At 44.9% G+C, this 57,671-nt stretch carries 57 protein-coding genes (1 of these 57 running past the window's edge); 20 read left to right on the forward strand and 37 right to left on the reverse strand.

Annotated features, from left to right (window positions below):
* The 4 genes from A3IE_RS23370 to A3IE_RS0104065 all read right to left on the reverse strand — a co-directional run.
* Positions 1-143, reverse strand: a 143-nt coding sequence (locus tag A3IE_RS23370) for an IS1/IS1595 family N-terminal zinc-binding domain-containing protein (protein ID WP_020394310.1), incomplete at its 3' end; no start/stop codon positions are given.
* Positions 144-279: 136 nt separating this feature from the next.
* Positions 280-738: a peptidoglycan-binding protein LysM gene (lysM, locus tag A3IE_RS0104055; protein WP_020394311.1), complete on the reverse strand. Its 459-nt coding sequence runs from the start codon at positions 736-738 to the stop codon at positions 280-282.
* A gap of 135 nt (positions 739-873) precedes the next feature.
* On the reverse strand, positions 874-1,701 hold the full coding sequence (locus A3IE_RS21865) for a C40 family peptidase (protein WP_020394312.1): 828 nt from the start codon (positions 1,699-1,701) through the stop codon (positions 874-876).
* Between the two features lie 217 nt (positions 1,702-1,918).
* Positions 1,919-2,287, reverse strand: a complete 369-nt coding sequence (locus A3IE_RS0104065; RefSeq protein WP_020394313.1) for a TusE/DsrC/DsvC family sulfur relay protein — start codon at positions 2,285-2,287, stop codon at positions 1,919-1,921.
* 263 nt (positions 2,288-2,550) lie between these two features.
* On the opposite strand from A3IE_RS0104065, the gene A3IE_RS0104070 reads away from it, so the two are divergent.
* Positions 2,551-4,869, forward strand: a complete 2,319-nt coding sequence (locus A3IE_RS0104070; protein ID WP_020394314.1) for a coiled-coil domain-containing protein — start codon at positions 2,551-2,553, stop codon at positions 4,867-4,869.
* An 11-nt stretch (positions 4,870-4,880) separates the two neighbouring features.
* Here the strand turns inward: A3IE_RS0104070 and A3IE_RS19845 are convergent, their stop codons facing one another.
* On the reverse strand, positions 4,881-5,492 hold the full coding sequence (locus A3IE_RS19845) for an SCO family protein (protein WP_020394315.1): 612 nt from the start codon (positions 5,490-5,492) through the stop codon (positions 4,881-4,883).
* A 3-nt stretch (positions 5,493-5,495) separates the two neighbouring features.
* Positions 5,496-6,179: an SURF1 family protein gene (locus A3IE_RS0104080; RefSeq protein WP_020394316.1), complete on the reverse strand. Its 684-nt coding sequence runs from the start codon at positions 6,177-6,179 to the stop codon at positions 5,496-5,498.
* A 15-nt stretch (positions 6,180-6,194) separates the two neighbouring features.
* Here A3IE_RS0104080 and A3IE_RS19850 point away from each other — a divergent pair, with 15 nt between their 5' ends.
* Positions 6,195-6,446 (forward strand): DUF2909 domain-containing protein, encoded by a 252-nt coding sequence (locus A3IE_RS19850; RefSeq protein ID WP_020394317.1) that lies wholly within the window; start codon positions 6,195-6,197, stop codon positions 6,444-6,446.
* Here the strand turns inward: A3IE_RS19850 and A3IE_RS0104090 are convergent.
* The 8 genes from A3IE_RS0104090 to A3IE_RS0104130 all read right to left on the reverse strand — a co-directional run bounded on the left by A3IE_RS0104090 (position 6,443) and on the right by A3IE_RS0104130 (position 12,688).
* Positions 6,443-7,318 carry a cytochrome c oxidase subunit 3 gene (locus A3IE_RS0104090; protein ID WP_020394318.1) on the reverse strand — a complete coding sequence of 292 codons (876 nt, stop codon included), beginning with the start codon at positions 7,316-7,318 and terminating at the stop codon, positions 6,443-6,445. The two genes, A3IE_RS19850 and A3IE_RS0104090, sit on opposite strands and share 4 nt — an antisense overlap.
* Before the next feature lie 36 nt (positions 7,319-7,354).
* The gene (locus A3IE_RS0104095; RefSeq protein ID WP_020394319.1) at positions 7,355-7,876 is read right to left on the reverse strand and encodes a cytochrome c oxidase assembly protein; all 522 of its coding nucleotides are present in this window, start codon (positions 7,874-7,876) and stop codon (positions 7,355-7,357) included.
* A gap of 130 nt (positions 7,877-8,006) precedes the next feature.
* Positions 8,007-9,590, reverse strand: coding sequence for a cytochrome c oxidase subunit I (gene ctaD / locus A3IE_RS0104105; RefSeq protein WP_020394321.1), 1,584 nt, complete (start codon positions 9,588-9,590; stop codon positions 8,007-8,009).
* Between the two features lie 39 nt (positions 9,591-9,629).
* Entirely contained in the window at positions 9,630-10,760 is a 1,131-nt protein-coding gene (gene coxB / locus A3IE_RS0104110) for a cytochrome c oxidase subunit II (protein WP_020394322.1), read from the reverse strand.
* A gap of 76 nt (positions 10,761-10,836) precedes the next feature.
* Positions 10,837-11,049, reverse strand: a complete 213-nt coding sequence (locus A3IE_RS0104115; protein WP_020394323.1) for a hypothetical protein — start codon at positions 11,047-11,049, stop codon at positions 10,837-10,839.
* A 2-nt stretch (positions 11,050-11,051) separates the two neighbouring features.
* Positions 11,052-11,291 (reverse strand): DUF2970 domain-containing protein, encoded by a 240-nt coding sequence (locus tag A3IE_RS0104120; protein ID WP_020394324.1) that lies wholly within the window; start codon positions 11,289-11,291, stop codon positions 11,052-11,054.
* Positions 11,292-11,303: 12 nt separating this feature from the next.
* The gene (locus tag A3IE_RS0104125) at positions 11,304-12,212 is read right to left on the reverse strand and encodes a heme o synthase (protein ID WP_020394325.1); all 909 of its coding nucleotides are present in this window, start codon (positions 12,210-12,212) and stop codon (positions 11,304-11,306) included.
* Positions 12,209-12,688, reverse strand: a complete 480-nt coding sequence (locus A3IE_RS0104130) for a DUF2244 domain-containing protein (protein WP_020394326.1) — start codon at positions 12,686-12,688, stop codon at positions 12,209-12,211. The genes A3IE_RS0104125 and A3IE_RS0104130 overlap by 4 nt, the downstream gene beginning before the upstream one ends.
* Positions 12,689-12,913: 225 nt before the next feature.
* Between A3IE_RS0104130 and A3IE_RS0104135 the strand changes: the two genes are divergently transcribed.
* The 10 genes from A3IE_RS0104135 to A3IE_RS0104180 all read left to right on the forward strand — a co-directional run bounded on the left by A3IE_RS0104135 (position 12,914) and on the right by A3IE_RS0104180 (position 22,316).
* Positions 12,914-13,414 carry a TlpA family protein disulfide reductase gene (locus tag A3IE_RS0104135; protein WP_020394327.1) on the forward strand — a complete coding sequence of 167 codons (501 nt, stop codon included), beginning with the start codon at positions 12,914-12,916 and terminating at the stop codon, positions 13,412-13,414.
* Positions 13,415-13,439: 25 nt separating this feature from the next.
* Entirely contained in the window at positions 13,440-14,453 is a 1,014-nt protein-coding gene (locus A3IE_RS0104140; RefSeq protein ID WP_020394328.1) for a COX15/CtaA family protein, read from the forward strand.
* Positions 14,454-14,500: 47 nt separating this feature from the next.
* A complete protein-coding gene (gene hemB, locus A3IE_RS0104145) occupies positions 14,501-15,511 on the forward strand; it encodes a porphobilinogen synthase (protein ID WP_020394329.1) in 1,011 nt (336 codons plus the stop codon).
* Positions 15,512-15,636: 125 nt separating this feature from the next.
* On the forward strand, positions 15,637-16,389 hold the full coding sequence (locus tag A3IE_RS19855; RefSeq protein ID WP_020394330.1) for a MotA/TolQ/ExbB proton channel family protein: 753 nt from the start codon (positions 15,637-15,639) through the stop codon (positions 16,387-16,389).
* 3 nt (positions 16,390-16,392) lie between these two features.
* Positions 16,393-16,833 (forward strand): ExbD/TolR family protein, encoded by a 441-nt coding sequence (locus A3IE_RS0104155; protein WP_020394331.1) that lies wholly within the window; start codon positions 16,393-16,395, stop codon positions 16,831-16,833.
* A gap of 1 nt (position 16,834) precedes the next feature.
* Positions 16,835-18,592, forward strand: coding sequence for a lipid A export permease/ATP-binding protein MsbA (gene msbA, locus A3IE_RS0104160; protein ID WP_020394332.1), 1,758 nt, complete (start codon positions 16,835-16,837; stop codon positions 18,590-18,592).
* Entirely contained in the window at positions 18,589-19,641 is a 1,053-nt protein-coding gene (lpxK, locus tag A3IE_RS19860) for a tetraacyldisaccharide 4'-kinase (protein ID WP_020394333.1), read from the forward strand. The genes msbA and lpxK overlap by 4 nt, the downstream gene beginning before the upstream one ends.
* Positions 19,642-19,725: 84 nt before the next feature.
* Positions 19,726-21,261 carry a fumarate hydratase gene (locus A3IE_RS0104170; protein ID WP_020394334.1) on the forward strand — a complete coding sequence of 512 codons (1,536 nt, stop codon included), beginning with the start codon at positions 19,726-19,728 and terminating at the stop codon, positions 21,259-21,261.
* 91 nt (positions 21,262-21,352) lie between these two features.
* A complete protein-coding gene (locus A3IE_RS0104175) occupies positions 21,353-21,694 on the forward strand; it encodes a DUF1820 family protein (RefSeq protein ID WP_026154771.1) in 342 nt (113 codons plus the stop codon).
* A 58-nt stretch (positions 21,695-21,752) separates the two neighbouring features.
* Complete coding sequence (locus A3IE_RS0104180) at positions 21,753-22,316, forward strand: hypothetical protein (RefSeq protein WP_020394336.1); 564 nt, start codon at positions 21,753-21,755, stop codon at positions 22,314-22,316.
* Here A3IE_RS0104180 and A3IE_RS0104185 read toward each other — a convergent pair.
* Positions 22,313-23,278: a D-2-hydroxyacid dehydrogenase gene (locus tag A3IE_RS0104185; protein WP_020394337.1), complete on the reverse strand. Its 966-nt coding sequence runs from the start codon at positions 23,276-23,278 to the stop codon at positions 22,313-22,315. The two genes, A3IE_RS0104180 and A3IE_RS0104185, sit on opposite strands and share 4 nt — an antisense overlap.
* 99 nt (positions 23,279-23,377) lie before the next feature.
* On the opposite strand from A3IE_RS0104185, the gene A3IE_RS0104190 reads away from it, so the two are divergent.
* Positions 23,378-24,631, forward strand: coding sequence for a lytic murein transglycosylase (locus tag A3IE_RS0104190; protein WP_020394338.1), 1,254 nt, complete (start codon positions 23,378-23,380; stop codon positions 24,629-24,631).
* Here the strand turns inward: A3IE_RS0104190 and A3IE_RS0104195 are convergent.
* A complete protein-coding gene (locus A3IE_RS0104195) occupies positions 24,628-25,815 on the reverse strand; it encodes a pyridoxal-phosphate-dependent aminotransferase family protein (protein ID WP_020394339.1) in 1,188 nt (395 codons plus the stop codon). The genes A3IE_RS0104190 and A3IE_RS0104195 overlap by 4 nt on opposite strands.
* 176 nt (positions 25,816-25,991) lie before the next feature.
* Here A3IE_RS0104195 and A3IE_RS0104200 point away from each other — a divergent pair, with 176 nt between their 5' ends.
* The gene (locus tag A3IE_RS0104200) at positions 25,992-26,507 is read left to right on the forward strand and encodes a glycine cleavage system transcriptional repressor (protein ID WP_020394340.1); all 516 of its coding nucleotides are present in this window, start codon (positions 25,992-25,994) and stop codon (positions 26,505-26,507) included.
* A 5-nt stretch (positions 26,508-26,512) separates the two neighbouring features.
* Here the strand turns inward: A3IE_RS0104200 and A3IE_RS0104205 are convergent, their stop codons facing one another.
* The 5 genes from A3IE_RS0104205 to A3IE_RS0104225 all read right to left on the reverse strand — a co-directional run bounded on the left by A3IE_RS0104205 (position 26,513) and on the right by A3IE_RS0104225 (position 32,303).
* Positions 26,513-27,265 carry an SDR family oxidoreductase gene (locus tag A3IE_RS0104205; RefSeq protein WP_020394341.1) on the reverse strand — a complete coding sequence of 251 codons (753 nt, stop codon included), beginning with the start codon at positions 27,263-27,265 and terminating at the stop codon, positions 26,513-26,515.
* Positions 27,262-28,335, reverse strand: coding sequence for a 5-methylcytosine restriction system specificity protein McrC (locus A3IE_RS0104210; protein ID WP_020394342.1), 1,074 nt, complete (start codon positions 28,333-28,335; stop codon positions 27,262-27,264). Before A3IE_RS0104210 ends, A3IE_RS0104205 begins: the two co-directional genes overlap by 4 nt.
* Positions 28,336-30,102, reverse strand: a complete 1,767-nt coding sequence (locus A3IE_RS0104215; protein WP_020394343.1) for an AAA family ATPase — start codon at positions 30,100-30,102, stop codon at positions 28,336-28,338.
* Positions 30,103-30,216: 114 nt separating this feature from the next.
* Positions 30,217-31,497, reverse strand: a complete 1,281-nt coding sequence (locus tag A3IE_RS0104220; protein ID WP_020394344.1) for a DUF2330 domain-containing protein — start codon at positions 31,495-31,497, stop codon at positions 30,217-30,219.
* Positions 31,494-32,303: an RnfABCDGE type electron transport complex subunit D gene (locus tag A3IE_RS0104225; protein WP_020394345.1), complete on the reverse strand. Its 810-nt coding sequence runs from the start codon at positions 32,301-32,303 to the stop codon at positions 31,494-31,496. Before A3IE_RS0104225 ends, A3IE_RS0104220 begins: the two co-directional genes overlap by 4 nt.
* 122 nt (positions 32,304-32,425) lie before the next feature.
* Here A3IE_RS0104225 and modF point away from each other — a divergent pair, with 122 nt between their 5' ends.
* The gene (gene modF / locus A3IE_RS0104230; RefSeq protein WP_020394346.1) at positions 32,426-33,844 is read left to right on the forward strand and encodes a molybdate ABC transporter ATP-binding protein ModF; all 1,419 of its coding nucleotides are present in this window, start codon (positions 32,426-32,428) and stop codon (positions 33,842-33,844) included.
* Here modF and rtcR read toward each other — a convergent pair.
* The 9 genes from rtcR to A3IE_RS0104275 form a co-directional block, all read right to left on the reverse strand.
* Positions 33,807-35,432, reverse strand: coding sequence for an RNA repair transcriptional activator RtcR (gene rtcR, locus A3IE_RS0104235; protein WP_020394347.1), 1,626 nt, complete (start codon positions 35,430-35,432; stop codon positions 33,807-33,809). The two genes, modF and rtcR, sit on opposite strands and share 38 nt — an antisense overlap.
* Positions 35,433-35,526: 94 nt before the next feature.
* On the reverse strand, positions 35,527-38,244 hold the full coding sequence (locus A3IE_RS0104240; protein ID WP_020394348.1) for a hypothetical protein: 2,718 nt from the start codon (positions 38,242-38,244) through the stop codon (positions 35,527-35,529).
* 63 nt (positions 38,245-38,307) lie between these two features.
* A complete protein-coding gene (locus A3IE_RS0104245; RefSeq protein ID WP_020394349.1) occupies positions 38,308-39,339 on the reverse strand; it encodes an asparaginase domain-containing protein in 1,032 nt (343 codons plus the stop codon).
* A gap of 33 nt (positions 39,340-39,372) precedes the next feature.
* A complete protein-coding gene (locus A3IE_RS0104250) occupies positions 39,373-40,368 on the reverse strand; it encodes an SLAC1 anion channel family protein (protein ID WP_020394350.1) in 996 nt (331 codons plus the stop codon).
* 68 nt (positions 40,369-40,436) lie between these two features.
* Positions 40,437-41,870 carry a YcjF family protein gene (locus tag A3IE_RS0104255; protein WP_245539175.1) on the reverse strand — a complete coding sequence of 478 codons (1,434 nt, stop codon included), beginning with the start codon at positions 41,868-41,870 and terminating at the stop codon, positions 40,437-40,439.
* On the reverse strand, positions 41,776-43,302 hold the full coding sequence (locus A3IE_RS0104260) for a GTPase (RefSeq protein WP_020394352.1): 1,527 nt from the start codon (positions 43,300-43,302) through the stop codon (positions 41,776-41,778). Before A3IE_RS0104260 ends, A3IE_RS0104255 begins: the two co-directional genes overlap by 95 nt.
* A gap of 79 nt (positions 43,303-43,381) precedes the next feature.
* Entirely contained in the window at positions 43,382-43,768 is a 387-nt protein-coding gene (locus A3IE_RS0104265; RefSeq protein ID WP_020394353.1) for a hypothetical protein, read from the reverse strand.
* Between the two features lie 9 nt (positions 43,769-43,777).
* Positions 43,778-45,508, reverse strand: a complete 1,731-nt coding sequence (locus tag A3IE_RS0104270) for a vWA domain-containing protein (RefSeq protein ID WP_020394354.1) — start codon at positions 45,506-45,508, stop codon at positions 43,778-43,780.
* A complete protein-coding gene (locus A3IE_RS0104275; RefSeq protein ID WP_020394355.1) occupies positions 45,505-46,179 on the reverse strand; it encodes a hypothetical protein in 675 nt (224 codons plus the stop codon). The genes A3IE_RS0104270 and A3IE_RS0104275 overlap by 4 nt, the downstream gene beginning before the upstream one ends.
* 309 nt (positions 46,180-46,488) lie before the next feature.
* Between A3IE_RS0104275 and A3IE_RS0104280 the strand changes: the two genes are divergently transcribed.
* Positions 46,489-47,736 carry a YbiU family protein gene (locus A3IE_RS0104280; RefSeq protein ID WP_020394356.1) on the forward strand — a complete coding sequence of 416 codons (1,248 nt, stop codon included), beginning with the start codon at positions 46,489-46,491 and terminating at the stop codon, positions 47,734-47,736.
* Between the two features lie 43 nt (positions 47,737-47,779).
* Here A3IE_RS0104280 and A3IE_RS0104285 read toward each other — a convergent pair whose 3' ends face one another.
* From A3IE_RS0104285 to A3IE_RS0104300, 4 genes are all read right to left on the reverse strand, one after another.
* Entirely contained in the window at positions 47,780-48,610 is an 831-nt protein-coding gene (locus tag A3IE_RS0104285) for a transglutaminase-like domain-containing protein (RefSeq protein ID WP_211206793.1), read from the reverse strand.
* Positions 48,611-48,784: 174 nt separating this feature from the next.
* Positions 48,785-49,363, reverse strand: a complete 579-nt coding sequence (locus A3IE_RS0104290) for a hypothetical protein (RefSeq protein WP_020394358.1) — start codon at positions 49,361-49,363, stop codon at positions 48,785-48,787.
* A 199-nt stretch (positions 49,364-49,562) separates the two neighbouring features.
* Positions 49,563-50,495, reverse strand: a complete 933-nt coding sequence (locus A3IE_RS0104295) for an AEC family transporter (RefSeq protein WP_020394359.1) — start codon at positions 50,493-50,495, stop codon at positions 49,563-49,565.
* Positions 50,496-50,504: 9 nt separating this feature from the next.
* A complete protein-coding gene (locus tag A3IE_RS0104300; protein WP_245539176.1) occupies positions 50,505-50,966 on the reverse strand; it encodes an Lrp/AsnC ligand binding domain-containing protein in 462 nt (153 codons plus the stop codon).
* 138 nt (positions 50,967-51,104) lie between these two features.
* On the opposite strand from A3IE_RS0104300, the gene putA reads away from it, so the two are divergent.
* Positions 51,105-54,824, forward strand: coding sequence for a bifunctional proline dehydrogenase/L-glutamate gamma-semialdehyde dehydrogenase PutA (putA, locus tag A3IE_RS0104305; protein ID WP_020394361.1), 3,720 nt, complete (start codon positions 51,105-51,107; stop codon positions 54,822-54,824).
* A gap of 18 nt (positions 54,825-54,842) precedes the next feature.
* On the opposite strand, the gene A3IE_RS0104310 is transcribed toward putA, so the two are convergent.
* On the reverse strand, positions 54,843-55,238 hold the full coding sequence (locus tag A3IE_RS0104310; protein WP_020394362.1) for a hypothetical protein: 396 nt from the start codon (positions 55,236-55,238) through the stop codon (positions 54,843-54,845).
* Between the two features lie 168 nt (positions 55,239-55,406).
* On the opposite strand from A3IE_RS0104310, the gene nudK reads away from it, so the two are divergent.
* Positions 55,407-55,988, forward strand: a complete 582-nt coding sequence (nudK, locus tag A3IE_RS0104315; protein WP_020394363.1) for a GDP-mannose pyrophosphatase NudK — start codon at positions 55,407-55,409, stop codon at positions 55,986-55,988.
* Here the strand turns inward: nudK and A3IE_RS0104320 are convergent.
* Entirely contained in the window at positions 55,985-56,224 is a 240-nt protein-coding gene (locus A3IE_RS0104320; protein ID WP_020394364.1) for a hypothetical protein, read from the reverse strand. The genes nudK and A3IE_RS0104320 overlap by 4 nt on opposite strands.
* A gap of 109 nt (positions 56,225-56,333) precedes the next feature.
* Positions 56,334-56,636: a TusE/DsrC/DsvC family sulfur relay protein gene (locus A3IE_RS0104325; protein ID WP_245539177.1), complete on the reverse strand. Its 303-nt coding sequence runs from the start codon at positions 56,634-56,636 to the stop codon at positions 56,334-56,336.
* 128 nt (positions 56,637-56,764) lie between these two features.
* Here A3IE_RS0104325 and A3IE_RS0104330 point away from each other — a divergent pair, with 128 nt between their 5' ends.
* Together A3IE_RS0104330 and mtoX are read left to right on the forward strand one after the other, a co-directional pair.
* Positions 56,765-57,094 (forward strand): low molecular weight protein tyrosine phosphatase family protein, encoded by a 330-nt coding sequence (locus tag A3IE_RS0104330; protein ID WP_020394366.1) that lies wholly within the window; start codon positions 56,765-56,767, stop codon positions 57,092-57,094.
* Between the two features lie 87 nt (positions 57,095-57,181).
* Positions 57,182-57,671: the start of a methanethiol oxidase gene (mtoX, locus tag A3IE_RS19865; RefSeq protein WP_020394367.1), read on the forward strand. The gene runs 884 nt beyond the window's last position; 490 of the gene's 1,374 nt are visible here — the first part of the coding sequence; its start codon is at positions 57,182-57,184; its stop codon lies off the right edge, out of view.

Raw genomic sequence — 57,671 nt, forward strand, 5'->3', positions numbered from 1 at the left:
CGGTTGCCCACATTATGATAGTAAAGTTGAAAACTACGTTGGCAATCACGGCAGCGGTAACGCGGTTCACCACTACGCGCATAGCCGTGTTTGTAAATCGATGCACTTTGACAGTAGCGGCAGTCGACTGGTACGGTGGCCATACACACCTCTTCCTCAGATCAAATGCCTTTAACGATAAAGCTCCATCAAAGCGTTTTCAACTCCCTTAAATCACGACCAAAAAACGGATGGTGTAAAAACTAAAGCCACCGGAAGGTGGCTTTAGGAGTGAGACTCTTATAAGTCTTTCGGAATACGAATTTTCTGACCAGGGAAGATCTTATTTGGATCTTCAATGACTTCGCGATTCGCTTCAAACAAGATCGTGTGTTTTGCGCCATTGCCATAAGCATGTTCAGCAATTTTCCACAAGCTATCGCCTTTTTGGATGATGTAGTAGTTATCATCAGCATCATCAATCACAGCCGCTTGACCCGCAACCGTAACTTCTTCCGCTTTAACCTCTTTCACACCCATAGCATTGCCCGCCATTAAAACGGCTTTCTCCACAGCTGCTGGCGTAGCAGCATCGCCTTTAATCGTAGCCACGCCATCTTTCACTTCTACTTTTAAGTTAGAGACGCCAGGGTTATTGGTATTAATATGTTCTTGTAGTTTCTCAGATTGTTGTTCTGGTGGATCATCTTTGCCAAATAATTTTTTACCGATGTTTGCTGCAAAGCTAAACAGTCCCATTGCAATCTCCTCTTAAGCTAAAAAATATTTGCCTCAAAAACTGCGGCAACTTAGTAGTTGATTATAGTCGATCCATCAGATTTTGGTGACTACTACTCGCTACTAAGTCTGCCACACTTGGGCGAATGTTCAAGCTTAAGTCAAAAAAGTCCCATATTTAACCAAGCGATCCTGCCAATAAGACTTACGCAGATCGTCAAGACGGACTTTACGGCTTCCCGTGGCTGCATGAATCATTTTGCCATCACCGACATATATCCCTACATGGTTTACGGTCTTGCCGCTAGTCCGGAAGAAAATCATATCACCGGGCTTTAAGTCTTGACGGCGGATGGTGCGGCTAGCTTGGCTTTGTTCCCGTGCCGTACGTGGAATTTGCATATGAGCATTTCTGTGCGTGTATTTGGTTAGACCGCTACAATCGAAACCTTCGCGAGGTGAGTTGCCACCCCAGACGTAAGTTGTCCCTAATGCTTGATAAGCGGCTTGTACTAAAGCCATGCGTTCAGTGGATATACGGGCGCGTTGTTGCGGCTGGGCTTGGCGCGGTGGCATGACCTGTTGGGTGTAGCGCATAGCAGGCACCATGGCGACAGGGCGACGTTGTTGTCCCTGATTCGGTATCCCCCAATGTGGCTCATTTTGATAACGTTGCATCTGTTGATGCGCTTGTGGAGGTTGATAAGGTTGGATGTCAGGTGGGAGATTGACATCTTGCCGGTATGCATATTGTATTGGTTGCTGATAATTATTGCGCCTTGGTGCAGCTTGATAGTTTGCATGTTGAACGCGTACTCGCTGTTGTTGGTAAGGGTTCGCGGCTGGATAGCGAGGCGTGTGCGGTGCCGCTTGCTGATAATCGTCTGGGTAATAATCATTGGGTTCGGCACTGACTGTAGTGGCACTGACACTGCCAAGTGCTAATACAGCACCTTTAAGCCAGTTAGTAGTTATATAGCCCATTGTCTAGTCCTATTCGCTTATTTTTAGATTAGGGAATCAGTTATTTTTATTATTGTGCCCTATATAAAACGCAATTTAGCTTAATGCAAGAATAAGCTGATTAAATGAAAAACTTGGGCATAAAAAAACCAGCAATAAGCTGGTTTAATAGAAAACCGTTGTATTTTTACATCAGTGTCACAGTAGTATTAGTACCGATCACTTAACATTAATGTTATTAAAAGCGAGTGCCAGAACTACAATCTTCTTGGTAAAGCAGTGGTGGCAAATTCGCAATTTCATGAATAGTGCAAAGCGGGCCTTCTGGGAACAGTTTGTATAAGTGTTTGCGCCCGCCTTGTTCAGCAAATTCTTGGCACATCAAGGTTGCCAACGCACGTGCATTTTCACAGTCATCGCAGTGTTCATAAAAATCTAGAATAAATTCAATGACATTCCAATGATCTTGCGTGAGTTGAATACCGCGATGGTTAGCACGTTGCTTAATCAAAGCATAGTTCACGGGGGTTTTTAAATTAGGTAAAGGCGGGCGCATCATCGGTTCTGCGCGTGGGAACATTTCATCAATCGTGGCTGCATGTAACATAGCAAATACCTCATCAAACTTTATTTAGTGTTGCTCATATCTCCAAGGGGATATGTATTGATGCGATTATATCTAAAAGGTAATAGTAAGACTAGCTATCTCTGGCTTTTTCAAAGAGATATACGCGGTGTATCAAGTGCATGGCGAAAAAGAAGTAGGTATGACAAAATCTGTGCCACACTTCTTGACGAGCTGTCTGAGAGTTTGGGCTAGCTTAGCTTCAGTACCGCGATTTTTATTCGCTAACGAGAATGGATGGCAACATGGATGACAAGACAACTGAGATATACAAAAAATTAGATACTAATGTATATCTAACTGCTACGGATAAGCAGAATCTGAAAACGTTGTTGACGAGCTATCAGGAGCGTTTAACCGAGCGCGAGAGTTATTTGCAAGGTATTACCAGTGCACTCATTGAGAAAGATGGGCATGTACGGGTACGGGATGCGCGCATTGATGAGCGTGACGTGCGTCTTGAAAAATTAGGGCGTTTGCTATTAGAGAAAGATGAATTATTAGCGCGTCAGGAACGCGATTTAGCCGGTAAGGAAGAGTTATTACAGCAGCGCGATAAACTGTTAAGTGAAAAAGAGGGGCTGATAGCGCAACGTGATCAGACTTTGCAAGGGCGGGAAGAGCGCTTGCGGGTGCTAGAAAATAAAATCTTAAGCTATGAAAAGTTAATTCAGGAAAAGCAAACGCTCATTGAGCAACGCGATCGCGCGATGGAGGATAAAGACCGATCCTTATTGCGCTTTGACCAAGCCTTGCAATCGAAAGATAAGTTATTGCAAAGTCGCGATGAGACCCTTGCCAAGAAAGATCAGCAACTACTCGAGCATAATCAATTACTCCAAGAGCGTAACCGCCAGACCTTGGAGCACGAAAATCTTCTCAAAGAACGCGATCATCAATTAGCCAAACGTGATCAACATTTGATGGAGCGTGATCGGCATGTCGCCGAGCGTGATTTGCGGGTTGAGGAAATCCAAAAGCAAATTGCTGAGCGTAATCAAGCGTTAGCGTCGCATGAGATGCAAGTACAAGCGCGTGAAGGTTTATTAGCCGACAAAGAAAAGCTGATTTCAGAGCGTGATCAGCGGGTAGTGACCCAGCAAAAGCATATTGAGGCACGTGATTTAACAGTTTACGACCGTGATAAGCAAATTAAGGAGCGCGATGCGCAAATCCAAGAGCGTGATCGAACTATCGCAGAGCGTGATCAAGCCATTCAAACACGCGATGAGAAAACCTATCAGCATTTAGCGTCGATTGAGTCCTTAGAAAATCACATCAAAGAGCGTGATGCGCATCTTGCCGAACGCGACAATCAACTGAATTTACGCAATCAACGCATTCAGAAAACGGATGAGGAAGTAGCAGCACGTGATCAGTCGATTCGTCAGCGCGATAAAAGTGTGCAAGAACGCGATACGATTATTCAAGCACGCGACCAATCACTCAAAGAGCGCGATGCCAGTATTCAAGCCCGTGATAAACGTGTTAGTGAGCAAGCGTCTCAATTAAGCGAGCGTGATCAGCAATTACAGCAACGTGACCAACAATTGCAAACGCGTGATACTGTTATCAGTGAGCGCGATAAGCATATTCAAGAGCGTGATCAATCTTTAGAGCGTCTTAGCACACAATTACAAATGCGCGAAGTCACTTTGACTGAACGTGATAAGCGTTTAGGTGAGCGCGATCAAAGTTTAGTAGAGCGCGATAATGCTATCCAGACCCGTGATGCGAGCCTGCAAGCGCGTGATGCCACGATTCAGCAAAAAGATCAGGCACTGACAGAACGGGATCAGCAGCTTGAACAATTAAATGCCCATTTGCGTGATCGGGAAAAAACCTTAGGTGAACGCGATACAGAGCTGCAAGCACGGGATAGCCATGTACGCTTATTGCAAGAAGAAATACGTAAGCGTGATCAAAGTTTGGCAGAGCGCGAAGTCCAATTACAATTGCGCGATCAAGCGATTCAAGATCGGGATGAGATGTTACAGGTGCGTGATCAAGCCTTGGCGGAGCGCGATACCACCATTACCCAGCGCGATAGTGAGTTGGCGCAACGGAATCAAGATTTGCAACGCCAAGAGCAGATTGTCAAAGAGCGTGACGCAACTGTTGCGGAACGTGATCAATTAATGACACAGCGTGATGAGCAATTAGCCGAGCGAGATCGTCAAATCGCTGCGCGTGAAGTGGAAATTCGTGAGCGTGATCAAGCGATTAAATTACGCGATGCAGCACTCCAAGATCGCGATGAAACCATTATTGCGAAAGAAGCCCATATCCGACGTCGTGACGATAAGATTCAGGAACTAAGCTTATATATTCAGCACTTGGATGCGGAAATTAAGACCTTACGTGAGCATATGACCGTTCGTGATGAGCAAGTACGTCAGCGTGATTTGATTATTACCCATCGTGATCGCCAGCTCGACAAGCTTGACACCAGTGTAAGCAAATATGCGAATGGTGCACAGGGCTTATTCATGAAGGGCACCATTACCGGCTTAGTGAGTAGCTTCTTGTTTTTCTTGGGCTTAAAGTTACTGGATCTGGTCTAATTCAGGCTGCTTTACCCAATATGTGACAATCTGAGTAATTTAGTCAGATCTTTCATCATGAGTTTCGGCGCTAAAGCTGGGTTGAAGCTCATGATTAAATTCCCCAAGGGATCTACTAAATAAACGGTGTTGGCGGGTGCTGTGCTAGTGTGACGGATTTGTGCAGCTAAATCTTGTGAGCCATGACTGATTAAAATCGTCATATCCGGATGAGATTCCCACATTTTACTGTCTGCTTTGGCGATTTCAGGCGTTTTTACCACCGCCACACGTTGTACTCGATCCATATCTTTGCCTAAAGCAATGCGTATTTGGCGCGTATTATATAAGCTCTTACTACAGGCCTCGTCACAGGGCGCATCGAGTAAATGCACCAAAGTCCATTTAGTTTCTAAATTGCCCAAAGTCCATATTTGGTCGGTCAAGGTGGCTTGTTCGAATGCTGCTAAACGTCGGGCGGGCGTTATGAGGTCACCGTTGTTCGTACCAGCGTCGGGTAAAAAGGTGGGTGGAGCGGCTTTATACCAAACTGTTGCAATGAAGAGTGGCAGAAAGAACAAGGCAATAATGAGGATAAGCTTTTTCTGGCTAGCGTTGAGTGTTGAAGCTTGTTTTTCTGCCATTGCTTAAGCATCCAAGAAATGTTGACGGGCTTTAAAGCCTAACACAAACAAGGCTAAAGCCAAGCCAAACCATTGTAACGCATAGGCATAATGACGTTCTGGGGTCATCACGATGGGCTGCCAGATCCGAATTAGGCTATTAGGATGATTTTGATCCAGAACCAGCATTAAAGGTGAAAGTGGTGTTTGTAATTCCGCACTGAGCGCAGGCATATCGAGATACAATACGGTTTTAGGCCAAGTGTTTTGAGGCGTAAGTGTCTCACCTAAATGGAAGCCTTTTTTCGGCGCATATAAGATTCCGTGAGGCTCAAGGCTAGTGGGTAAGTTGGCTAAGGGCTTATGATCTTGCTGTGCCATCCAACCGCGATTAATCACTACTGTTTGACCACTAATGAGGCGAAAAGGGACTAAGACTTCATAACCAATTTGATTCTGATGGCTACGGTTTGCCAATAGGAATGAATGCTCATTCAACCAGTGCCCTTTTAGTTGTGCGGTTTGGTAAAGGAGTGGGCTAAAATCGTTAGGAATCTCACTAAGAGACTGATACGCTGAGCGTTGTTTGGCTTGTGTTTGAATGGTGGCTTTGGTGAAGCCGCGTTGCAACTGCCATACACTCAACGTTAGTAACAGCACCAACAGCACGCTAAATACGCTTAAGGCTATCAGCTTTTTTACACGCACGCGCGGAGTTCGCCCATGTTGTTATTCAAGTTAATTATTGTCTTACTACTCATTTTTGTAGTCGTTACCTTATTCACGGCGTTATATCAGCTTAATACTAGCACTAATGATTCACATAAAGTGGTAAAAACCTTGAGTGTGCGCATTGGAATGTCTTTGCTTATTTTCGTTTTATTATGGATTGGGTCGTATTTTGGCTTGCTGAAGCCGCATGGGTTATATGAAGGAAAGGGGGCTACGACACAAACTAGCCCCCAACACAATTAAAGCCAGTAAACAAACACAAACAAAATTAACCACACTACATCGACAAAGTGCCAATACCACGCGGCGGCCTCAAAGCCAAAATGATTGCTGGCGGTGAAGTGACCTTTCATCGAGCGCACCAGAATGACGGTCAACATAATTGCACCCAAGGTGACATGCATCCCATGGAAGCCAGTCAGTAGGTAGAAGGTCGAACCGTAGATGCCACTTTTTAGCGTCAGATTCATTTCATGATAAGCGTGGGAATATTCAATCATTTGTAAGCCAACGAACAAAAAGCCCAAGGCTACAGTCATGGCTAAGCCATAAATCAAGTTCTGACGATTGCCGATTTTTAAGGAATGGTGCGCCCACGTTACCGTGACACCTGAGGTTAATAAGATAATCGTATTGAGGGTGGGTAGACCCCACGCAGGCATGGCTTCAAATGAACCGCCCACATTCGCAGGGCCATTGGTAGGCCAAACTGCGCTAAAACTATTCCACAGCCATTCGTGAGTATTCGCCTCTTCACCGGCTCCACCGAGCCAAGGCACAGAGAGATGGCGTGCATAAAATAAAGCCCCAAAAAAGGCAGCAAAAAACATCACTTCCGAAAAGATAAACCAACTCATACCAATACGAAACGAGCGGTCTTCCCAACGGGTATAAGTGCGGCTTTCACTTTCACGGATAACCTCACCAAACCAGCCATAGAGCATATAAATAAGCGTAGCAATCCCCATAAACAAAAGGATGGTACCGCCTTGTTGATTAAGCATACGGATAATGCCTAGCACTAATAAGGCTAAGCCTACTGAGCCTATAAACGGCCAAATCGTCGAGCTGGGCACATAATAGTGCTGCGTGGTTGCGTGCTGTGTATTAGCCATAGGCTGCGCCTCCTTGGGTAAATCCTGTTGTTTTCTTTAAGGCTTTGTAAATAAGGTGTAAGACAAAGTAATCGTATCCACATCGTTGGGAACCGCATTATCAACCACAAAGGTCACCGGCATTTCGCGCGTTTCAAGGGCTTTAAATGCTTGTTCGGTAAAGCAAAAACATTCGGTTTTCTTAAAATGTGATGCTGCAGTGATAGGGGCAACACTCGGGATAGACTGGCTTACCAAGTCCTTATTCAGCTTATTGGTCGCGAAAAAGGTAGTGGTATACGTCTCGCCCGGATGAATCATCATCGAGGGTTGCGCAGGGTGAAAATCCCATGGGCCTTCATTATTGACACTGGAAGTAAACTCGACTTTGATGCTACGTGTTTTATCAATATTTAGTTGATTGGCTTCAGCGCTAGAAATCGCACCTGTTTTGCCATTTAAGCCAGTGACTTCACAAAACACGTTATACAAAGGAACCATCGCATAACCAAAACCAAACATAGCAATGGGAATTAAGAAAAGTTTAGTCACTAAAGGTGCTAAGCGTTGCTTACTCAAGGTTAGGCTCCTCCTTTTTGCAACACGCTATAAACAAAGAGGATGAGAATAACGATGACCAGCAGCACTAAAGCTATGACCGTGCGGCGAATGCTTTTATCTCGTTGTTCACTGGTCATCGTTGGCTCTGCTACTTAATGACAGGTTGTACAGAGAATGAGTGATAAGGTGGTGGCGAACTGAGTGTCCATTCCAAACCTTTTGCACCTTCCCAAACAATATCAGTGGCTTGTTTGCCTTTGCGAATAGTAGAAATCACAATATAGGCGAAAAGTAGCTGGCTGAAGCCAAAGCCGAAAGCACCAATACTAGAAATCATATTGAAGTCCGCAAATTGTACAGAATAGTCGGGAATGCGGCGGGGCATACCGGCTAAACCTAGGAAATGTTGTGGGAAAAATAGGATATTGACGAAAACAGCAGAAATCCAAAAATGAATGCGCCCTAATTTGTCGTTATACATATGGCCTGTCCATTTGGGTAGCCAGTAATAAACGGCTGCCATAATCGCAAAGACTGCACCCGGAACTAAGACATAATGGAAGTGTGCCACCACGAAATAAGTATCATGGTATTGAAAATCAACGGGTGTCATTGCCAACATGACACCGGAGAAGCCACCAATGGTGAACATCACCACAAATCCAATCGCAAACAACATCGGTGTTTCGAAAGTCATCGAGCCTTTCCACATAGTGGCCACCCAGTTAAAGACTTTTACGCCGGTAGGAACGGCAATCAACATAGTCGCGAACATAAAGAACAGCTCAGCTTCCACCGCTAAACCAACGGTAAACATATGGTGTGCCCAGACAATGAAGGATAAGAAGGCAATAGAGGCGGTAGCGTAAACCATGGAACTATAACCGAATAATGGCTTGCGCGCGAAGGTTGGAATGATCTGAGACACTATACCAAAGGCAGGCAAAATTAAGATATAAACTTCCGGATGACCAAAGAACCAGAAAATATGCTGGAACATCACGGGATCACCGCCACCCGCAGCACTGAAGAAGCTGGTACCGAAGTATTTGTCTGTCAGCAACATGGTTACCGCACCGGCTAAAACGGGCATGGTCGCGATTAAAAGGTAGGCGGTAATAAACCAAGTCCATACGAATAGCGGCATTTTCATATAGGTCATGCCAGGGGCACGCATATTCATAATGGTTGCGATAATATTAATCGAACCCATAATGGAAGAAATGCCAAGGAGGTGCACCGCAAAGATGAGCATCGGGAAGGAGGCGCCGGTTTGTAGTACCAAGGGCGGATACATCGTCCAGCCACCTGCGGGCGCGCCGCCATTCACGAATAAAGTAGAAATGAGAATGACCGAGGCGAAAGGCAAAATCCAGAAACTCCAGTTATTCATACGCGGTAAGGCCATATCGGGTGCTCCAATCATAATCGGAATCATCCAATTCGCTAAGCCTACAAAGGCTGGCATTACCGCAAGGAAGATCATTACCAAGGCGTGCATGGTTGTCATCTGATTGAAGAAATCAGGGTTAACCAATTGTAGGCCGGGTTTAAATAATTCAGCACGAATAATGAGTGCCATGAGACCACCGACGAAAAACATCAGCAGCGAAAAAAGTAGATAAAGTGTTCCTATATCTTTGTGATTGGTGGTCGTGATCCAACGCATCCCACTGTTTGGCGGGCCATGGTCATGGTCGTCATGATCAACGTGTACTGCTTGCGCATTCATACAATGTCCTCCAGAAATAAGTTCATCTGACGCGTACCATTAACGGGCCGCTTTAACATCGGCGGGTTGCAACATATCGCCAACACTATTGCCTAAACCGTTACGCTCAAAAGTAATAACAGCGGCAATGTCAGCATCACTTAATTGATTGCCAAATGCCTGCATCGCGGTATTCGCTTTGCCGTGCAAGACAATATCGAGGTGAGCTTTAATATCGCCAGTTGCAATTTTGCTACCTGTCATCGCAGGGAATACACCCGGAATACCTTGACCGCCGGCTTGGTGGCAGGCTGAACAAGTAGTGGCATAGACTTTGGAGCCTTTTTCAATGAGTTCTTCTTTAGTCCATTCTTTATTGCTGTCATTTTGCGCTGCGGCCATTGCGGTTTTTTGTTCAGTGACCCAGGTTTGGAAAGCGGCATCATCTAGGGCGACTACAGTAATGGGCATGTAGCCATGATCTTTGCCACATAACTCGACGCATTGACCACGGTATTCGCCGGGGGTTTTAATATTGAACCAAGTGTCATTGACGAAGCCCGGAATAGCATCTTTTTTGACCCCTAAGGCAGGCACTCCCCACGAGTGAATGACATCGTTCGAAGTGATTAACACACGAATTTTTTTACCCGCTGGAACCACTAAAGGGCTATCCACTTGGCGTAAATAGTGCTCAACACTGGCTGGGTCAATACCTGAATTTTTAACACCAGCCTTGCGACTCTTCGTATCTAAGCTACTGAAAAATTTGATACCTTCATTCGGATACTCATACTGCCATTTCCATTGGTAGGCAGTAATTTTGACCGTCAGTTCGGAGTTGCTAGAGTCCTCCATCTTGATCAAGGCTTGAGCTGCTGGGACAGCTAGGGAGAGCAGAATAATGACAGGCACCGCAGTCCAGATAATTTCGACTTTAGTACTTTCGTGGAAAGTAGCAGCTTGATGGCCTTTGTCTTTGCGGTGATGCAGAATTGAATAGAACATTGCGCCAAAGACGACAATACCAATAATGATGCACACCCATAGCGCCATCATATGAATGCCATAAATATCTTCACTTACCTCGGTGACCCCTGGGGTAAGATTCATTTGCCAATCGGCTTGTGCCTTGGCCGCTAGTAGCAGCGTGGCTAGTGTAGCTGTCCTTAGAAATCTCACCATAACCATGCTTCGGTTTCCTCCCAATCAAGGTAATACTTTCTTCTAGCGCGGCTCAGCTTTTTGCATGAGCGCTTATTAATAGCTAACTGCGTTTATCTTTTGCTGGAGCTTGTTTCGTATCGAAAGCGGCCATCTGCTCTAGGGTAGAACCGTAAGCACGGCCTAAACGCTTCAATTCGTCTAGTTCGTGCATAGAGGCCGGTTCACCCGAGGCTGCAATAGCCTTTTGCACTTTTTGCATTTTCTTAATCAGGTCTTGTAAATGCTTATTTAACTGTTGGTAAGTGTCAGTCATGACTAAACCCCTGAGGCTGCACTACTTAGTACCCATTGCACTAAGAGCCAAACGACGACCATAAACAAGACAGTGACAACAGCTCCAGCAATGAAAAAATGCCAAAATTTTCCGCTTTGAAAATCGCGTTCTAAATTACTGCGTTTTTGTACACCCGCTAAACCGGCTAAGGCGCTTTTAAACACTGTCCAACTGGTGACAGTTTCATTGGCTGGTGTAGTGGATTTCGGTGCTTTATCCATGGCTTTTAATCGCTATGCCCATTTGAGAAATAGGCTGAGATAATGATCCGCTAGCAAGAAGGCGAAGAGTGCTGTCAAGTAGAAAATCGAGTAGCCAAAGGTTTTCATCGCGTGCTGATCGCCTTTGCTACGATACAAAACCAAGGCGTGATACAGAAAGCCAGCGCCTAAGGCCGAGGCAGCTACCAAATACAATAACCCGCTCATAAACGTCAAATAAGGCAGTATGCTAATGATCACCAACAAAATGGTATAAAGCACGATCTGCAATTTAGTGAAGTCTACCCCATGGGTCACAGGCAACATCGGCAAGCCCGCCCGCGCATAGTCTTGTTTGCGCTTTATCGCCAATGGCCAGAAATGCGGCGGTGTCCAGACGAAGATAATCAAAAACAGTAGGAGCGCTTGTAGGTGTAATTCGCCGGTAATCGCTGTCCAGCCTAAAATCGGGGGAGCGGCTCCCGCAGCCCCACCAATCACGATATTTTGCGGGGTATTGCGCTTGAGGAATACAGTGTAAATAACTGCATAACCAATCATGGAGCTTAAGGTCAAAATGGCAGTGAGGGGGTTAACCAACAACACCAAGATGAGAGCAGATAAAGTGGCAAGGCTTAAGGCAAAGATGGTTACATGGCTAGCCTTTAATTCACCACTGGCCACAGGGCGTGCACGGGTGCGATCCATGTGCTGGTCTAGTTCGCGATCAATCACATGATTTAAGGCAGCGCCGGCGGCCGCCGCTAGGCCAATACCCACGAGGCCGAAGATAAGTTTATCAAAGGGAAGGAATCCCTCTGTGGACAGCAACATACCCACAAAGGCGGTGAAGAGAATCAGATAAACAACTTTGGGCTTGCAGCATTCGTAATAAGCGTGCAAGGAGTGATGCGCAACACGATCAACGATTTGAGTGCTCATGAATCTCCTCCTAATTGTGGTTGTTTTGCGTCAGTTATCGCTGCTCGTAACGCCTTAGCGAGATCACTACGCTCTTCTTGCGTTAAAAAGCTGGCTAACTCAATCCACGTACCTTGCATTCCCACCAACAAGCGCGAGCCGTGTAAGGGAGCATTTGTATTGGGTTTTAAATCTACCCTCACCCAATGCAAGGGAAAATTCCAGTGACGCGGAGCGTGAGCCTCTTCGTGATGAATGGTTAAACGATCTTGATCAATAACCACTCGCTCTCGAATTTGGTTGCGTTTGGCCACATAAGCAAACGCATACACGGCCAACAATAAATCTGCTCCTAAAAATGGCATGACTGGCCAAAAACCTTGTGCAGCTAGACCTAGCGCTATGAAACCCATCAAACCCGCCAACACCCACAAGAAGTTACGTCGACCAGTATGGCTGAGTGAACAATTAGGCTGAATCACAAATTCGCGAGGCATATGAGTTTTTCACTCCTGTTGGCTACGCGTTTGAGCTAGATCAATGAATTTATTCTAGGCATATGCTTTGCGTTTGGGCAATAGAATTATTTTTTTATTTTTAAAACTAAAGAAATTTTTTATTCTGTGCAAAGAAATCATCCCGCACTATTTGTCATCAAGGCCAATTTTGTCTATAAGCAAAGCTAAACACTTAGCGCGTTACTAGCAAAGAGGAGAGTGACCATGCAGTTTGGTAGTGTCTTGGAGTCGCGTTATCTGCGTTATGGTCTGTGGGTTTTGGTATTTGTGGCAGGCCTTGGCGTCGCATGGGGGACACGTCCAGTACAAGTTCGCCATTTGCAACTCATGACGTTAAATGGTGAGTCGCTGAGCATACCGAACCAGCAATTAACTTGGGTGAATTTTTGGTCTGTTTCTTGCGCCAGTTGTATGACCGAATTACCACTGCTTGAAAAAATGGCACAAGAATACCAAGGACGGGTTGCGGTGGTAGGTGTGGCTGCGGCGTATGATCCTCCTAATGCGATTGTCGAAACTAAAGAGCGCTTGGCGCTGACAATGCCCTTAGCCCTAGATTTAAATCGGGTCGCGGCGCGTTCTTTTCCCAACAATGATGTAGTTCCCACGCATTATCTCGTGAACGAAAAAGGGCATATTTTGCTGAGTTTGCGCGGTGAAGTGAGTGAAAAAACTATGCGCGATGCCCTTAAGCAGCATTTGTAATTTCCAACCGGAAGGCTAAAGTAAGATGCCCATACTGTATCGTCGTTTAATTTTTATTACCTTATTACTGACGGTCGTGGTGATTGTCCTAGGTGCTTATACGCGTCTTTCAGATGCAGGTTTGGGTTGCCCAGATTGGCCGGGCTGTTATGGGCATTTAACCGTGCCGGAGCAGGTGACTGATCCGCAATATGATCGGCCTTTAGAAGCTCGTAAGGCATGGATTGAAATGATTCATCGCTATGTCGCTAGCAGCTTAGGGCTATTAATCTTAGCGATTTTCTTTTTAACACTACGTCATAAACAACAACTTCATCAAAGCCTTGTTCTGCCTAGTTTGTTAGTGGTAGTGGTTATTTTTCAAGGTTTGTTGGGCATGTGGACGGTGACTAAATTACTCAGTCCGGTAGTCGTAACCGCGCATTTATTGGGTGGGTTGACAACCTTATCCTTGCTTTGGCTGTTATGGTTAAGCCAAGAACGCAAGGCTAAAGCGAATTATCAGCCGTTACAGACCCAAGCTTTTTCTGGCTTACGTGCCATGGCCTTAGTCGTATTATTATTGGTGATTGGGCAGATTTTTTTAGGCGGTTGGACTAGCACCCATTATGCCGCTGTCGCTTGCGGTGTCAGTTTCCCCGAATGTCATGGTGAGCTTTGGCCACCTGCCGATTTTGCTGAAGGCTTCTCAATTCATATGCAAGATAATGTCGACTATCAATATGGGATTCTTGGCAACCCTGCGCGCACCGCTATTCACCTTTCGCACCGTGCTGGCGCCTTAGTGGTTTTTCTAGTAGTGGGTGGTTTTTCCTTGTGGCTTTGGCTTAAACGACGGGTGTTAGTGGGTTTTTTACCCATTTGGATGATAGCGATGTTGTTGCTACAACTGAGTTTGGGGATTATGAATGTCGTATTGGCTTTGCCTTTAGGGGTGGCGGTAGCGCATACCGCAGGGGCGGCAATACTGTTATTGATGATGATAAAACTCAATGAGCAACTGGCTTATCCACCCATCGAGCTAGCAGCTCAGCGCTGAAATAAGGCACAATATTGACCTTCTCACTCTCCTGTAAAGGTTGATTCATGAACGATTTTCCAGCTAGTTATCCTTTTACCCGTATGCGCCGGATGCGGCGCGATGAATTTTCACGTCGTCTTATGCGTGAAAATCGTCTGAGTACTGAAGATTTGATTTATCCGGTATTTGTGATTGAAGGGCAAAATCGCCGTGAGACGGTCGCTTCTATGCCAGGGGTGGAGCGTAAGACCATTGATCTTTTGGTGCGTGAGGCAGAAGAGGTGGCAAGCCTAGGGGTGCCCATGATGGCCATATTTCCTGTAACGCCTTTGGATGTGAAATCAGAAAAAGCGGAAGCGGCATGGGATTCGAATGGCTTGGCGCAACGCGCTGTACGTGCCTTGAAGGCGGCCGTCCCCGATTTGGGCATCATGACTGATGTGGCCTTAGATCCTTTCACTTCCCATGGTCAAGATGGCTTGATGAATGCGCAAGGCTATATTGTCAACGATGAAACCGTGGATGTATTAGTGAAGCAAGCTGTATCCCATGCGGAAGCTGGTGCTGATGTGGTAGCACCTTCGGATATGATGGATGGTCGTATTGGGGCGATCCGAGCGGCTTTGGAGCAAAGTGGTCACCTAAATACCCGCATTATGGCTTATGCCGCTAAATATGCTTCTAGTTTTTATGGGCCGTTCCGTGATGCAGTGGGTTCAGCAGGAAATTTGGGATCGGGGAATAAATATAGTTACCAAATGGATCCAGCCAACTCGGATGAGGCCTTGTGGGAAGTCTCCTTAGACCTACAAGAAGGCGCGGATATGGTCATGGTTAAGCCGGGTATGCCATATTTAGATGTCGTGCGTCGTGTAAAAGATACCTTCAAAGCTCCAACCTATGTTTATCAAGTTAGCGGTGAATACGCTATGCTCAAAGCAGCTGGCCAGAACGGCTGGATCAATGAACAGGCTTGCGTCATGGAGGCTTTGTTGGGCATGAAACGTGCAGGTGCTGATGGAGTTTTAACCTATTTTGCCAAAGACGTGGCGCATTGGCTTAAACAGGCTTCATAAGCGCAAAAAACTCATTACACTATGCTCCATGGCGGCCAGCATTCAGCTACGGTTTGTTCGTGGCTGCAACAATGACACACTGCATGATTTTTGGGCTAATTGATAAAAAGTATGAGGCGTAACCCATGATCGAACTTATTAAGGCAGGTGGCTGGATGATGTATCCCATCATCTTGGCCTCTGTTATTGCTGTGGCGATTATTATTGAACGGTTTCTCGCCTTAAGGCGTAGCAAAGTTATTCCCCAAACTGCTATCGATCAAGCCAAGCAATTAGCTGCTTCCGGTCATGCCGATCCCCAAGCACTTGAGCAATTACGTGATGGCTCCATGATTGGTAAGGTATTAGCCGCCGGTTTGGCGAGTAGTAGTTTGCCGCGTCATATCATGAAAGAAAATGTGGAGGAAGCAGGGCGCCACATTGCGCATTATTTAGAACGTTATCTGCCTGCGTTGGCGACAATTGGGGCAATTTCCCCTCTCATGGGTTTACAAGGGACCGTGTTTGGGATGATTGGCTCGTTTCAACAGATCTCCAAAGCGGGTGTGAATGACCCCTCAGTGGTATCAGGCGGTATTGCCGAAGCTTTAATTACGACAGCAGCGGGTATTACGGTCGCTTTGTTAGCAGTCATTTTTCACCGCTATTTCAAAGCGCGTGTGGATAATTATGTTGTGCGTATGGAAGAGGAAGCCGTAAAGCTTATTGAGTTAGTGAATCAAGTTAATACGCGCCGTAGCGCTCCAACGCCACCCACGGCTATGCCTAGTGCTGCTGCGCAAGCACATGTACCCAGTGCGACTGCTGCGCAATCCTCAGCGAATGAACGCGCCGCTGCGGCTATTGCTGCTGCACGTCAGCGTATGAAGAGTGGCTAAATTATGAACTTTCGCCCTACTGGTAAATCCAGTTCTTATATGGAAGTTATTGATGTGACTTCGATGATTGACGTGGTATTTGTGATTTTGATTTTCTTTATGCTTACCACTACATTTAGTCACAACACTGCCCTTAAAGTCGCTTTGCCAACAGCAACGAATTCAGTGACCACCGCTGAAGAGCAAAAGTTAGAGCTCCTAATTGATGGGCAAGGGCGCTACTATGTGAATGGGCGTGAAGTACTGAATAATAAGCCTGAAACTTTATTTCAAGCCATGACGCAATTGCTGAATGAAATGGATAAAACGCCACCCTTAGTGATTTCAGCGGATGCAGGTGTTAATTATCAGTCTGTTGTGACCGCGATGGATATTGCTGGGCGTTTAGGCCTAACTCAGGTATCGTTAGCGACAACGCAGACGGAACGAAAAAAGCAGGAGTAGCATGGCGCAAGAGCGCGTAGCAGGCTGGCAGGTTTATCGTAGGCTCATCAGATATTCGATCGTTTATTGGCCTTATCTCGTCATAGCAGTAGTGGGTTTGATAGCGGGTGCGTTAATGCAACCGCTGTTTGCTTGGGTGATTGGCCCACTACTCGATAAAGCCATCTTACAGCGTGATCCAGTCGTCATTCAGTGGTTGCCCTTAGGTATTTTGGGTATTTTTTTCATCCGTGGCATTGCCATGTTTGTTTCCAGTTATTGCATGGCCTTGGTGGGACGTAGCGTCGTGCAAACGATACGTGGTGATGTATTCCGCCATTTATTACATTTACCGGTGGCATATTTTCAGCAACATCCTCCTGGAAAATTGCTCTCGCAACTTACCCATTATACTGACCAGTTAGCTAATGCGTCGACACGCGGCGTAACGGTTCTGATTCAAGAAACCGCGACCGTGATTGGTCTGTTAGGCTTAATGTTTTATCGAAGCTGGCAATTGTCGCTTGGCTTTCTACTCATTATTCCTTTAATTGTCTTGGTGATTTTGTATGCCACCAAGCGTTTGCGGCGTTTAAGCAAACGGGCGCAAAACTCGATGAGTGATGTCACGCAAATCGGCAATGAAGTAATTCGCGGTTATCGTGTAGCGCGGATTTTTGGTGGTGAGGCGTATGAAGCGCAGCGTTTTGAGGCGGTGAGCCGTCAGAATATGCAGCTTGAGATGAAGCGCCTAATGACCGAATTATTAAGTACGCCCTTGGTGCAGTTTTTAGTGGCAGTCGCTCTAGCGGCAATGGTGTATATCGCCACACGTCCTAGCACGCTGGATACACTTTCACCAGGGATTTTTATGTCTTTTATCTCTGCGATGATTTTTCTCTTAACACCGCTACGCAATCTTACCCAACTTAATGCGCAACTCCAAACGGCGATAGCCGCTGGCGAAAGTGTCTTCAAACTATTAGATGAACCTAGCGAGCCAGATCAAGGTCAGCTGCTACCGGAACGTGTCAGTGGGCGTGTAGTATTTGATCAAGTGGGTTTTAGTTATGAACAAACGGACAAGCCCGCCTTAAAAAATATTAGTTTCAGCGTAGAGGCGGGGCAAAAAATTGCTTTAGTAGGACGTTCGGGGAGCGGTAAAACGACTTTAGCTAATTTGTTAGTGCGTTTTTATGATTATCAGCAGGGAAATATCTATCTAGATGGAATGAAATTGCCCGATATTAAACTCAAAGCACTACGCCAACAGATGGCTTATGTGGGGCAAGACATTGTGCTGTTTAATGATACCGTGCGGAATAATATCGCTTATGGTGTTATGCAGTCAGCTTCTGAAGAGCGCATTCTGGCGGCAGCTAAAGCGGCTCACGCACTAGAGTTTATTGAACAATTACCCCAAGGTTTGAACACCGTCATTGGTGATAATGGCGTCATGCTATCGGGTGGACAACGTCAACGTTTAGCGATTGCGCGCGCGATTTTGGCGGATGCACCTATTTTGATTTTAGATGAAGCCACCTCAGCCCTAGATACCGAGTCTGAGCGTCAGATTAAGGCGGGTTTGGATCATTTATTGCGAGGCCGTACCACGTTTATGATTGCGCACCGTTTGTCGACCATTGAAAATGCGGATCGTATTGTAGTACTGGATGCTGGTGAAATGGTGGAGTCGGGTACACATACTGAGTTAATTAGGCTAAATGGCCACTATGCTAAATTATATGCTGCTCAATTTAACGAGCCATTAGCTGCATGAGCCAGTCTTCGCATTTAAAAATGCGTCTTATCCAATGGTTAGAGTCTGTGTGGTATGGCGAGAAACCGCTCGCTAAGCTCTGTTTAATGCCACTCAGTTACTTATTCTGTGCTGTGAGCCAATGGCGGCGTGAGTTACTACAAAGGCAACAACACCATTTGCGTGTGCCTGTGGTAGTCATTGGCAATCTGGCACTAGGGGGGACGGGTAAAACACCCCTGACCATTAAATTGGCACAACTCTTGACTCAGGCAGGTTATCAAGTGGGCTTGGTTAGTCGTGGTTATGGCGGTCATTTACCTGCAAAAGCCTTGCAGTTTGTGCAGCCCGATAGCGATCCCCATCAAGTAGGTGACGAAGCAATCCTGCTAGTGTTGCGCACCCAGTTGCCGCTTGTTATTGCGCGACAACGTACTAAAGCCATTGAGGGTTTATTAGCGCATTGTCCGTGTGATGTGGTGTTATCGGATGACGGTTTACAGCATTACCGCATGGCACGCGATTTAGAGATTATTGTGTTGGACGGTTTGCGCCGCTTGGGAAATGGAGCGTGTTTGCCAGCAGGACCTTTACGTGAGCCGCCTGAGCGTTTACAAGACTGCGATTTTATTATTACGAATGGTGAAGCGCGTCCGCAGGAATATGCGATGCAAGTGCAAGGGCAGTGCTTGCATAATAAGGATGGCGCACAGCAGGCTTTAACAGCCTTAGCGGGGCAAAGCGTGCATGTCGTGAGTGCTATTGGCAATCCGCAGCGTTTTCTGGCTTTATTGGATGCCGCGCAGATTTATTACCAAACCCATTTGCAGCTTTATCCCGACCATTATCTCTTTCAAAGCGCCGATGTGCAGTTTGATGATGCTTTGCCCGTTTTAATGACTGAAAAAGATTTTGTGAAATGTCGTGATTTTGCTGCTAAAAATCTATGGTATTTGTCAGTAGAAGCACAGCTTGATCTTGAGTTTGAGGAAGCGTTTTTAGATCGTGTTGCCGAGCTTGTGCGCAAAGCAAAAATTGCGCAAGAAAGTGGTGTGAGGCTGGATTCATAACGCCAAATAGCATACGCTTGCGCCCCAAATGAAGAGTGCTTAGCATCACAGTAATGCCATTCGACCACCAACGGAGGACTCCCCATGACCGCAACCCTCATTCGGCAAGAAGATTTAATTGCCAGTGTCGCCGATGCGTTACAGTTTATTTCTTATTACCACCCACAAGATTTCGTGGATGCTATGTATGCTGCATGGCAGCGTGAAGAGTCGCCAGCCGCTAAAGATGCCATTGCACAAATCTTAGTGAACTCACGCTTATGTGCTGAAGGTAAACGCCCGATTTGCCAAGATACTGGCATTGTGACGGTTTTCGTTAAAGTCGGTATGGATGTGCAGTGGGATGCTACGATGAGCGTGACCGATATGATTAACGAAGGCGTGCGCCGTGCTTATCTCTTGCCAGACAATGTGTTACGTGCATCCATTCTCGCTGATCCTGCGGGTGCGCGTAAAAATACCAAGGATAATACCCCAGCAGTTATTCATTATGAAATCGTAGCAGGCAATACGGTGTCCGTGGATGTCGCCGCTAAGGGTGGTGGCTCAGAAAATAAATCAAAAATGGTGATGCTCAATCCATCGGATAGTATTGTTGATTGGGTGCTGAAAACTGTTCCTACCATGGGGGCTGGCTGGTGTCCGCCGGGAATGTTGGGCATTGGTATTGGCGGGACAGCGGAAAAGGCTGCGGTAATGGCGAAAGAGGTCTTGATGGAGCCTATTGATATTCAAGAGCTCATCGCGCGTGGCCCGCAAAATCGTATTGAAGAATTGCGCATTGAGCTATATCACAAAGTAAATGAGCTAGGCATTGGCGCGCAAGGTTTAGGCGGTTTAACGACCGTGTTGGATGTGAAAATTATGGATTATCCAACCCATGCAGCTTCCTTGCCGGTATGTATGATTCCCAACTGTGCAGCAACACGTCATGCTCATTTTGTATTAGATGGCTCTGGTCCAGCATTCCAAACTGCACCGGATTTAGCGAGTTGGCCTGAATTGACGTATCAGCCCGGCCCGAGTGCACGTCGCGTCAATTTAGATACGGTAACACCCGAAGAAGTGAAAAGCTGGCAGCCCGGTGAAACGATTTTATTATCTGGTAAAATGCTGACAGGTCGTGATGCTGCTCATAAACGCATGGTCGATATGCTCAACAAAGGCGAAGCTTTGCCTGTGGATTTAAAAGGTCGCTTCATTTATTACGTAGGCCCCGTGGATCCGGTGCGCGATGAAGTAGTTGGTCCTGCAGGCCCTACCACCGCAACCCGTATGGATAAATTCACGCGCCAGATTTTGGAACAGACTGGTCTATTAGGCATGATTGGTAAATCGGAGCGTGGCCCAATAGCGATTGATGCTATTCGTGACTTTGGTGCGGTGTATCTGATGGCGGTGGGTGGTGCTGCTTACTTAGTATCTAAAGCGATCACTGGTGCAAAGGTATTGGCCTTCCCAGAGCTTGGCATGGAAGCAATTTATGAGTTTGAAGTCAAGGATATGCCAGTGACGGTTGCGGTCGATAGCCAAGGTATTTCGGTGCACAATACAGGGCCTGCTAAGTGGAAAGGCATTATTGAGCAAAAAATTTCAACCGAAGGATTAAAAAGCCTTTAAAAAAACCAGATGCGCCCTACAATGTGCATAAATGGTTTGATAGCTAGTTTCCCTTACTTGAAAGCAGTAAGGGGTTTTTTTGGGGAAGATTTTGAGCAGTTCACGTATTTATCGTATTTCCTTTGTCAATCAAGATAAAATTTTTGAGGTATTTGCCAAGCAGGTCTATGAGTCAGATTTGTATGGGTTTATTACTGTTGAAGAGTTAGTCTTTGGAACACAAAGTGAATTGGTGATTGACCCAGCGGAAGAACGTTTAAAAACCGAATTCGCTTCAGTCAATCGCACTTTTATCCCTATGCACTCCATTATTCGAATTGATGAAGTGGAAAAGCCCGGGATTAGTAAAGTTCATTCCCTCGATGGTTCGCGAGTGGGCAATGTTAGCCCATTTGCGCGTCCCTTAAGTTCTGGTGATAAGAAAAAAGATTGAAGCGCTGCGGTTTCTCGTTATCCTCTCTCTCAACAACTTCATCAATTGGGAGAGAATGATGTCTAAGTATTTAGCTCTTATAATAATTTTATTCGGCGTGGCTGCTTGCACGCCGCAGCCACCACGCTATCAATTAACCGCTCCCACGACTTTAGAGGGGCAGCAATGCGCTCAGCGCTGTGATGCTGCTTCGAATCTGTGTACGCAACAATGCAATGCCACACAAGCGGCCTGTCGTCTTAAAGCGGAGCGGCAAGCTAAATTGGAGTTACCAGCGCGTTTAGAGCTTTGGGATAGGGAAATAGCTGCTTGGGAGCGACGCGTACAGCGCTATGAAATAGAACTCAGTTTTTATGAAATGCGTCGTCGGCATTGGCAGATGATGCGAGATTTAGCGCGCCCGGATTGCCGTCGTGGTGATAGAGATTGTCATTCCGTGCGCCCTCGATTTCGGGATGATTGGCTAGATCGTCCTTTGTCTCCTGGTCCTGCCCCCAAACGTCCAAGCTTAGAAAGTGAGACCAATCGTATTCAAGCCTTAACCTGTCCGAGTGACTGTGCTTGCGCTGCGCAATTTCGTCAATGCTTCGTGACCTGTGGCGGGGGGGTAAAACCCTACTAATGCACTTGATTAATCAGCTCGCCTTGTTGCCATGCCGCAATAATAGTAGCGAGCTGATCAATTAAGGTTTGCCGTGCTGCCTGACTTGCCCAAGCAATATGGGGCGTAATAATCAGATTGGCTAACTGCGCTTGAATCAATGGCTCATGGAGAGCGGGTGGTTCAGTGCTTAAGACATCCAAAGCTGCTCCTGCGATCCACTGTTCGCGCAAGGCTTGAATCAAATCGTGCGGCTCCACTAACGCGCCACGTGCGGTATTAATGAGCCACGCACTAGGTTTCATTTGTTTTAAACGTTTTGCATTAATGAAGTGATGTGTTTCCGGTGTCAGTGGACAATGCAAACTTACAATATCGGCCTGAGCCAATAGCTCATCAAATTTTACACGACCTGAACGTACTAGGCTTATATCAGGGCGTTCGGCCACCAAGACCTTCAAGCCTACTGCTTCAGCGAGTTGTGCCGTCGCTTTTCCTAACGCGCCGTATCCAATAAGCCCTAAGGTTTTTCCCGCTAATTCAGTAATCGAATAATCAAGTAAGCAGAATTGCTGGCTTCTGGCCCAATCGCCCTGTGTTACCGCTTGCTGATACGCTGGAATTTGTCGGGCTAAAGCAAACATTAACCCCACCGTATGTTCCGCGACGGAGCGTGAAGCGTAATTACGGATATTAGTGACTGGAATGCCGTAGGCTTGTGCGGCTGCCACATCAATATTATTAGTGCCCGTTGCTGCGACACAAATCAACTTAATTTGCGGGTGCAAAGCATCGAATAGGGGCTTGTCGAGTACCACTTTATTGCTGATGAGGATATTGGCTTTCCCCACATGCTCGATACGTTGCTCCAAGGTGGTGTGTGCGTGAAGCATTAAGCTAGGGCAAGCTGCTTTCAATTTAGATAAATCAAGATCATCACGACTGGTGCTAGCAAAATCAAGAAAAACGGCTTGCGGCATCATTAATTGCTCCTAAATGCTTTGCCTGTTACCAAGCTGGGGGTGTAGCTTGAGCGAAACTTTGTTTATTATAACCACTCCTCTTTCCTTTCGGTTGTATGGATGGGTCATAAACTTCGGCGTTTGTTACAACAGGTACTTGTATTAGTCATTCCTCTTTTTGGCTACACCTTTTTTACTGATCGTGATTTTGCGCAGTGGCAGCTACAGTTTCGTCAATTAGCCCTGAATAATGGTATTCAAGCAGAAACTTTTGATTTGGCGTTTCGCGGTCTAACGCCTGACAGCAAGGTATTGCGTTTAGACGCGTATCAGCCCGAATTTAGCCGTACTACTTGGGAATATCTTGATAAAAGTGTGTCGGCGGATCGTCTGCGTATAGGCCAGCAAAAATGGCAAGAACATAGTGCATTATTAAAAAAAATTTCGAGTCGCTATGGAGTGCAGCAAGAATATTTGTTGGCTATTTGGGGGATGGAAAGTGGCTTTGGACAGCGCATGGGCAATTATTCCATCATGCGTTCTATGGCAACTTTGGCTTATGCCGGGCGTTACGAAAGGCGAGGCTTTTGGCAAGATCAATTATTAGCAGCCTTACGTATTTTACAAAAGAAAGATGTAACACTGTCCAGTTTAAGAGGATCGTGGGCAGGTGCGATTGGGCATACCCAATTCATGCCCTTAACCTTTGAGCGTTATGCGGTCGATTTTGATGGGGATGGTCAGCGCGATTTAGTCAATAGTCTCGCCGATGCCTTAGCTTCGACGGCCAATTATTTAGCGCAATCGGGCTGGAAGAAAGGCCAGGTTTGGGGAGAAGAGGTGACATTACCTACTGATTTTGATTGGGCACAAGCGGATCCAGTCAATTGGCAACCTTTGGCTTATTGGTCAGGGCAAGGCGTGCAATTGGTGAATGGTAATAGCTTGGCGGATTGGCGCGATGAGCTAGCCTTTATTTTATTACCCGCTGGTTATCGTGGGCCTGCTTTTTTGGCTTATCAAAATTTCAGAGCGTTATTAGAATATAACAATTCGGTCAATTATGCCTTAGCTGTGGGGACGTTAGGGGATCAGTTGCGTGGTGATCGGCCGGTAGTAGCGGAATGGCCGCGTTTTGAGCGGGATTTAAGTCGTTATGAAAAAGCGGAGTTGCAGGAATTATTGAGTGCGGTCGGTTATAGCACCGACGGCATTGATGGAAAAATTGGCGTCAATACACGTGCAGCCTTGCGACGTTGGCAGGCGGATGTCGGGCTACCTTCGGATGGTTACCCGACGTTTGATCAATTGCAATTATTACGTGAACAGACTGAAATTCCATTCACGTATTCGATACAAGAGGCTTCTGGCTAAATGGCTTTGCTGTATATAGCTTGAGCAGCACTCACAGCGACACCACGCTCAATCGGTGCTTTCATATCACTTAATACTGCATCCAGTGCGCCTAAACAATGCAGAACATTGGTCTGATTAGCGGCATAGCCCATTAAACCAATACGCCACACTTTGCCAGCTAATGCGCCTAAACCTGAACCGATTTCCAAATTGTAGTCGGACAACAAACGTGCTCGTACCGCAGCTTCATCGACACCTTCGGGTATGCTAATGAGATTTAACTGGGGTAAACGGTATTGTTCCTCAACCACTAATTGAATCCCCATAGCCTCTAAGCCAGCTTTGAGGGCGCTATGGTGATAAAAGTGGCGTGCCCATGCCTGCTCCAGACCTTCGTCTTGAAGCATGACTAACGATTCGTGCAGTGCATATAGGGTATTGACTGGTGCCGTATGGTGATAAGCGCGTTTAGTACCACCACCCCAATAACCCATAATCAGATTCATATCTAAAAACCAGCTTTGGACTTTGGTTTTTCGATTGCGGATCACGTCTACCGCGCGCGGGCTAAAGCTTACGGGCGATAAACCGGGGACACAGGATAGGCATTTTTGTGTGCCTGAATAAATGGCATCAATATTCCACGCGTCTACTTTTAATTCAATGCCCCCGAGTGCTGTCACCGCATCCACAATCACTAAACAGCCATGATCCTGCGCTAATTTTACTAAGGCTTGAGCATCCGAGCGCACCCCTGTTGAAGTCTCGGCAAACACAAAAGCCACGATCTTAGTATCGGGATGCGCTTTGAGGGCTTCGGCGACTTTATTGATATCAACCGGCTTACTCCAATCATCCGTCACCATAATCGCGGTCGCGCCACAACGTTCGACATTTTCTTTCATGCGGCCACCGAAGACACCATTTTGGCAGACAATCACCTTATCGCCCGGTTCGACGAGGTTGACGAAACAAGCTTCCATACCCGCAGAGCCAGGGGCAGAAATCGGCATGGTGAGTTCATTATTAGTCTGAAAAGCATATTGCAGCATAGTTTTGACTTGATCCATCATCTCGACGAATAAAGGATCAAGATGCCCTAAGGTTGGACGTGCCATTGCTTGTAACACGCGTGGGCTAACATCAGAGGGGCCTGGACCCATTAAAGTACGCTGTGGTGGATAAAAAGAAGAAACGCTCATTATTAACTCCTCGTAGCCATAAAATCAGGGGTTTGATCATACTATGATAATGCCAGACTGGTTATAGTACTGTTCGGTTATGCTGAGCTTTGGGTTTAGAGACATGACTGCTATAAACGTAGTTGGGTGCTATAGTTTATTAAAGCTTGGATGAAGTGATCAATGAAGGAGCATTTATGCAAACCCATATAATTTTGACCATCTTAGGGCCAGATCGTCCGGGTTTAGTCCAAGACTTGTCTGCCATTTTTACAGCGCATCAGGGCAATTGGACAGAAAGTCGCATGGTGCATTTGGGTGGGCAATTTGCGGGTTTATTGCAAGTGAGTTTGCCGAGCGATCAATTAATTGCACTCCAGCAGGCACTCGATAAGCTACAAACCAATGGCTTACAAGTATTGTTTGCTGAGTCAAAAAACAGCTTGGTACATGAAGACTCGGATTTATTGCATATCGAAGTATTGGGATTGGATCGCCCAGGGATTATTCGTGATATCACAGCGCAATTGGCGGCGTTAAAGGTAAACATTGAAGAGTTATTTACCGAGCAACGCACAGCGCCTATGTCGAGTGAATTATTATTTTTTGCAAGCCTGGTATTAAGTTTGCCCAAAGGGGTTTCTGCTGATCAGGTGAAAAAACAATTAGAAGATTTATCGGATCAGCTGATGGTGGATTTGAATTTTGATTAATGCACTTAACGTCCGCCGGAGATATCAAGTAAGGAGCCGGTCACATAAGAGGCTTTTTCAGAAAGTAGCCAAACAATAGCCTCTGCGACTTCCTGCGCTTCACCCCCACGCTGCATGGGAACAAGCGGTGCCAAACGCGCAATGCGTGTGGCTTCGCCGCCGCTGGCGTGAATATCAGTAGCTATTAAGCCGGGGCGTACCGCGTTTACACGAATGCCTTCTTGTGCTATTTCACGTGCCAAGCCGAGTGTAAAGGTGTCGATTGCACCTTTGGAGGCTGCATAATCCACATATTCATTAGCTGAACCTAGGCGGCTTGCGGCTGAAGAGACATTGACAATAGCGCCACCTTGTCCACCGCGTTGCGTTGACATGCGTTTAATGGCTTCGCGTGCGCATAAGAAGGCGCTAGTGATATTCGTGCTTAAAATACGGTTTAAGCGCGCGGCATCCATATCCAGCACCCGCATTTGTTTTTCCAAAATACCAGCATTATTTACTAAACCCGCTAAGCGCCCGCCCACGTGATCAAGCTCAGCAAATAAGCGCACTACTTCAGTTTCCTGCGCTACATCCGCAGCAATAGCGAATGCTTTGCCGCCATTGGCGTGAATAGTGGTGACCACCTTTTGTGCAGCGGCATGATTGCGTAAATAATTCACACAAACCGTATAGCCTTGTTGAGCCGCTAATAAAGCGGTGGCAGCACCAATACCACGGCTCGCACCGGTAATTAAAACAATTTTTTCAATAGTCATGGATGAGGCTCAGGGGTTTGAAGTACAGCCAGCAATTGTTCGGTGATCTCCTTTGCAGAGGCCATTAAATCGACTGTGACAAAGCGAATCCAATGACCTTGGAGCTCAATATATTCATCTCGTATTTTGCCATAGGAGGGATAAAGCAACATAGCATTAGCATGGTCTGCGAGTGGATCTGGTTGGCCTGTTTGCGATTTTAAATAAGCATAAATTTGGTAAATATGCTTCTCGCTCAAAGTTTCGCGCCATTGATTAGCTTTCAGAATCTGGGTGAATTTGGTATCAATAATCCAGCGCTGTTGTTGGGCACGGTGTTCCAACATTATATCACTTTGCATCTGTGGCAAGATCGCAGTAATCCCCGCACTTTTTTGGCTGATTGGCCAGTTTAAACGTGCTTGGGTACTGACTTTCCAGCCCTGCGGAGTCAGTTTGGTACGATAAAATCCTGCCACCGCTTTCTCGTATAAATAACGGATTTTGCTTAAGTCACGTTCAGGGCGGACAAGGCTCTGTTTACCGGTTTCTTCGTTCGGGATCATGAAACTAAATAGTAGATGTGCGATTTCTGTCAGTTGCTGATCAGTCTTTTGGTGAACGGCAAAGTGTAGGGCACGAATCGTCGTTTCCTCTGGTTTTTCTGCGCTAACCCCTAAACGTCTTAATAGCTGAGCCTCATATTGGCAGCGTTGACGCAGCGCAGCTTGACTGACTAGGCGAGAGGCGGTCTCTAAGGCCGCCAGCCAATACGCATTAAGCGGGTTATCAACGGTTAATTCTTGGTAATGACAGGCGACTTGCCCACGCAGTAATAATTGTTGCGATGCTGTTTTTAGCGTATCAATGCGCCCACGTACCCGCGTTTCAATCCTAGACTGGGCTTGATAAGCGAGACCCAGCGGGCGTCTTAAACGCTGTTCCAGTAGGTGTAGGAATAATTCCGTGACTAAATCGGGGATTATTTCTGGGTTGTTTTCAATACTGCTGTCATCTTGTTCCAATAGAGGACTTAATTCAGCAGCATAGAGCATTAAGAGCCATAAATTTCTTATTGGAATAGTATTCATTTAATCTTCCAATAATTTTTTCCGAGCCTGTTGGATTTTATCAGGTTTATCAAACCAATATTCCTGTAATAGCGGTAATATCTCAGTTTCCACAATATCCTTAAACCAGCACTTTACGTCCTCGATTTTATAGTCAGGGCGCGGCGTGAAATAGCTATGCCCAATTTGAAAAGCACTCCCTAAGCTTTTATCTTGAGCAAGGGTTTGATTCAGCGCATCAATACCTTGCTCAATGTAATCAACCATTGTCTCAGTAAAATCTAGTTTAATTAAGTAGTTACGCCACGTTTGATTAAATTGAGGCTGTAAATCAATAAAAGCAAAACGGCGACGTAAGGCCAAATCCATTAAAGCTAAAGAGCGATCTGCCAGATTCATGGTTCCAATAATATACAAATTGGGTGGTAAATAAATTTTCTCATTATTTGTTTTACGGTAACTTAACTCTAAGGCTTCTTGAGGACTACGCTTATCTGCTTCTAATAAGGTGAGTAAGTCACCAAATAAATGCGCTGGATTGCCACGGTTGATTTCTTCAATAATTAATACATAATTATGCTCGGGGTCGGCTTGTGCAGCATGGGTAATAGTCAGCAGTGGGCCATCCACTAAGCTTAATTTACCATCGCTATCAGGGCGCCAGCCACGCACAAAATCCTCATAAGATAAATTAGGATGAAATTGTAGTATTTTTAAGTGGGCTTGGGATTTTGATCCAATCAGTGCAAAACCTAAGCGTTTAGCAAGCCATGTTTTTCCTGTACCTGGTGCTCCTTGCAGAACAAGGTTTTTCTTTTCTAGTAAACGCTGGAGAATTTTTTCTAATTGATTTTTTGGCAAAAAGCAGCCATCTGCTATAATTGAATCCAAAGTGTAACGCTCAATGGATGCTTCTAAGCCAGTTTTTACTTCTAAACTTGTTATATTTTTGAGATTCTCATTTGCTAAATAAGATTGTTCTAAAGTTTTATCTTGCCTCTCCCAAGCACTGTAAGATAGCTCAGTAAAGGAGTGCACTACAGCATTTTCTGAGGAGAAGTAATAGTTAATTTTCTTCTGGAGTTTTAAATAATTTTCGCCACTGATGCGCTTGTGCAAATTATCTAATTGAATCGAAAGACCTAATTGCTCTTGAATATAGGAACGTGAATTACTATCCAAGCTCGGATAAAAATCAGCGTTAAGCCAGTATAGGCCAATTGTAATACTCCAGCCTGCTGAGTAGATTTGTGTAGCTTGATTATAAGCAGTTATAAACGCTTGCTGTTGTTCAATCGAATCTTGTTGTTCAGTAAGCTTAATAGCCTGATCGAATAAATCCCATAGTGCATCAATATCGCCCACTTTACGGTGTATGGCGTAACCAAAGAGCCAAGACTTCTGATTATTCAAAATTGGCACACCATCATAATGTTCTGGAACAGTTATACTAACCCCTAAGAATTTTGCCAATTCACCCGCAATAAACTTTCGATTGGTTAGGCTAATACCGCGATTGAATGTGCCCATCACTGTAAAAGGGCAAATATCCTGTAACGGACCACGACTGCCATCAAGAAATTGATCCTGTAGTTTAGTTATAGGGGTTCGTTCAGTAAGTGAGTGTAAAAAAGCGATTAAAGACTCACGATTGTGGTAATGATTTAATAGAGCTTTGGCAATAGCTTTATAAAAGTTTACCCAGCTAAATAGCTCGTTAACTGAATTATTTTCCGAAATTGCATCTCGTTTATAATTGCTTTTGATAAACTGCTCATCTTCAGACATGCTAAGCACTCATTCTAAATGGGGGAGTCGCTAAGCCTAGCGTAAGGGCAGGGTAATGTTAAGGGATAGCGTGCCGCTGATTGGATGCAGCACGCTTGAACAGTCTATCGCTGCTTATTTCATGCGATTCCGAATGCTTTGCACATCACGCCCCGTGAGATTGGCTAACACACGTGCTTCTCTTTCTTGACGTTGGGGTAGCAAAGTTTTGAAATAACGTTCTGCTGCAGGACAAGTCGCATTGCCTTTAAAGGTATGGCGAATGATATAACGACCTTGGAAATTTTCTTGATTACCGGTTGCTTGAAACATTAAATCCTCAGGAAAGTTATTACGATCATAACGTACATGTAAGCGCGTAATATAAACATCTTGTGCACCACCTGAAGTATTAGGATTAGCGTTGGCCCAAGTAACCCCTAATTCTTTTAATTGCGTGGGAGTTAAAGGATCGGCTGCACAAGGATCACACCAATTCATATTCCACGCATATTCTAAAAATACGGCTTTGCCACGCTCATTATCGACAGAGCGGCGAAACATATCACGATAGAAATTGGCAAATTCCTTAGGGTTTTTAATATAAGCCGGAATATCAAAATCGCTAGGTAGTTTAACCGTGCGATAGTTAGTGGTTTCTACACGACCTTTTCGTGTTAAAGCATAGACAAATAACTCTTGTTTGCCTTGTGCATTGACAGTGCCTAAGCGAATCGGCAGCATAAACTTTTTGTGATTATAAGTAATGCGAATGGGGCGAAGTTTGGTATAGCCAGATTTATCAAACTCTTTCAGGTTGACCTTTGCGACAAAAAATTTCATGTCTTGCTTCAAATAGCTCCCTACAACGGGTTCAGCACCTTTGGGGAGTTTATACCCTTGCTCCGTCAACCAAGTAATTAAACCACCACTTTCTTTAGCAGAAAGTAATAAAATATCATATTCCGCAACTTTATATTGTGCCTCAATCTTAACACCTAATTCGGCTGCTCGTTGTCTCATGGGCGCTGGTCGAGGTGCTGCTGCTGAGGCCATCGGGCGCATAGGCCTTGGAAATACACGTGGTTGACAGGGATCGGAATCAAAATACTCCACTAAACGCGGCGCAGAATAAGCGTCTAATTGTTGCATAGTGGCATTATTCACTACGCTAATTTGCTGACGTTGAATAACACTAGGAACCGGCACAACCATGGCAAAATCTTTTGCCGCCCCTTTATAATCACTCGCCATAGTAACACTATTCGTATCTCCATCACGTACATAAGCCACTTGTGATGATTCATTAAACAAACCTGTATCGGCTTTTGCCACATAAAAGCCACAAAAGGCGCTGGCTTGTGTGGACATTCCTATTAATAGTAAAGCGGCAAGCTTGATGAAGATTTTTTTCATTGCGAACTCCTGATGGGCCAGTGGTAAAGCTCGCCCGATTTATAATAATTAATCAATGGAACAAAGGGTGAAGCGAAGGCTAGGGCGTATAAAAATGCGTTTGGGATAAACCAAGCAAACTGCAAATAAGCAGCTAACAGGGCAACGCCAGAGCCAAATAAACAACGCCCCGCTAAATGCTTGGGGGTAGTCATTGGATCAGAGAGCATAAAAAAGGTAAAAATTAGCAGTGCTCCGTTTTGTAGTTGATGAAAGGGTATTTGCCATGGATCACCTAACCATAGCGCACGTAATAAGAGTAAAGTGCTATAGGTAGCTAAAAATACTAAGCTACTTGCCATACGCTGGAAGCCTAAAATGACTACTAAACCCAATCCAGCTACTAATAAAAAAAGCCATAAGCCTTGCCCCCATTTCCCCACAGCCACCCAAGCAGAATCACTAAGTAATAAAACGATAACGATGCCAATATTAGAAGGATTGAAAATATGTCGCTCATTCCAGCGTAAAATAAACTTGCTAGCAATTGCTATAAAAGCAGCAAGCGCTAACCAAATCCAATGATTGGCATATAACAATAAGATTAAGGATAGGCTGGTATTAAAAGTACTTAAATATTGTTGCGGCAGGCGGTAAAAGGCTAGAAAAGTAGCTTGAACCAAAAACGTTGTTATGAGTATGGCTAGAATTTGTGTCGGGTAAAAAGGAAATTCTAAGCTAATCCAACCCCATGATAATAAGCTAGTTTGTACGATTAATTGATAATAGCGTGGATCAAAATAAGACAATCGTACTGGAACGTTCATAGTAGGGCAGCTTCATTAAGACAATAAGGCATAGTAGCGTAACGTACTCCCTTCTGATAAGGGTGTTTGCAGAATGTGTCTAGCTTAGTTAGTCTCAAGGTTTTAATCATAAAAGGCTGTCCATGAATCCAATTGTATTGACCAATTATACGGTGAAGTTTAGTAAGTATTACAGCTTGCCAGCTGTGAGCTGGTGGATTGAACCTTCACAACATTGGGTCATTTTAGGTGCAAATGGTTCCGGAAAATCAGCGTTAGCTGCCACTTTATATGGCGCAGGCGAGCCTATAGGGGGTACTTTGTGCGGTTTGCCAACCAAAGTAGCAGCAGTTTCGTTTGAAATCCAAGCTGCTTTAATTGAAGCCGAATTAAAAAAAGATGATGCCGATATTCTGGATGTGATTCCGGAGGGAACACCAGTACGTGAAATGTTGCAATTGCCCGAACAAGACCCAGCTTTACTAGAACGCGTATTAACACTTTTTGACTATCATCGTTTGTTAGATCAAGGCTTTCGTAAGCTCTCCACAGGTGAAACACGGAAATTATTATTAATTCGTGCCCTTTCTATTAAGCCAGACTTATTGATTTTGGATGAGCCTTTTGAGGGTTTGGATAAGGAATCTGTCGCAAACTTAAATAACTTACTTACTGAGCTTGCGCCGACCACACAAATAATTATGGTGTTAAATCGTTTTGATGAAATTCCAGACTTTATCACGCATTACGCCTATATGGAGCAAGATCAATTACGTCATCAAATTGTGAGAGACGATCCGCAAGCTGCGGCGGATATTCAACGCCTCGTTCATCTGAAAACCAGTGATTTAACCATTCCAGCAGCACCTACCCAGCATCGTCCACCCGCGTTAAATCCTGAGCAGCCGCTAGTGCGTTTACGGAAAGCATGTATTGCTTATGATGATAAAGTTATTTTTTCTGATTTGGATTGGACGATTGAACGCGGCCAGCATTGGCAGGTGACAGGGCCAAATGGGGCTGGTAAAACTTGCTTATTAAATTTAATAACAGGTGATCATCCTCAATGTTATACCAATGATATTTTTGTATTTGGTATGCAGCGTGGAAATGGTGAAAGTATTTGGCAGATTAAACAATATATTGGTTATGTATCTAGTGCGTTACAATGGGATTATCGCGTTAGTATTACGGTGCGTAACACTATTATTTCAGGATTTTATGATAGTATTGGGCTTTACCAAAAATATACGGAGCAAGAACGTCAGATTGCAGAGAAATGGTTAGCATTATTAGGCTTAAGTGAACGTGCTAATGAGTCTTTTAATCAACTGTCCTATGGTGAAAAACGCTTAGTCTTAATTGCTCGCGCGATGGTAAAACACCCTACTTTATTAATTTTAGATGAACCTTGTCTGGGCTTGGATGATTTAAATCGTCAATTAGTTTTAGCCTTACTTGAACGCATCTGTGTAGGTAGCGAAACCACGGTTTTATATGTGAATCACCATGCCAATGATGCTATTAAGGGGATTGAAAATTATCTAGCGTTGGGACGCTAGCTTTTTGAATAAACTCAAAGTTCAAGCCATATTTTTGTAAATAAACACGGAGCCGATGTGAGTCATTTTGGCTTGCGCGTTGTGTGCGGCTGATATTAAATAAGCAGCGCCCCGCGTCGGCAAGGGAGCGACTTTGGCGACAAATTTTGAGTACCTGAATCAATTGCATGCGATCAAATAAATCTAAATTTGCTAGAATTTCCTCCGAGCATAAACTTAGTAAAGATTCATCAGTCGTAGATTTTTTAACTTGGAAGCTGTCCCAATCATAACATAGGCGCTCTATTTCTAATTGTACTAGTTCTTCAGTAATGCGTCCGCCCTTAGCTAAAGTAGCCATACGTGTAATACTGGAGTTTAGATCGCGGAAATTAGCCCGCCATAAAGCTTTGGGTGAATGAGCGAATTTACTATATTGTGCACGTGCTGCTTGATTGAAACTGACTTTATGGCCGATTTTATGCGTGAATTGTTGTAGTTCATAATCGATATTCGGCTCTAAATCTTCTAAACGCTCTTTTAAGCTTGGAAGCTGATAAGTCCATAGATTGATCCGTGCTAATAAATCTTCGCGGAATTTACCTCGACGAACTTGCTCGAATAAATCACGATTCGTGCCTGCAATGAGTTGGAAGTCACTGTTAACCTCCTTATCACTCCCGAAAGGGGTGAATACTTTATCCTCAATGGCGCGTAATAACATGGCCTGTTCATCTAAGCCTAACTCACCAATCTCATCCAAAAACAATAAACCTTTATCCGCCTCGCGTAATAGGCCTGTGCGTGCCATCACAGCACCGGTAAATGCACCTTTTGTATGACCGAAAAGGGCGGACATGGCATTATCGCCGCGCAAAGTGGCGCAATTAACTTCAACCAGTCGCCCACTGACTTGACCACGCTGTTTTTTTAAATCAAAAATGCGTTTGGCTAATTGTGATTTTCCGACACCAGTTGCGCCAGTGAGAAAAATTGGGGCAGCAGATCGAATAGAAACTTGTTCTAATTGCTCAATTAAGTGGTTAAAGGCTTTATTGCGTGTTGCAATACCCCCTTTTAAATAATTGATACCTTCTTGTGCTTCTTTAGCAAAGCGTGAGGCAATTTGATCATAGCGTGATAAATCTAAATCAATAATTTGGTAAGTACCTTTAAGGCTACCTTTAGCGGGGGAGGTTTGAATTAATTTTGCGGGAATATAATTGGCTTCAGTCAATAAAAATAAGCAAATTTGCGCTACATGCGTACCCGTCGTGATGTGGACATAGTAATTATTTTGCTCAGGGTTAAATTCGTAGCTGCGAGCAAATTGATAAAGTTGATTATAAACCTGTTCAAAATCCCAGGGGTTTTCATAGGCAACCAGATAATTATGAATCAAGGCTGTCGGATTTTGGGTACGCATATCTTGCATAACCAGCTCCGCTAATGCTTGTTCTTGTATTTGATGCAACAACACAAACTCATTCACCTGAAAATTATCTTGCATCAGCAGGCTGACTGAAGGACGCCAATAATTCCAACGTTTCTTACCTAAGCCTTTTTGATCTAAGCGTGTGCCAAGAATGCCAATAACGATATTTTTCATGTTTTAGTGAGAGCATTGGGTTGTTAATTCTATACGGATACTGACAATCTTTATAAAATCAATCAAGTCTACTAAAGTCTACAGGGAGCTTATTTTACTCTATCGCCAATTCATCTTTAATGAGCCTTGTTCCTTCGGGTGTCCCATCGCTTGTCCATAACTCGCTAGGCTCATTTAGCGTAGACAACTTGGCTTTTACATTAAAATACAAGTTGTTTTCATGTGTTTTTACTAATTCTATCGATTGTTCTGCGCTAAATTTTTTAATCTGCTTGGGTTTTGAGTCATGATCAGCAATATACCAAAGGCTTAGCGCATTCTGTCCAGCGACTATAAATAGACCTTGGGATGTAGCCAGCATACGAACAAAATTGCCTAGTTCGGGTAGCTCATTGATGGGGATCAACTGTTTCTTGGGAATATCGATGCGTGCTAATTGATATACTTCTGGATAAGTGCTGCGTTGCTCTAGGCTATAAATATTTTGCTCACTTGCTGAGATTATATTCATCAATAGAGTCGGTGGGTTAAATTGATTACTGACCACTATGCTGTCGGCACTATGATGAGGTTTCCATAATAATGTGTGTTGAGAGTTGTTTTCACGCTGTACTGCATAGTTAGGTGCTAAGAGGTAAAGCAAGCCTTGTGGTCTTTCTAAAACAGCTATTAATGGTTGTGCTGTAGGAGAGTTATTTTTTAGAACGGTACGCGTTTGTCCGTTGTACCAATGTTCTAAGTGGTAGCTTTGTTCTTTAGGATAGTGTGCTAAATAAACACCCTGTCGGCTGGGAAATAGCCACACGTAACCTTGTTGAGCTTGAGTCAGTTTTTGGGCTTCGCCTTTTATAATTTGCCAAACACTGGTCGTTTCTTGGTGTTTAGTCAGGATATACAGCGCCGTATCATCTTTAGCTAGCGGATGGGCATTTCTCACTATTTCTTGTTCGGCGGGCAAGTTTTTGACTAATTGTGGGATAGGTTGCTTAGCCTGACTATTAATGTACCAGATTTGATTATTCAGGCGGTAATACCAATCAGAGCCTACCGCTTCAAGCTCTCCTAAATCACTGCTGGCGGCTGCGATATTAATGTCTTTGATTAACTGGCTTTGCTGCGGATTAGGCGTTACTAGCCATAATTCTTCGCCTGTATGCTCGTGATGATGCGGTATTAACCAAGTCGGCGTTGAGCCACTCAAACTCAAAGGGGGTTTTAAACTAGCACTAGGCCATTCGGAGTATTGCCAATGGGCGCGTAAGGGTTCATGACCTAGCATTTTTGTGCCAGCCCGTGTGCCGTCCGTTTGCCAGCGTTGTTTGGCACTTATAAACTGTAGGATGGCGCTAGGATTAGGTTCAGCAGGTCGTAATAGTTCAGGATCATCGAACTCACCTAATAATTCAGGTTTTTCTGGCTGCTTTGGTGAAAGACTCCATACTTGTGACCACGCACGTCCTTTGGGCGAAAAGCTAGGGAATACCAAATACTCACCGACTAAAACATAGGTATGAGTTTGGTCATCCCAACTATCACCGGCTCCCCCCGCGTATTGAGGGCTCAGCGCTTGCCATAATTTACGCGTTCCTTGCGCTGTTCCATCGCTGAGCCACAACTGTGCAGGCCGCACACCATCTTTGGTAAAGAAATACAAACGATCTGCGAAGCTAAACCACTCTGGCGGGGTTTGATATTCTGGATTGGGCATTGGCATAGTAGCGAGCAACTGCGTACTTTGCGTCGTTACATCACTGCACCATAAGGCCATGTCCATGTTTTCGTCCAGCCGATTTAGCCAGAAATAAACTTGGTTTTTATAAAACCATGCTTCGCCGAGACTGGTGGGTGTGCTTTTTTCTTGAGGGAAACTAAAGAGTTTTCGAGCTTGTTTTTTATCCGTGTCAAACTGCCATAAGCTCTGGCTCTGATCATTCATGTCGCTACTCAACCAGATTAGGTGGTGCGCTTCTGCCGCCATTAAGCTCACCGCTTCATGAGCGGGAAACTCGTGTAGTACTTCTGCCGCTTTAGGCGTGACGCGCCATAAGACATTTCCGGAGGGGCTTGCGGTTGCCTTACGTGTTTTGGGACTCAGAAAATACAAAGCTGTGTCAGTGTGGAGTATTGGGTTGGGATAAGCCAGAGCGTAATCGCTAGTTTTATCCTGAGGCATATCCGCGACTAAGTGTGTGCCTGAGCTGCTGCCATCACTACGCCATAATGCTAAGCCGTGTTGACCATCAGCTATCCAAAAATAAAGCTGATTTTCTAAGCGATAGAATGTGGGATTATCGATATTGGGTGCTGTATCAGAACCTGTCATAAAGCGCTTAATGACTTGAGTGCCACTAGGCGTTCCATCCGTGAGGGTGAGATTGAGTGAGTTGGGTTCATAGCTCCAAAACACTAAAGTATTCCCCAGCGTCTGAGCACTTTGTGCACCGAAACTTCGACCTTTAGGCATACTGCTCTTAGTGCCCGCTACTAAATCTTTAAGTAAGAAAGTGCCTTGAGCACTGCCATCGGTGCGCCAAACTTCTTGACCTGTTTCAGGGGTAAAGGCTGAAAAAATCCCAAGTGCGCCGATGCTGCCGAGTAGATAAGGATTAGAGCCAGCATTGGGTTTGGTGGTCAGAAAGGCATGGATGCGTGTGCCTTGCGTGGTGGAGTCACTCTGCCAAAGTTGCTTGCCATAGCTAGGATCAGAGCCTATGAAAAAAATCAGTGGTTTGTTTTCTGCTTGGAGAGCGGTATTCGAACAGGCATTTAGTAGTGTGCCCAAGATACAAAGTTTTGCGACTAAACTGCGCATACGCCCTCGTTTTTTCAGCCCGCTTGAGTTTAACTATAGCGCAGTTTAGGAGTCTATTTGGTGCTAAGCCAAACTTAGTTCACCCGCTAAAGCAGTGGGCATGAGGGCACGAATTTGAGGGATGGGCAGGTTCAACGCGAATAAATGATAAAGCTTGGTGATCGCAGCTTCCACCGTCATATCTAAACCACTGATGACACCCGCTTGAGTGAGTGCCGATCCTGCCGCATAGCGTCCTGGTTCGACACTACCATGAATACATTGGCTGATATTAACAATAATGACGCCGCGTTGATGGGCCTCATGGAGTGTTTCAAGAAAGCCTTCCAACTGTGTAGGTGCATTGCCAGAGCCAAACGTTTGTAAAATAACCCCCGCCACGGGTGGCGCTAAAAAGCGTTTCAGTTGTGCAACCGAAAAACCCGGATGCAAGCGAAGAATCACAACTTCTTTGGAGCTTGGCGTGACTATTTCAAAAAGCTCTTGCGCAGATTTGGGTAGTAAGGTACGGCGATTCAGTTGGAAATTGATATAGCGTTGCGGCTCGATGCTCTGACCCAAAGTAGGATAATTCGGAGTATCAAAAGCCGCTAAAGCTTGATTAGATAATTTGCTACAGCGATTGCCACGCAATAATGCGCCATTAAAATAAACGCAAACTTCATGAATGGCCTGTTCAGCAGCAATCATTAAAGCGCCGAAAAGATTAGGATAGGCATCGCTATCAGCTTCACCTAAGGGCAGTTGCGAGCCTGTGATGATGACCGGTTTGCGTAAACCTCTTAGCGCAAACGAGAGTGCAGAGGCTGTAAACGCAAGCGTGTCTGTACCATGAATCACCACAAAGCCATCATAATCGCCATAGTGACTCGCAATATCTTTGGCAATCGTATGCCAATCGTGTGGTTGTGCCATTGCGCTATCGATCAGCCGCTCATATTCGTGCAAATCCCACTGCGGCATACCCTTAACACCAGACTTGGGCAGTAGTTTTTGTAGGCGTAGCTTTAAACCACCTTGGGGTTGCAAACCTGAGCTAGATGGCATCATGCCAAAAGTACCGCCCGTGTAAGCCATATAAATCCGTCGTGTCATGCGCTTATTCCTTAGTCAAAGAGGATTATTCCGTTAATCTTCCACACAAATAGCATTATTCAGAATAGCACGAATTGTGTTTACCAAAAGTATGACGATGACTATATTGAGCATTAATAATAGAAAAATACCCAGCCAGAGAAAGAAGAAAGTCTGGGTTTTTTGATACATACTAAAAGTCGCTAGGGTAATCGCTGCAAGGGGGAAGGAATAAGCCCACCACGACAGACAGAAACGGAGACGTGCTAATAAATGTAATTGCGTGAATAATAAAAGTGTTAAAAATAAGCTGGCATAATATAAGCATAAAGCAAAAGCATCAAAGCTCTGTGTAAGCTGTAAATAAGCCATAAACCCAATTGCAGGCGGGGCTATCAGCATGAGTAGGCTGGTTATAAGGCGTGCGGCGGGTGGGGTATGAAAGAGTATTCGATAATAAACAATGCTGGATAAGATCACCCAAAACAAAAGACCAACACTGAAGTAGAACCAAGATATATAAACAAAACCAAGTGGCACCCCAGCAAAAGGAACTAACAAGTGGCCAAGCGCTGGAATAAACCAAGTTGCGCTTAGTTGTTGTGGCTGCAAATGTTTTTGCATCCATGCGTTAAGGACTACTAGGCTTAATAAGAGATGCAGACTGGTACCTATCATCCAAATCCACTTAGCCAGCACCGGTAAACTCGCTAGGAGTGAGAGACTAATCAGGAGTAAGCCGACTGAGATACACGGTAAAAAAGCCAAGTGCTGTGAATGATGGAGTTCGAGGCGTGCTGCTGCAGCGTGTCTTAGCCATTTCACGAGATAAAATGCACTAACTACGATGAAAATAAGCGGCGCAACGAATAGGAGTGCCTGATCAATCCAAACGGGCTGACCCATTAGAACAGCGGCCTTTTCCCAAGCGAGGGTCACACCTGCAATGCCGATAACCACCGAAAAGAAGGCGACTGGAAAAGAACTTAAGCTTGTCGAGACGTAGCTGACAGGCGTTTCAATGCTTTTCAGGGCGGGTGGGGCTGACATGAGCGATCCTCATCAAAGAAGACGTTTAGTATATCTGCCTTAAGTTCCGCGAAGCTTAGGAAATCCGCTCAACTGCGCAAAGTTTTGCGTAAGTAGCCCATAATTTCTTCGCGTGCTTCTGCAATGACTGAGTCACGATCCAATGAATCGAGAATTTGTTGCACGGTTTGTTTAGGGCCACTATCACCCCAGGATTTACCATTGGCTAACCATTTTTCAGCTACGCGCCCTACGACCAGTGTGCTGTACCAAGCCACCGCACCTTGGGTTGCAGCGGTGACAATGGTAGACAAGCCGCCGGTAGTGAGTTTCAAGGCTGTTGCGCCCACATGCAAGGCCCAAGTGGTTCCCATTAAAATGAGCAGTTGTCCAATAATGGTTTTGATGAGCTCACCTGCTTCGCTCGTGGTCATTGGCAAGCCGTAGAGACGCGATAAATGCACAATCATACTGCCATCAATCGCTGCAGCGGCGACTAAGTCGGCAAAGGGAATGGGATTAACTGCCACCGCCAAGCTTTTGGCAAGGCAGTACATATTGATGATGTCTTCGCCCATTTGATGCTTGACTGCTAGTATGCGCTTGCCGACTTCCTCGCTCAAATTACCTGCGAATAAAGAGGCATTTAAGGCGGCTAAGGTTTTGCCTTCGGCTTCCAAAATTTCCCATAAGCGTGTTTTTAAAGACAATATCTCGACCGGACGAACGCGCTCGGTCTCGTGTTCATTCCCATCATTATCCACCACAATAATCGTTTGGCGCGTTTCTTGTGCCGTGGTGAAGATAATATTCTCCGGGAGAATAATGCCCTGCGTGCGTTCTTTTAATACATCCAGTAATTGAGCTTTTTCTTTCGCGATATAACGATCCGCTTTATTGATCACTAGAATAGTAGGGCGATGAGTCTGTGCTACGATTTTGAGAGCGCGTAATTCGACATCGGTAATATCGCTATCAATCACAAATAATAATAAATCAGCGCGGCTGGCCACTTCGTGAGCGATGCGTTCGCGTTCTTCACCATCGACCTCATTAATACCGGGGGTATCAATCAGGTATAAACCACCGTCAGCGTATTCTTCCCACGCTTGCTGGTTGGAGGTTTTGGTCTCGCCATGGAGGACGCTCACACTAAAAGCTTCTTTACCGAGTAAGGCATTTAGGAGGGAGGATTTTCCGACACTGACACGGCCAAACACCGCAATATGAATATGCCCATGCTCTAGCTTATCCAACATGCCTTTGACTTGTGCATAATCATCTTTTAAGGCATCACGCACACTTTCAGGTACACGTTCATCCTCCAATAATTTGCGCAGGCTTTCGCTAGCAAGTTGGCGATGTTGCTCACCTAAAGCTAATGGGTCTTTAAGCTTTTCAGCATCATCACTGGCCGCTTGTATAGTCTCAGGGGTTTGACTCGCTGGTACTTGCGTCTTTTTGTCGGTATTGATCGACAACCAATCTGGCCAATGTTTTTGTACGCTCTTCCAAATTTCCACTTAACATCTCCCGAAAGGTCAGCGCTGCTGGAGCCGCCTTGAGTTCACCACGTTGTTCTAAAGTGAGTGCAACCGATTTACCCAAAGCATCGAAAATTAAACCATAGGCCAAAGCATGTACCAAGCCGCCCGCGACAGTACCAAGGCCGGGGAAAGCTTTTAAAGCATTACCAGCCACGGCCAGAATCAGCGGAATCGTTTTTTTCAATTGGCTTTGGCTAAAATCGAGAAACTTATCAATATCTAATTGGCGAATAGGCACGTCATACAATTTGCATAAATCATTGACCATGCGTGTACCAATCACGCCTTGAATCACCAAGTCCGTACCCGGCGCGATAGAGGCCATTGCCCCTAACATGGCATTGCGTGTGCCGCTACGTACAATTTTCTCGGCTTGTTCACGCCGAAAAACTGCACGGGATTCATCCAATTTGCGTTGCACTAAGGTGAATACACTGCTATCGCGTAATTGTTCCAACCATTCTACTTGGGTATCAATTTCATTTTGTACATAAGTCGCCAGCGCGGAAACATCAGTTTTACGCGGCCGCTGCATCGTTTCTTCGCGACCATCAGGATAAATCCTGACCACCTCTTCAACACCACCGGATTGAATGAATACCACTTCAGGTGCTAGTGACTTCCCTTGTTTATCTTGCGGAAAGCGGCTACGAATCCGCTCAGTGATTTGTTGCTGCTCGGTGTCGGTATAAAGATCGCTTTTATTAACCGCAATCACCATGGGCTTGCCAAGCGCGGCGAGTTCTTGAATGTCTTCAAATTGCGTACGCGTCAGGTCAGAATCCACCACATAAACGACCATTTGCGCCCGCACTGCTTCATCGAGTGCTAGTTCATCCAAACTACCAGCAACTTCATTACGCCCGGGGAGATCGGTTAATAATAAACGATCCTCAGAGCTGGTTTGCCAAACATAGTCCTTAATCTCACGTGTCGAACCGCCCCGCAGATTAATGTCGACCCCAGCCGTGGGTAATAGCGCTTTAATGATCGAGGATTTACCAGTACTCACATCGCCAAAAAAAGCGATATTGATCTGGCCGCTGGCCTTACGCTCTTCGAGTTTTTTAATTTCTTCCCGAAATTCGCTGGTATCCATACCCGCAGCTTCCACTTGTTGGATTTCTGCGGCCAAGGATTCAGCAGTAGCGGGTTTTTGATGTTGGGGCGTTGCAAGGCTGGTTTGACGTCCACCCCAGAGTAACTTAGCGATAAAGTAGACACTTGCAGCAATAAAGAGGCAAATTAGTGTGAGGTATAAATAGAATAAAATGGGATGCAGGTTTTGAAGGCGTTCCCACACATCTAAGGCACTATTAGTCGCGTAAAAAATAAAGAATAAAAAGGCTAGACTGCCAAGCAAGATGGCTCCAGCCAATATCCAGCGTAATTGATGAGTAACTTTCATGCCATGTCCATTCGCAGAAGTGTTTTAATGAAGTTAGCACAGCGCATACTAGATAGAAGAATTAGCTGCTATCACAGCCCTAGAATTTTACCAGTTTCCAGCCGGCTGGTTGTTGCGAACCATCAGATAAAAGGATTTTCTGATCGGCTGGAGTCTGATCATAGCGCGCTAGATTTTCTGCGGTTAGTGAGCCGAACGAGGTACGAAAAATAATATTTTTAGAGGGTAAGTTGGCTAAGTCCCCCAACAGTGCCTTATCTGTGCCCACAACAATATGTTTGTAGCGCGCTTTTTTATCAAAATCAGTAATCCACTCTAGCATAGCAGGGAATTTGTCGCGCATCGCATACGAGGTATCCGCGACAATTAAAATTTCCTTAGGATGTTGGCTTTGGTAATAATGTGTGCCGCCCCAGCCGATAAGGTGCAGCGCAATAAATAAGCCAAAAATCTTCAGAAATTTCATGCCTGTCCTTTACATTTCTGCATTTAATAAGTTGCCAATCCGATAAGCCGCTGAGGTTGTGCTTGCTTCAATATAGGCACCTTCAGCTAAATTCGACAGCGCTTTTAAGTGTTCAGAACTTAATTCATAAGCAATCGAATGAATTGGTATACCAGTAGCCTCTAAGGCGTTGCTTACCGTATTAAAATTAAGTCCCATATTAGTTTCGCCATCGGATAATAAGAAAATGACGCGCTTATAATCAGGATGTTGTTTGCCATACTCAGCCAATAAATTAGCGGCAACGACTACTGCATCATTAGTAGCTGTTTTTCCACCCGGTGCTAAACGCTCCACTGCACCATTAAATAAAGCTTTTTGTTGCACATCGAATTGGCGCACTTGTAAATCAACATTGACTGTATCACTGTAAGTGACTAAGCCTATCGAGTTAGTAGAGCTAATTAAATCAGAAGATTCAATTAAGGCTTGTTTTAAGTTTTTGATTCGCTCGCCTTCCATCGAACCGGAAACATCAGCAACAAATACTGCAGCAATAGGGCGACCGCCCGATTTTTTCTGCTTCCAGAGCTTCTGGGCTTGTCCAATAACGGAGCCATCTTGCAAGCTATAAGCATCCTTATAATCAGCTTGACCACCAAAACCAAAACGATCACTCAAGGCTTGTTGGCTTTTGATATAATTCGCAAATAAGGTTAATACTTCACGTTCGGCTGGATCGGCTTCAGGCGTAATATATAGTGGGCTATCATGGCGCACGCCAAACGGGATAAATTGATAATCATCCATGCCCGTGACATTAATCCATGATTGATATTCCATAACTAAAGCATCTAATACACCACTGCCGACTGCTGCATCGCGCATTTGCAAGGTATTTTGGGCTACAAAAGGTACACCGGCTTGAAAAGCCTCAAAAGCACTTGCCACATCGGGCGATAGCATTTGCGTTTGATCACCTTGAGCAAAAGCATTTAAAACCGTTAATAAGAAATTTAAGCCAGTACTCGATTGATAAGGGTTCGTATAACCCATAGCAAAACTGCCATTACTAACATTGGTTAAGAGTTTCGCAATATCTAATTTACCATTAGTAGTAATTTGATCGACTTTGGCTTTTTTGACTACGATGCCTGCGGTATTGGAAGCCGTAGCGGGTGCTAACGTTTCTACCCGCTGTCCATTAGCATTCAAATACAAACCCCATAAGGCATTGCTCGGCGAATACGCATCGGGTATATAGCGCCGCGCGAGAATAAATTGAGCCCCCAAGCCCGAGTCCATTTTACGCAAGCTAATTTGCGCTGTTTTGCCATTGCTAATGCGTTGATTCTGATTATTAAAAGCTTGTGCTAATTCAATATAAAAGCCATCACGGCCATTGCCTGCTTTTTCGGGAGAAGTAAAGATTTCTACGGCTTCGGTGTTAGCGCTATCACTTGCTTGAACCACAATCGGCGATTCATTAATATCCGGCAACATATTTAGCAGATTTGTTGGGGTGAGTTGGATATTCGCACGATACTGATTTTCGTTATATAACGGTTGAATATCTCTTTTTACAAAATTAGCAATTTCTTTTTCAGCCTCTTGGCGATTCAGGGTATTTTTGGTGCGGCCAACAGCGCTCACTGTGGTCCCATCAGTATTGCTTGTGCTGGGAATAAGATTCTTAAAGATAATATTGCCAATCACTATGGCAAAAATAGCAAAAACAATAATTCGAGTTATATTTTTCATCCGTTTTTACCTGATTGATTGGCAACTTGCGCCAAAGCGACTAAGCGTGCGAGCGTGTCAGTGCGCTCAAATTCACTGACTGAGCGCATATTGGCAAGTTCCACACTGGTTTTAGTGAGCGCGTCAAACAGCTCATTATTATCTTGTAGTAATTGTTGTAAACGATTGGCTTGTTCGGCATACATGGTTTCTTGTTCTTGGCTTTTTTGAGTATTGGCCCAATGACCACTGCGCCTATTACTTTCTAAACTGGACATACTGCGTGCCACAGCAACAACATCAGAGAGATTTTGAATGGCTTGTTTTTGTACCGTGCGGGCGGCGCCTAAATAACTTAAAGGGCTGGATTGTTTACCGGCGAAACGATTTTCAACCACGGCATGATAATCATCCAAAATTTCGCCTAAAGTATCGGCTTGACGAACGCCTTCATTCAAACCTAGCTCACGCAGGTCTTTTTGTAGTTCATCCAAGCGAAAGTGCAAGGTGCCATGTTCGCGCGCTTCCCGTTCTTGTAGCCAGATTTGATCATCTTGTAGTACAAATCCAAATAAACGATAGGCCAGCGGTACACTTAATGTCGCCAATACGGCGAGTATTGCATACGCAGCATTGAGCACTAAATTGCCTTGAAACCACCAAACAAAAGCACCCAGTAGTAAAACTGACACGAGCGCTGCAATTATGGAGTATTGTCTAATCATAAGCTAAAGTGTCTCATGGAACGGCAAAGCTGTCATCAAAGGCACACTCACTAGTGTTGGTTTGAAACCCTACTTATCTTAGCAAAATTAATAGCTTTTCAACGAGCTAGTTCTGTCCGAGTCAAGTTAGAAAAAATAGTAAAGTATTATTTTAAAAATAGAATCTAAGCTTCAGTGCTGTAGAAGAATAAGGCACTTATTCGAGTGCTCATGCTAATTGCTTAATTGTGTACAAACGGCCTAAGATAAGACAAAACCACAGTTTGGAGGAGCATAATGCAATTAACCCAAGATCAACTCGGCGCCGCTGTCATCGCCATGAAAGCTGAATTACGCAATAAAGGAGTGGATTATAAATCCGCGTTCGAGGGTTTTTCTGCCTCCATCAAGCAAGAAATCGACGAGATTAAAGCACTAGATGAGCAAGGTGCGAGCCTTGTGCCTGAGCTCGACTTTGCAGCGGTGGTGCAGGGCAATATAAATGACGAACAAAAAGCCTTGATTCATAAGCGTGGCTGTGTGGTCGTGCGCAATACTTTTTCACGTGAGTTGATTGACGATTGGAATCGGCGCATTGCTGATTATGTGAAGAAAAATGGCTATTACGAAACACCCGATAAAGGTTTAGATAAATACTTTTCTTCCTTGCAAAAGGGCAAGCCACAGATTTTGAGTGTGTATTGGTCGAAGCCGCAAATGGAGGCACGCCAGCATGAAAATTTGGCTTTATTGCGCAAGGCTTTGAATCGTTTGTGGCATTATGAACGGGATGGACAGCAAGAGTTTGATCCTGATCGGGAATGTTTGTATGCCGATCGTTTGCGCCAACGTGAGCCGGGTGATAATAGTTTGGGTTTGAAACCGCATATTGATGGCGGATCGGTAGAGCGTTGGCTGGATAAGCAAGGCTTTCATCAAGTGTATCGCCATTTATTAAATGGCAATTGGCAAGATTATGATCCTTTTGATGCAGCGTATCGCACCAAAACCGATGAAATTCCTTCGCCTGCGGTGTGCAGCATGTTTCGTACTTATCAAGGGTGGACAGCCTTAACGCCGCAAGGACCGAATGATGGTACTCTGCAATTAATTCCCAGCTCACGCGTAGTGCCGTGGATGTTTTTGCGTGCGTTACAAGAGGATGTGCCACCTGATGATTTGTGCGGTGCACAAGCCGGACGGGCACTTCAATGTGTGCCACAGTGGCATAGTTTAGTTTTAGAGGGCTTAGTCAGTATTCCCAAAATGAATCCGGGTGATACGATTTGGTGGCACCCTGATTTAGTGCATGCCGTTGAGGATGCACACCGTGGGACAGGTTACAGTAATGTGATTTATATTGGTGCAGCACCGTATTGTGATAAAAATGTGGCCTATTTAAAGAAGCAAGCCGAAGCCTTTAGAAAAGGTGAAAGTGCTCCTGATTTTGCGGCTGAGCATTATGAGTTGGCCTACCAAGATCGTGCGACCGAGTCTGATTTAACGGACTTAGGTAAAAAGCAAATGGGTTTACAGGCGTGGTAAAATAAACCCACCACAGGTTTCAGGCATAGACGGCCTGAAACTTTTACGCCGTTGAGACGGCGGAGTTTGGACTCGGTGCATTTTGGGTCAGGCTGAGGGCAGAAACTTCCATTTTTTCTAAACTAACATTGCCTACTATATTGGCAAATGCTGTATCCGCAGCATCTCGACCCGCGCTAATACGTACAAAGCCGCCGACTGGGGCGAGTTTGGTCGCATCGAATAAGTACCAATTTCCTCCTAAATAAGCTTCAAAAAAGCCGTGAAAATCGGGCGGTTGCAACTCGGGGGCATAGCCTGCTACATAGCGTGCTGGGATGCCTAATGCGCGACATAAAGCAATGCTTAAGTGTGCAAAATCCCGACAGACTCCCATGCCTTGTACTAATACATCACAAGCGCTGCTGGAGCCATGGGTAGAGCCAGAGACATAATCAATGTGATTAAACACCCAATCACAAATCGCACTGACCCGAGCATAACCCATTGGAAGATGCCCAAAGGTCTTGTACGCAAAGCGCCCTAAACGATCGGACTCGCAATACCGGCTAGGATTAAGATAGGGCAAAGCATCTGTGGGTAAATTCAAATAAGCCACTTCATCTAATTGGGGCGGCTGGTGAATAGTGTGACTCAATTCAATCGTAGCTGTGTAGTCTAACGTTAAGGTGCAAGGTTGTAGCGCAAAGCGAATACTGCGATTGGCTTCTTCGCCAGACATAAAACCTTCATAAGGAACTAAAGGGTTGATGATTAATTGTTCTTGTTGGATGGTTTGATGCGTATTTTGGGCGACAGCCACCGTAAAGATAAAACTGGCGGGTGATTCAACTTGGTAAGTCAAATGGCTAGCAACTTGAATGATACTCATCATAATTCCTTACGAAAAAGTAAGCGGCTCATCAACCTAGGTCAGGATTCAGAGGGGTGAGAATGTTAGGCAAATTTAGTGCCAATCACTACACCAGCACGTTTAGTATCATCAAGTCTAGTCTAAATCATGCAATCAGGTGTTTGAAAAGCAAACACCTGATAGAAAAATTAAAATTTAGGCAACGCTAGTCAAACGATTAATCACATCTTGCGTTAAACTGGTCAGGCTCAGATCCAGCTCGCCCCGACTATTACGTTTCATCGTTTGGGCAGCATCGCCAGCGCTCAATTTACCATCACCGTTCATATCGAGCACTTGCAAAACTTGCCCTGGAGGATCATTCACTAATGGAGCATTCAAAATACGAGTCAGTTGGTTTAATTGCTCTTTGGTTAAGGCAACCGCTCCATCTTTTACGATTTCCCCATTAGCGCGCTGATTAATAAAATTTATGCGTGGCGTATTGGTATTGTTGGAGTTTGGTCGATCATAAGGGGCGTTCCAATTATTACGCTGTGGTAAAGGATAATACGGTCTTTGACCATAAAAACCACGATTTAGACTATAAGGATTATAGTAAGAATTATAGTAAGGACGATTATAGCTGGGTAGGTAAGGTGGTAGATTTCTATAGCTATACGGGAAAGGTTCAGGCTGATAGCCGCCATAATAATAGGGCGATGGTGAGTAATAAGGGGAGGGTATATTGTAATTAGGCGTGTAAATCGGGTTGTAATAGGTAGATGGGTACATAAAAATCTCCTAGCAAGCAAATTAAGTCATAGTCCTGTGTAGCATAATCCCAACGTTTGTCTTTGCTATTTAGTAAGATTTAACCTTAAGCACTACAAAACTAGGATTAATGGCAGTGTTTGCGCGGCTAATGGCGAAGGCATTCGAGGTGTTAGCGATTGCTTAAACAAGCGGTCAAAATGTCTTGACAAAATGTTGTTTAAATGATCCAACTTGTCCATAAGCTTACCGTGCCTAAGGAAATTAAGGTTGAAAATACAACGATTTGCGAGGTGGCTTGTTCGAAGATTTGATAACGTAAGGCAACGACATGCGCTAAGGCACCTGTTGGCAAAGCGCTTAACAGAACAGCGGTTTGTAACCAGACCTTATCTTCCGTTTGCCACAGATAAAATGCTAGCCATGTCAAGGCAGGATGAATAAGCAATTTTACAGTAATAAGCCAGCTAATTTCGCTATAGTTTGCTTGACTGCGTTTAAAGGAAAGGCTAGCCCCTAAACAAAATAACGCAACCGGAATTGCAGCGGGTGCCAGCATATTCAAGCTAGTATTAATAACGTGAGGCAGTTTTAAGTTGAATGCCGAAGCCATTAATCCTAAGAATGTTGATAAAAAAATAGGATTGCGTAATAAAGAACGGTCGGCAATATTCCACGCTTGTTTTATAAAATGGCCCCGTTGGCGCTTGGCTTCAATCAATAATTGTGAACCTGCAATAATTAGAATATTGCCCGCCAGAATAATGCTAATGGTAGGAGCATGGCTCGATTCCCCCAATAAACCAAAAGTCAGTGGAATGCCCATATAAGCGAAATTAGCAAAAGATCCATTTACGCCCCGCAATACTAGCTCATCGTAGCTAGTGACTTTGAAAACGAAGCGGCTAATTACTAAAATTAGCGCGATGGTTAGCAGCACGGCGAAGCTGAAGGCTAGTAAGGCGGGGGCATTAAATAGATGCGCTAAAGGCTGGCGTGAGGCAGAATTGAATAATAAAGCTGGAACGGCAAAGTAATACACGAATTGATTCAACGCAGGCAGCATTTTGATGTCTAGCAAGGTGTGTCGCGCTACATGGCCACAAGCAATCAAAACGAAAAGCGGAATAATCGCTAATAAACTCTCAGTCACAATCTATCCTTATTTTAAAATCGGCAGCGGGCTATTTTCTTTAATACTTTCCATCACCACATAGGTTTTGGTGGATAGAATTGCGGGGTGATTGCCGAAGGTGCTACCCAAAAAATGACGATAATCTTTCATACTGCGAAAACGCGCTTTTACTAAATAATCAAAGCCTCCAGCAATCATGTGACACTCTTGAATTTGCTCAAGCTGTTGCACATAAAGGCTGAACTCATCAAATACATTGCGATTTGTACGATCCAAGGTAATTTCAATAAATGCCAGCAGCTGATACCCAAGCTTTTCAGGGTCTAATTGTGCCGTATAGCGGTGAATATAACCTTGTTCTTGTAAGCGTCTCACCCGTTCTAAGCAAGGTGTGGGTGATAGATTAACCAATTTGGCGAGCTCAGTGTTCGCTAATTTACTATTGCGTTGTAATTCACGGAGCAACTTGCGGTCAATCGCGTCTAGCATGTTAAAACTAGCATCAGATTTCATATTTTTGCAGAATGTTTAGCTGAAAAATCGCATGATTATAGTGAAAAATGCTAAAAATAACTTGTTAATCTTCCGCAATAAATTAGCCGCCGTTTGTTAGCCTAGGAGTTCGTCATGCCCACCGAAAAAAGTTTAACTGCTTTAGATATCCAGCGTGTTGTATTGAATGAGGCATGGTTTCGAACAGAAACTGAGGTGGTGTTGGAGCGCCTTAATCAGCATGGTTTAGATGAGGCTGCTCGCGCACGTATTCGGGCTTCGGCAACGGCGATAGTGAGTGAGTTGCGTACCAATCCTCATCCGAATTTGATGGAACGTTTTTTGGCGGAATATGGCCTTTCAAGCGATGAAGGCATTGCGTTGATGTGTTTGGCTGAGGCTTATTTGCGTGTTCCGGATACACCAACCTTGGATGCCTTGATTCGCGATAAAATTGGCGGTGTGAATTGGTCAAAACATAGTGATCATCAAGCCGATGGCTCACTTTTGGTGAATGCATCTACTTGGGCCTTAATGCTGACGGGTAAAATTTTTCGCGAGGATGAGCAAGAAACCAGCTCGGTGATCGGTGGTATTTTAAAGCGCTTGATTCAGCGCGTGGGTGAGCCGGTAGTGCGTACCGCCGTCAGTCAAGCGATGAAGGCTATGGGACAGCAGTTTGTACTGGGTCAAACCATCGAAGAGGCTTTTAGTAATGGTCAGAATTTAAGCGAAAAAGGTTATTTATTTTCTTTCGATATGTTAGGTGAGGCAGCGCGTACCGAAGCAGATGCGCGCCGTTATTTTCGCGCTTATTCAAAAGCGATTAGCGCGATTGCCGAACAAGCTAGTGAAACTTATGTGCATGATAATTCAGGTATTTCAGTCAAGCTTTCCGCCTTGCATCCGCGCTATGAAACGACTCAGCGTGAGCGGGTGATGAATGAGTTGGTGCCTCGTTTAGCGTCCTTAGCCATGCAGGCACGCAATGCGAATATTCCCTTCAATATTGATGCAGAAGAAGCCGAGCGTTTAGATTTGTCTCTGCAAGTGATTGAAGCGGTATTGCGAACCCCTGATTTTAAAGGCTGGGATGGTTTCGGTATTGTGGTGCAGGCTTATGCCAAGCATTGTTTGCCCGTGCTGGAATGGGTGAAGGACTTGGCGCAAAGTTTGAAGCGTAAAATTGCAGTGCGTCTGGTAAAGGGCGCGTATTGGGATGCAGAAATCAAACAGGCACAAGTACAGGGTTTACCTGCGTATCCTGTATTCACCCGCAAAACCTCTACAGACGTCTCCTATCTAGCCGGAGCACGCTTTCTATTAAATCATCGTGAAGATTTGTATCCGCAATTTGCGACCCACAATGCGCAAACTATTGCAGCGATTTTGGCAATGGCGGGTGAGGAGAAAGGCTTTGAATTGCAGCGTTTGCATGGGATGGGCGAAGCGTTACATGAATTAATCCGTGTTCAACAGGGCAAACGTACACGTATTTATGCACCGGTTGGCGAGCACGAGGATTTATTAGCTTACTTGGTACGTCGCCTACTAGAAAATGGTGCAAATTCTTCTTTCGTACACCAGTTGCTCAATGAAGACATTCCGGTTACCGACATTGTGCAAGACCCGATTAGTGTGACTGAAACCCTAGCCCAAGCAAATGCACTACCACACCCCAGCATTCCGCTACCAGAGCAATTATTTGCTAGCCAAGGTCGGCTCAATTCACAAGGGTTTAATGTCAATAATCCGCTTATGGCAGCGACGATTGAAGCGAACATTCAGGTGTTCCACACACACCGTTGGCAGGCTTATTCCATTATTGAAGGGGTTAAGCAAACAGGAACGAGCCAAGCGGTTTTCAATCCAGCCAACACTAATGATCAAGTGGGGACACTGATGACGGCTGCTGTTGAACAAGTTGAATTAGCCTTGCAAACAGCTTCCGCAGCTTTTACTACTTGGAATCAAACACCTGTCATTGAGCGTGCAAGTTTATTAGAAAAGATTGCGAATGTTTATGAGGCGCATACGCATGAATTGATTGCTTTATTAAGCCGTGAGGCTGGTAAAACACGCTGGGACGGAGTATTGGAAGTACGTGAAGCAGTGGATTTCCTGCGTTATTACGCAGCCGAAGCCCGAGCTAAACTCACGCATACACAAGGGCGTGGTGTATTTGTATGTATATCGCCGTGGAATTTTCCGTTGGCGATTTTTACGGGACAAATTGCAGCGACTTTAGTAGCGGGCAATACGGTCATTGCTAAACCGGCTGAGCAAACACCGCTTATTGCGACCCGCGCAGTGGAAATGATGTTAACAGCCGGTTTGCCTAGTACTGCGATTAGTTTATTACTCGGTGATGGTGCCACGGTGGGTGCCGCTTTGACACGTGATAAACGTATTGCAGGGGTTTGCTTTACTGGCTCAACCGACACTGCACATTTGATTGATAAAGCCATGGCTGAGCACGGGAATGCACAAGCACCTTTGATTGCGGAAACGGGTGGTTTAAATGCGATGATTGTGGATTCGACTGCTTTGCCAGAAGCAGCGGTGCGTGATGTGGTGAGCTCGGCTTTCCAAAGTGCCGGTCAGCGGTGTTCGGCCTTACGTGCCTTGTTCGTACAAAGTGATATTAAGGATAAAGTATTAAAGATGTTGCAGGGGGCGCTAAATGAACTGGTGATTGCTGACCCTTGGCTGGCGTCAACGGATATTGGCCCTGTCATTGATCAAGAAGCACAACAAACCATCAGTGCGCATATCGAAACATTTCGCACGAAAAGCCGCGTGTTATTTCAGCATCAACAAGCTAATCAATTGCAGGGTTTATTTGTCGCGCCCACTGTGATCGGTCTGGATCATTATGCGCAATTAGAACGCGAGATTTTTGGCCCTGTATTGCATGTGATTGCTTTTGAGGCCCATGAGCTGGATCAAGTGATTGAGGCGATTAATCACAGTGGCTATGGCTTAACCTTGGGCATTCATTCGCGCCTTGATGATCGTGTCGAAAAAATTACTGATACGGCGCGGATCGGTAATATGTATGTAAATCGCAATCAAATTGGAGCAGTCGTCGGTGTACAACCCTTTGGTGGCGAAGGTTTATCGGGTACTGGTCCAAAAGCAGGCGGGCCGCATTATTTGCAGCGTTTTGTGCAGCCTAGTGCTCCCGTAAGCTTAGCTAAGCTCAGTATCAATGCTGCACCCATGCTGCCACCTGTTAACGCCGCTGCCTTTGCTCAAGCAGCGCGCCAAGCACAATCAGATTGGGATAAGCAAATTAATCGCGCTGAGTTGCTTAAGCAGGCTTTGAAACTACTGCCTGCTGATTGGCAAGATCTCGTAAAGCCGCTAGTAGCCGAACAGAAGCAGCTATTTAGCTTGCGTCGCCTGCAAGGGCCAACCGGTGAAAGTGATCAATTACGTTTGCATGGGCGAGGTTTGGTGCTGTGTTTAGGTGCTAGTGATAGCGCGTTATTACTGCAAGTGATGCAAGCTTTATTAGCAGGGAATGCGGTCGTGATGCCTAGTGGTAAGCTAGCCAATCAACTATTGCCAGCCTTGTATCCAGTTCTCAGTAAAGACTTAATAGCAGCGCTTGATATGCCAGACGATATCAATGCGTTATTGGCAGCACTTCCATCGTTGGCGCTAGTAGCTATTGAAGGTGATTCCACTGTCACGACACCCCTGCGCCAAATGTTAGCGGCGCGCCAAGGTGTTCGTGTACAGCTAGCCCAGCTTGATGAAGGGATTGAGCGTTTTGTCACTGAGCGTGTCATCAGTATTGATACCACTGCGGCAGGTGGCAATGCTTCTTTGTTGACGATGGCAAGTTAGTTTAGTGTGCACATTGCATTATTTGCTTAGGCTAAAGCTTGCTTTGGCGGAGGCATAAGTGACCGTGAATCCGCCTACGACATTCAGAAAAGACATCAAGGTTAGGATCATGAAATAGCTATTGCTAGCCCAAGGTTCGGTGAGCCACATTATGATATAAACGACCAATACGACCGTTGAAATAACACGCTCAATAATGGAAAGATCACTTACACGAGTAGCTTTAAATGTCTCAAACGCGAGCGCGAGTAAGCCTGCCACAATGAGCCAATCCCCATAAGTGGGGCGCATGATGCCGCCTGAGGGCATGGCAATGGCGATAGGAACATAGTTCAAGTGGGCGGGGAAAAAGCCAATCCATTGCAACAATAAATAGCCTAGCAAAACAAAAGCGAATAAGGGGGTAATCGACATGGGGAACTTCCTCAAGCGTGGACAAAAGCTTGGATAGCTAGTTTGAAGAATGGTTCAGTTTGGTAAAATGGCAAGTATCATGTACCTATCTTATTGGGTTCAGAAAGGATTATTATCCTTAGCGGCTTGGTTATGGCAGCATGCGGTTTTTGACTGAATGGAATCGTTATGACTGAGCGCATTCGTAATATTGAACAAACTTTATTATCGGCCAATTGGTATAAGCTTTATAAATATAGTTTCGATTACCAAAAAACGGATGGCTCTTGGGAAAAACAACAGCGTGAGGTCTATGATCGAGGTAATGGGGCGACTATTTTATTGTATAACAACACTAAAAAGTCGGTCCTCTTGACGCGCCAATTTCGCTTGCCTACTTTTATTAATGGCAATGCAGATGGTTTATTAATCGAAACCTGTGCCGGATTGTTGGATGCTCATAATCCTGAGGACTGTATTCGCAAAGAAACGGAAGAGGAAACGGGCTATAAAATCAATCAGGTACAGAAAGTTTTTCAAGCTTATATGTCACCCGGTTCAGTGACCGAGATTATTCACTTTTTTATTGCCGAATATGCTGATGACATGAAAGTCAGTATGGGCGGCGGTTTGGCACAAGAACAAGAGCATATCGAAGTTTTAGAGCTGCACTTCGATGCCGCTTATCAGATGATTGCTAGCGGCGAAATTCGGGATGCTAAGACCATCATGCTACTGCAATACGCAAAATTACACGGTTTATGTGCTTAGGCTTTGCAATTGAAGGCGTGATCGCGAAAGAAACGGCGCTTTTGTTCTAGCTCGTTGTAGTCTTTGGCTTTATAACCCGCACGCATTTTGGCTTCGTATTCATCCACTTGCTGCACATAACAATCGCATTTTTCAGCACCTTGTTTTTTCGCACAGGGATCGTCGATTTTAGTAGCGGCATAGCCAGTGGCAATACTGGCCACTAATAGTAAGTAAACAATAATAGGAGCGCGCATAATTATTCTTATTATTTGGGGGATTAGAGTCCCTATCTTAAAACAATCGCTGCGCTTGGTGGAAATCGCGTAGACGAGCTGAGCTTCCGCCCAGCTCTTTGATTAAGCCTTAAACGCAGCCAGTGGGTTTTGGTAGACCACCATATTTTGAAATAGGTTTCATAGGGCCAGTATTCCAGAGCTTGAACAGGTCTTTTTGGTCTTGGTTAATGAATTTTGCAAATTTTCTAATGGGTGGCACCACCGCATGATCTTCATAATATTCACGCGCTTTGAGAATTTGCTTCCATTTCTCATCACTTAAATCGACACCATCTTCTGCGGCCATAGCACGTGCAATGTCGGGTGTCCAAGCATTTACGTTTAGTAAATAGCCGTCGCCATCACGTTCTGGAATCTCTACACTCATCATCTAGCCTCTGTCACTTGGAATGCTGAGTATTTTACTGGGTTATGGCTGGTGAACAAAACATCCAATAGAGATAGAGCCGTTGTTCCAAGTAAGCTTGAGTAGTTAATTCCCGTGTGGATAAGGATCCAATGACGCATGTTCTCTTTGTGTGTTCAAAAAATCGTTTGCGTAGCCCAACAGCGGAGCAAGTTTTTTCACAATGGTCGGGGATAGAAACTGACTCAGCTGGGCTGGATCATGGTGCTGATTTAGTGCTTTCTAGTGAGCAAGTAGAATGGGCTGAGCTGATTTTTGTCATGGAGGCCAAGCATCGCCAAAAGTTAAAAAAACAGTTTGGCGCTTATTTAAAAGCTAAAAAAGTCATTTGCCTGAATATTCCAGATGACTATAAGTTTATGCAGCCGGAGTTAATTCAGTTATTAGAAGAAAAAGTTAGTCCTTATTTGGCAACGGACTAGGGTAAAACTTAATGTGGTAAAGCGATAATTTTCTACTAAACTTCTCAGGTAAGTGAATTTAAAGTAAATTCACACTGGAGGGAGAAAATGAGTGTGTCGTTCAAAAGCCAAGTTTTAACTATCTTGTTGGCTTCAAGTACTTTATTCGTTGCAAGTACTTTGCCTAATTATACCGCTGCTGATGAAACCTGTATGTCGCCTTATATGGCTAAAATTACAGGGCAAGAAGATTTTGTCTATGTCTGGACACTAGGCGTCGAGGGTCTAGGGGATGGGCAGGATAAATTGGTCACCGTCGATGTCAACCCAAAATCCAGCACGTATGGCAAAGTCGTGCATACTTTGTCGGTGGGTGGTCGTAATGAGGCTCACCATTCAGGTTTCACGGATGACCGTAAGTTTCTTTGGGCTGGTGGGCTAGATACTAATAAGATATTTATTTTCGATGTGTCCACTGATCCCGCTAAACCTAGTCTAACCAAAGTGATTACTGATTTTACTGCGGTCAGTGGCGGTGTAGTGGGGCCTCATACTACCTATGCCTTACCCGGTCGAATGATGATCACGGGTTTGTCGA

It is taken from the genome of Thiolinea disciformis DSM 14473, assembly GCF_000371925.1.
Lineage (GTDB): Bacteria > Pseudomonadota > Gammaproteobacteria > Thiotrichales > Thiotrichaceae > Thiolinea > Thiolinea disciformis.

Excerpts from the sequence above, each read along its gene's own strand:
- A3IE_RS0104290 (WP_020394358.1), bottom strand. The coding sequence starts at position 49,363 with ATGTACCCATCTACCTATTACAACCCGATTTACACGCCTAATTACAAT.
- A3IE_RS0104280 (WP_020394356.1), top strand. The coding sequence starts at position 46,489 with ATGCAATTAACCCAAGATCAACTCGGCGCCGCTGTCATCGCCATGAAA.
- A3IE_RS0104210 (WP_020394342.1), bottom strand. The coding sequence starts at position 28,335 with ATGAATACTATTCCAATAAGAAATTTATGGCTCTTAATGCTCTATGCT.
- A3IE_RS19855 (WP_020394330.1), top strand. The coding sequence starts at position 15,637 with ATGATCGAACTTATTAAGGCAGGTGGCTGGATGATGTATCCCATCATC.
- lpxK (WP_020394333.1), top strand. The coding sequence starts at position 18,589 with ATGAGCCAGTCTTCGCATTTAAAAATGCGTCTTATCCAATGGTTAGAG.
- A3IE_RS0104300 (WP_245539176.1), bottom strand. The coding sequence starts at position 50,966 with ATGCTAGACGCGATTGACCGCAAGTTGCTCCGTGAATTACAACGCAAT.
- A3IE_RS0104260 (WP_020394352.1), bottom strand. The coding sequence starts at position 43,302 with ATGAAAGTTACTCATCAATTACGCTGGATATTGGCTGGAGCCATCTTG.
- A3IE_RS0104285 (WP_211206793.1), bottom strand. The coding sequence starts at position 48,610 with ATGATGAGTATCATTCAAGTTGCTAGCCATTTGACTTACCAAGTTGAA.
- A3IE_RS0104205 (WP_020394341.1), bottom strand. The coding sequence starts at position 27,265 with ATGACTATTGAAAAAATTGTTTTAATTACCGGTGCGAGCCGTGGTATT.
- A3IE_RS0104240 (WP_020394348.1), bottom strand. The coding sequence starts at position 38,244 with ATGCGCAGTTTAGTCGCAAAACTTTGTATCTTGGGCACACTACTAAAT.
- A3IE_RS0104270 (WP_020394354.1), bottom strand. The coding sequence starts at position 45,508 with ATGAAAAATATAACTCGAATTATTGTTTTTGCTATTTTTGCCATAGTG.
- A3IE_RS21865 (WP_020394312.1), bottom strand. The coding sequence starts at position 1,701 with ATGGGCTATATAACTACTAACTGGCTTAAAGGTGCTGTATTAGCACTT.
- hemB (WP_020394329.1), top strand. The coding sequence starts at position 14,501 with ATGAACGATTTTCCAGCTAGTTATCCTTTTACCCGTATGCGCCGGATG.
- A3IE_RS0104190 (WP_020394338.1), top strand. The coding sequence starts at position 23,378 with ATGGGTCATAAACTTCGGCGTTTGTTACAACAGGTACTTGTATTAGTC.
- A3IE_RS0104330 (WP_020394366.1), top strand. The coding sequence starts at position 56,765 with ATGACGCATGTTCTCTTTGTGTGTTCAAAAAATCGTTTGCGTAGCCCA.
- A3IE_RS0104065 (WP_020394313.1), bottom strand. The coding sequence starts at position 2,287 with ATGTTACATGCAGCCACGATTGATGAAATGTTCCCACGCGCAGAACCG.
- modF (WP_020394346.1), top strand. The coding sequence starts at position 32,426 with ATGAATCCAATTGTATTGACCAATTATACGGTGAAGTTTAGTAAGTAT.
- A3IE_RS0104125 (WP_020394325.1), bottom strand. The coding sequence starts at position 12,212 with ATGAGCACTCAAATCGTTGATCGTGTTGCGCATCACTCCTTGCACGCT.
- A3IE_RS0104200 (WP_020394340.1), top strand. The coding sequence starts at position 25,992 with ATGCAAACCCATATAATTTTGACCATCTTAGGGCCAGATCGTCCGGGT.
- A3IE_RS0104115 (WP_020394323.1), bottom strand. The coding sequence starts at position 11,049 with ATGACTGACACTTACCAACAGTTAAATAAGCATTTACAAGACCTGATT.
- A3IE_RS0104215 (WP_020394343.1), bottom strand. The coding sequence starts at position 30,102 with ATGTCTGAAGATGAGCAGTTTATCAAAAGCAATTATAAACGAGATGCA.
- A3IE_RS19845 (WP_020394315.1), bottom strand. The coding sequence starts at position 5,492 with ATGGCAGAAAAACAAGCTTCAACACTCAACGCTAGCCAGAAAAAGCTT.
- A3IE_RS0104180 (WP_020394336.1), top strand. The coding sequence starts at position 21,753 with ATGTCTAAGTATTTAGCTCTTATAATAATTTTATTCGGCGTGGCTGCT.
- A3IE_RS0104120 (WP_020394324.1), bottom strand. The coding sequence starts at position 11,291 with ATGGATAAAGCACCGAAATCCACTACACCAGCCAATGAAACTGTCACC.
- A3IE_RS0104250 (WP_020394350.1), bottom strand. The coding sequence starts at position 40,368 with ATGTCAGCCCCACCCGCCCTGAAAAGCATTGAAACGCCTGTCAGCTAC.
- A3IE_RS0104225 (WP_020394345.1), bottom strand. The coding sequence starts at position 32,303 with ATGAACGTTCCAGTACGATTGTCTTATTTTGATCCACGCTATTATCAA.
- A3IE_RS0104265 (WP_020394353.1), bottom strand. The coding sequence starts at position 43,768 with ATGAAATTTCTGAAGATTTTTGGCTTATTTATTGCGCTGCACCTTATC.
- A3IE_RS0104195 (WP_020394339.1), bottom strand. The coding sequence starts at position 25,815 with ATGAGCGTTTCTTCTTTTTATCCACCACAGCGTACTTTAATGGGTCCA.
- A3IE_RS0104090 (WP_020394318.1), bottom strand. The coding sequence starts at position 7,318 with ATGGCTAATACACAGCACGCAACCACGCAGCACTATTATGTGCCCAGC.
- A3IE_RS0104135 (WP_020394327.1), top strand. The coding sequence starts at position 12,914 with ATGCAGTTTGGTAGTGTCTTGGAGTCGCGTTATCTGCGTTATGGTCTG.
- putA (WP_020394361.1), top strand. The coding sequence starts at position 51,105 with ATGCCCACCGAAAAAAGTTTAACTGCTTTAGATATCCAGCGTGTTGTA.
- A3IE_RS0104140 (WP_020394328.1), top strand. The coding sequence starts at position 13,440 with ATGCCCATACTGTATCGTCGTTTAATTTTTATTACCTTATTACTGACG.
- nudK (WP_020394363.1), top strand. The coding sequence starts at position 55,407 with ATGACTGAGCGCATTCGTAATATTGAACAAACTTTATTATCGGCCAAT.
- coxB (WP_020394322.1), bottom strand. The coding sequence starts at position 10,760 with ATGGTTATGGTGAGATTTCTAAGGACAGCTACACTAGCCACGCTGCTA.
- A3IE_RS0104070 (WP_020394314.1), top strand. The coding sequence starts at position 2,551 with ATGGATGACAAGACAACTGAGATATACAAAAAATTAGATACTAATGTA.
- A3IE_RS0104325 (WP_245539177.1), bottom strand. The coding sequence starts at position 56,636 with ATGATGAGTGTAGAGATTCCAGAACGTGATGGCGACGGCTATTTACTA.
- A3IE_RS0104170 (WP_020394334.1), top strand. The coding sequence starts at position 19,726 with ATGACCGCAACCCTCATTCGGCAAGAAGATTTAATTGCCAGTGTCGCC.
- A3IE_RS0104245 (WP_020394349.1), bottom strand. The coding sequence starts at position 39,339 with ATGACACGACGGATTTATATGGCTTACACGGGCGGTACTTTTGGCATG.
- rtcR (WP_020394347.1), bottom strand. The coding sequence starts at position 35,432 with ATGAAAAATATCGTTATTGGCATTCTTGGCACACGCTTAGATCAAAAA.
- A3IE_RS0104320 (WP_020394364.1), bottom strand. The coding sequence starts at position 56,224 with ATGCGCGCTCCTATTATTGTTTACTTACTATTAGTGGCCAGTATTGCC.
- msbA (WP_020394332.1), top strand. The coding sequence starts at position 16,835 with ATGGCGCAAGAGCGCGTAGCAGGCTGGCAGGTTTATCGTAGGCTCATC.
- A3IE_RS0104155 (WP_020394331.1), top strand. The coding sequence starts at position 16,393 with ATGAACTTTCGCCCTACTGGTAAATCCAGTTCTTATATGGAAGTTATT.
- A3IE_RS0104310 (WP_020394362.1), bottom strand. The coding sequence starts at position 55,238 with ATGTCGATTACCCCCTTATTCGCTTTTGTTTTGCTAGGCTATTTATTG.
- A3IE_RS19850 (WP_020394317.1), top strand. The coding sequence starts at position 6,195 with ATGTTGTTATTCAAGTTAATTATTGTCTTACTACTCATTTTTGTAGTC.
- lysM (WP_020394311.1), bottom strand. The coding sequence starts at position 738 with ATGGGACTGTTTAGCTTTGCAGCAAACATCGGTAAAAAATTATTTGGC.
- ctaD (WP_020394321.1), bottom strand. The coding sequence starts at position 9,590 with ATGAATGCGCAAGCAGTACACGTTGATCATGACGACCATGACCATGGC.
- A3IE_RS0104220 (WP_020394344.1), bottom strand. The coding sequence starts at position 31,497 with ATGAAAAAAATCTTCATCAAGCTTGCCGCTTTACTATTAATAGGAATG.
- A3IE_RS0104185 (WP_020394337.1), bottom strand. The coding sequence starts at position 23,278 with ATGATGCCGCAAGCCGTTTTTCTTGATTTTGCTAGCACCAGTCGTGAT.
- A3IE_RS0104130 (WP_020394326.1), bottom strand. The coding sequence starts at position 12,688 with ATGCCTCGCGAATTTGTGATTCAGCCTAATTGTTCACTCAGCCATACT.